Origin of the sequence: Agromyces archimandritae (assembly GCF_018024495.1) — a bacterium.
Taxonomy (GTDB): domain Bacteria; phylum Actinomycetota; class Actinomycetes; order Actinomycetales; family Microbacteriaceae; genus Agromyces; species Agromyces archimandritae.
The window spans coordinates 741821-799491 of record NZ_CP071696.1 but is presented as its reverse complement, the minus strand read 5'-3'; the positions used below and the strand labels follow the sequence as shown (position 1 = coordinate 799491).

The window sequence follows — 57671 nt, the reverse complement described above, 5'->3', positions numbered from 1 at the left end:
GTGAAGAGGCCGACCGTGGTGCCCTCGGTGCCGAAGCGCTGCGACTTGTCCTTGAACTGCGTCATCCGGCTCGCCTCGCCGAAGCCGGTCATAGTGCCGAGCACCCAGGCGAGTTCGGTGTGGGCGGGCACGTGCGACTGCACGAAGAGCGTCGACCGTTCGGGGTCGACGCCGGCTGCGAGGTACTGGGCCGCGAGGGCGCGCGTGTCGGCGCGGAGCGCCTCCGGGTCCTGCTGCGAGGTGATCGCGTGCAGGTCGACGACGCAGTAGACGGGGTCGGTGGTCTCCTGCAGGGCGACCCAGTTGACGAGGGCGCCGAGGTAGTTGCCGAGGTGGAGCGAGGCGCTCGAGGGCTGCATGCCCGAGAAGACGATCGGGCGTGCGGATGCGGTGGTGGTCATGTGCGGTGGTGTCCTGTTCAGATGGCGTAATCGACGACGACGGGGGCGTGGTCGGACCATCGCTGGTCGTAGGCCTGGGCCCGGTCGATCACGTAGGACTGCACGGTGTCGGCGAGGGCCGGGGTGGCGAGGTGGTAGTCGATGCGCCAGCCGGTGTCGGTGTCGAAGGCGCGGCCGCGCTGCGACCACCAGGTGTAGGGGCCGGGCACTTCGCCGGCGGTGCGGCGGCCGACGTCCACCCAGCCGAGGCCGGCGCCGCGGTTGTAGTCGGGCTCGTCTTCTGCGCCGATGAAGCGGTCGAAGTAGGCGCGTTCGGTCGGCAGGAAGCCGGCGCGCTTGACGTTGCCCTTCCAGTTCTTGATGTCGAGGGTGCGGTGGCCGACGTTCAGGTCGCCGACGACGAGGGCGAGCTCGGAGTGCTCGGCGAGCTTCGGCAGCCGCTCCTGCATGGCGTCGAGGAACCTGTATTTCTCGACCTGCTTGGGGGTGTCGACCTCGCCCGAGTGCACGTAGGCGGACACGACCGTCACGATGCGGCCGCCGACCTCGTAGTCGGCTTCGAGCCAGCGGCCGGCGGAGTCGAAGTCGTCGGGGCCGAGGTCGACGCGGTGGATCGAGGCCCGGTTGCGGCTGGCGATGGCCACCCCGGCGCGCCCCTTCGCCGTCGCCGGATCGTGCAGCACGTCCCACTCCTCGCCGAGGAGGCCGACGAGGTCGTCGGTGGATGCCCGCACCTCCTGCAGGGCGAGGATGTCGACGCCGCGCCCGTCGAGCCACTCGCCCATGCCCTTGCGGAACGCGGCGCGGACGCCGTTGACGTTGACGGAGGCGATGCGGAGGGCGGCGGGCATGCGTCGAGTCTAGAACGTGCCGCCGACACGGATGCGGGCCGGGATCGGCCGGGCCGCGGCATCCACCGAGCCACGCCTCATTGTCGATCCTTGAAGTATGCGAAGAGGTGCCGTTCGCGAACGGCCAGCGTGCCGAGCAGTGTGCCGAGGAGTGCGCCCCCGGTCAGGGCCACCGCGACGCGCAGGGCGTTCGTCAGTGCGGCGGCCAGCTCGTCGACGTGCAGGCCGGCGGCGAAGAGCGCGGCTGCCGACACGCAGAATGCACCCGCCGGGATGGCCCAACTCGATGCTTCGAGCAGCATCTGCGTGACGGCGTCGCTTCGGGTCAGCCCGGCATGCATGTCGGAGGCGATTCCGAGTCGTCTTCGGCGAATGGCGATCCATCCGAGTGCGAGCGCACCGAGCACCGCGACGAGCGGCACGTACCGGGTCAGACGCGACGCGTACCGCTCCGGCACGTTGAAATGCACGCCGAGCGTGGTGTTGAGCTGAGAGATCTGGGGCCCGTCGTCCTGAGGGGCGCCTGCGACGATCGTCGCGTTGAGAAGCGTCGAGAGCCCGTCTTTCGGCGGCCACGTGGACGCCCAGCATTCGTCGAAGACGCCGTCCTGCGGCACGGGGGCGAGCACGGCCCAGTTCAGGCCCCCTCGGCGCCCATCGCTCGGGTATGCGTAGACGGCGGCCAGTTCGACCGGGCCCTCTTGCGTCGAGATCGCATCACCCGGCATGACACCGATCTGTTCCGCCACCTCCGACGCGAGAAGCACGCCGCTCGGAATCGCTTCCGGCTCGGGGGCGAGCAGCGTCGGGAAGCCCGTCGTCACCTCATAGGCGGACACGGGTATCGAGGGGAGGACCGACAGCCGCAGATCGTCGTTCCGAGCTCGGATCGCGCCTGCGGCGAGGACGCCCTCGGCATCTCGCAGCGACGCGCAGCTCCGGCCGTCGACGGCGCCGGGTGCCGTGATCGTCATGATGGCCGCGCCGCGGTCGCGGAACGCGTCGGCTTCGGCGATCAGGCCGCGCACGGTGAAGGTGTCGGCCGCGACGAGCAGTGTTCCGGTGAGGGCGCTCACGAGGAAGAGGGTGAGGGCCTGCGAGGTGCCGCTGCCGACGTTGCGGGCGACCTCTCTCAGCAGCGAGGCGATGCGCATCAGCCGGCGGGGCTCTCGGCGAACAGCGCCAGATCGATCACCGCGGAACATGCGTCGCGCGTTCGTTCGTCGTGGGTCGCCACGACGACGATCATGCCGTCGCCGCCGAGTTCGCCGATGACGCTGTTGACCGTCGCGGCCGTCGTGGCATCCAGTTGCGCCGTCGGCTCGTCGATGAGGAGGAGGTCGGGGGCAGAGGCGACGGCTCTGGCGAGCATGAGCCGCTGCGCTTCTCCGCCCGAGAGAGAGCGGAACTCGTGGGTCTTGACGGAGGAGAGGTTGAAGCGATCCAGGAGGTCGCTTGCGGCGCGATCCGCATCGTCGGGCTGTGCGCCGCAGGCGAGCAGCGGGAACGCGACGAGGTCGGACGCGGAGCGACCCGGCGCACCGTGGGGGTTCTGGAACACCCACTTCGTCGCTCGGATGCCGGAGCGGGTGATACGCCCCGCGGTCGGCTCGATCCAGCCGGCGAGCATGCCGAGGAGCGTGCTCTTTCCGGAGCCCGACGGCCCGGTCAGGGCGTAGACCTGCCCAGGCAGCAACTTTCTCGTGACGCCCGTGAACAGCCATGGCCGCCCTGCGAAGCGGTGACCGAGACCTTCGAGACTCACCGGCATTCCGAGGCTCCTCGGCCGGGGGCCAGCGCAACCGCCTCCGGCGGGGTGGATGGGAACTCCACGAAGGTCTCGCCGAGCTGAGATCCGATGATACGGACGGGAATCGGTGCACCGTCGACCAATACACAGGCGTCGTCGCCATCCACCCGGTACAGAGCGGAGGGCGGCACAGCGCCGACTTCGATCGGCTCGAGGAGCGAGAGCTCGCCCGAGACCGTTTGCGGAGGGTCCGAGGCAAGAGCGGATCGCACGACCGGAGTGTCCGCGAGTGCGGCACGGTCCGCCTCTGCGCCCACAACGCCGGCGTCATCGAGCGGGACGACGACATCGCCGATCAGCAGCTTCCGCTCCCCATCGATGAGCCGCTCGGGTATTGCCGTGAGAGCGGCCTGCGCCGGCGCACCGGCGACCTCGACGAGCCGTGCCCCCGCCTCGACGGAAGCGCCGAGCGGCACGGCGCACGATGTGACGAGGGTCGAATCGGCGGGCAGCCAGAGGACCTCGCCGACTGCGATGACGGGTTCGGTCGAAGCGGGCACGTGCGCCGGGCGAAGCTCGTCGAAGGCTGCGATCGAGCCGCTGCCGAGCACCCCGTCTGCGGTGACTCCGCCGACGAGTCGGGCCAGTTCTTCCTGCAGTGCGAGGACGTCTTCACCGGAGTCGCCGATACGCAGATCCCGCCAAAGCGGGACTTCAGTCGCGAGATTGACGATCGGCGTGCCGTTCACCTGGAAATCCGATGCGCCGGAACGCAGCGCTACCCCGGCGGCACAGTTCGTGCCGGTGATGGTCCCGCTGGCCGGCGAGACGATCGGAACGGGCTCGTCGATGGTGAACGCGATCTCGACCGGACGGGCATCGTCGAACGAACGCATCGTGACCGGAGCGGTTCCGATGGGCGCGGGGGTGCCGAGATCCCTCGGAGTATCGGGAGCGAGCCATGCGGTCGCGGCAGCCGCCCCCACGACTGCGCTGAGCAGGGCGACAATAGAGAACAGTCCCAGCTTTTTCGCTCGAATATGGCCTTGCAGGTGGAGAACGGTGCGTGCAGTTTGCATATTCTGTGCACTATTCGGGGATCAGGCCCAGAGGGTCTCGGTCGCACTCATGCCTGATCTCTTCGCCCTTTGCTTCCCCAATGCTGTACGGGTATTCGCCATCAAATCCGTCTTCGACGTATTCTTCTCCACGGTACCCTGCGGGTACTGCCCCGCGTTCTACCATGCAATCCGCGATAAGCTGATTCTCGTCTAAATTGTCAGGGTTCGTCAGTATCTGGGAATAAAGCGAGCCGATGAGATCTTCACCCGACGATTCGCTGCACGATGAGATTGTTTCATGGGCACCGTCTGGGCCGAGGCCCGCTGGAATGTTCGTCTCGAATGTGCCATCGAGATGATAATCGATCGTGATGCCGCGGGCGCCCGCACATTCTTTGAAGCGTGAAATCATCTCTGAGCGCTCCTGATCCGACACGACCCCGTCTTCGAGAACCTCTCGCGCGAAGTCGTCCTGCGCGTCCGCGTAGTGGTCCGCGAACTCCTGCGCCCATGCCCCCTCGAAGACCGGCTTGGGATCGGGGTTCGTACAAGCCGTCAGAGCGAGCAGAATCATGCTCATACTCCCGACGGAGGCAGCGATTACATGTCTGGGAGCAAAGTGCATTATTCACCTCCGGGTCGGGACTTGTGGGCGGCCGGAGTCACGCGGCGGCCCCCAAGTCATGCCTACCTGACGTTGTAGTAGGCGGTGTTTCCGCTGAAGGCCATAGAGGAGGAGCAGGTCTCGAACCTGCGGTATCTCACAGCTTCCTCCTTTGGTTCTGTGCCGTGCCGAGAACGTAGCAGACGGTCGTGATTCTCGAGAGGAAAGCGCCCCGAATGGGGTTCGCAGAGGCTCCTGCCGAAGGCTGCCGCGTCAGCCGGCCTCGGCCTCCGCGAGCTCCTCCTCGGCGGCCTTCAGCCGGCGCTTGGCGGCCGGCCGGCGCATCCACCCGGCGGAATCGAGCTCGGCCTGCGCCTCGCGCACCCGCACCCGGGCGGCGAGCACGAGGGCCCGCTGCTCGGCGGCGTGCTGTTCCGCCTCGAGCTGCTCGGGCGTGACCCGCCGCAGCGTCTCGCCGCGGTCGCGGGCCTCGACGGCGATCCAGGACGCGGCGACGAGGATCACGATGTTCGTGAAACGGAACCAGAGCAGCAGGCCGAGGAAGACCGCGAAGGCGGCGAAGGTCGCGTAGAGGGGGCTGCGGGTGGCGAGCGTCAGCAGGAGGTTCGCGGCCAGCTGCAGCAGGGCGAGGGCGAGGCCGCCGATGAGCGAGCCCGTCCAGAGCCGGTGCCAGGGCACGGCCGCGCCCGAGAGGAAGCGGTAGAGCACGGCGAGGGCGATCGTGTCGATCGCGAAGACGATGACGAGGCCGCCGGCCCGCACGAGCACCGTGAGCCAGGTGCCGTCGTCGATGCCGATGAGCCCGAAGAGCCATTTCAGCAGCGACGTGGTCGCGACCGACAGGAGGGCGGCCACCAGCAGCGAGGCGCCGAACGCGAGGCCGGCGAGCAGGTCGCGCGTCTTCAGCAGGAAGTAGTTGCGGTCGTCCTTGGCGAGGTCGAAGGCGCTGCGCACGGCCGTGCGCGAATAGGTGATGTAGCCGATGGCCGTCCAGATGACGCCGGCGAGGGCTGCCGCACCGGTCCAGCCGAAGAGGCTGACGCCGGAGTTCGCGAGGTTCTCGAGCTGGCTCTCGTCGACGATGCCGTTGTCGCCGATGACCCCGGGGGCGTAGGAGTTCACGATCTCGACGAAGGCGTTGTAGGCGAGTTCGTTGCCGAAGAGCCAGATGCCGGCGATCGCGAAGGCGACGTAGATGCCGGCGAGCACGGCGAAGATCGCCTGATAGCTCATGCCGGCGGCCAGGAGGAACCCGTTGCGGGCGAGGAAGTGCCGCCAGACGCGCACGGGGAACCAGGCGAGGGTGCGGTCGGTGAGCTCGGAGACGCGGCGGATGGGCTCTTCGAGGCGCTCGCGCAGGGGCACGTCGGCGGTGTCGGCCGGCCGGTCGGCCGGCGCGTCGTCCTGCCGGCGCGTGCGATCCCCCACCCGACCAGCGTACGGGGCGCCGGTGCGCGCGTCGGTGTGCGGATGCCCCGGCGCGTGCCTCCCGAACGGGGGACGCATCACACTGCCGTTATCGAATCGTTACCGTATGGGGGACGCGAAGTCCCGCGTGAATGCGAGGAACGCTCACAGATGACCCCCGTTTTGGTGCCAGCGGCATCCTTCCGCCCGTATTCGGCCCTCTGTCAGCATTCGAGCCGGGGGTCCGCCGTCGGAACCCTCTGCAGTGCATCCGCCCGCCGTCTCGGCGAAGAGCAAAGGGTCATCAATGCGCAGGTCTCGAACCTCAGAGCGAACCACGGTCTTCGGAGCAGAACAGCCGTCCCGGCGCCGATTCAGGTCGGCGATCGCCGTGCTCGCCGCCGGAGCCCTGCTCGTCGTCGGGCTGCCGACCGCCGCCAACGCCGGCGAGGCCGACCCCGACGCCGCTCAGGACGTGGCCGCGCTGCTCGCCCAGAACGAGGCGGCCGTGCAGGAGGCGAGCGAGACACCGGCGACGGATGCCGCGGGCGAGGACGCCGACGACGCACCCGCATCCGGCGAACCCGCCGCCGACCCGACGGGCGAACCGCCCGCCGAGGATGCACCGGCCGACGAGCTCCCGGCCGAGGAGACGCCGGCGGAGGAGGTGCCCGCCGACGGCGGCGAGGCCCCCGCCGACGCGACCGAGACCCCCGCGAAGCAGAGTCGCGACGCGGGCATCGGCATCCTGAGCGTGCCGCCGGCCACCGGCAACAACGCGGTCATCACCGTCAAGGTCGGCGGCGACCGCACCGCACCGAGCGCCATCGCGCCCCTCGCAGGCGTACAGCTGACCCTCTACAACGGCGGCAACGGCGGGCCGTCGAACCCGGTCGGCCAGCCGTGGTCGGTCTGCACCTCCGACGCCCAGGGCGACTGCAGCTTCATCGTGCCGAATACCCAGTTCGGCGGCAGCAACCGCGACGACCAGTTCTGGGTCGTGCAGACCGGCGGCGCCCCCGGCTACTTCACGAACGACGAACTCGCCGTCGGTACCACCCCGAGCGCCGATGAGTACACCTTCCGCACCGGCGACCAGCTCCGCGCCGGCCAGACCTACTCCTCGCAGGCGAACTTCATGATCGCCTCGGGCAACAGCAACAACGTCGCCTCCGGCGGCATCTGGCAGAACTCGCGGAACAACCCCGCCGTTCCCCAGCAGTGCGGCATCGACATCGCCCTCGTCATCGACCTCTCCGGCTCGGTCGCCCCGAGCTTCGGCGACCTGCAGGACGCGGCCACGGGCTTCGTCGACGCCCTCGAGGGCACGCCCTCGCAGGTCGGCGTGTACACCTTCGCGACGACGGCACCCGCCAGCGCCGGCGGAACCCTCGGCATCACGCCGGTCTCCACCGAAGCCGGCGCCGACATCGTGCGCGACCACATCGACGACTTCACCACCCCGGTCGGCGCGACCAACTGGGACCAGGGCCTCGCGCAGATCGCCTCGACGAGCACCCTCTACGACATCGCGCTCGTAATCACCGACGGCAACCCGACCGTGTACGCCGACGACGAGGGCCCGGGCAACCGCACCCGCTTCCGCGAGGTCGAGAACGGCATTTTCTCCGCCAACGCGGTGAAGGCCAAGGGCACGAAGGTCGTCGCCTTCGGCGTCGGCGACGGCGTCGGCGGCGACCCCGAGAACCTCATCGCGATCTCGGGCCCCGTGCTCGGCGACGACTACTTCCAGACCGAGGACTACGAGGCCGCCGGCGAGCAGCTGCGCGAACTCGCCCTCGGCGCCTGCGAGGGTTCGATCTCGATCGTCAAGCAGGTCGTCGACCAGGGCACCACCGGCGAAGACATCACCGGCGCCACGCCGACCGGCGGCTGGGAGTTCACCGCGGCATCCAACACCGCAGGCGTCACCCCGGCCACGCAGTCGGGCACCACGGCCCCCGGCACCGGTGCCGTGAACTTCCCGCTCGTCTTCGACGGCCCCTCCTCGGGCAACCTCACCGTCACCGAGACCGAGCAGACCGGCTACGACATCGTCACCCAGGGCGGCAAGCGCGCCGTCTGCACGAACATCGGCACCGGGGCATCCGTGGACGTCACGAACGATCCGAACGATCCCTTCGCCTTCTCGGTCGACCTGCCGGCTACCCAGTCGGTCAGCTGCATCGTCTACAACCGGCCCCCGAACCCGGCGGCGAGCGTGAACGTGGTCAAGCGCTGGATCGTCAACGGCACGGCCTTCGCGAACGGCAATCAGCCCTCCGGCCTGTCCGCGCAGCTGCGCCTCGACGACGCGAACGCGCCGTGGGGGGTCACGCAGACCGGCTTCAGCGCCGGCGACACCGTCGAGATCGACGAGACCACGACGATCACCGGCCGCGACCTCTGCCGCGTCACCGACAGCGCCGTGACCCTCGGTAACGGCCAGCCCCTCGACGAGGCGCTGCCGTACGAGCCCGCGCTCGCCGCGGGTCTGAACTCCTTCACCCTGACGAACACGGTCGAGTGCACCGCCGAGCTCACGCTGAAGAAGACGGTGCAGGGCGGCCCCGCCGACCCGGCCGGGTGGCAGCTGGACTCCGTCGGCCCGAACGGGGCCCTCGCAGGCCCCGCCGGCACGACGGGCGTCACCGCCCCGGTGACGCCGGCCGTCCGCTACGCCCTCACCGAGGACGGCGACCCGCACTACCGCCAGTCGATCCTGCCGGGCGGCGAGCCGGTGCCGCCGTCGGCGGGCAGCTGGAACTGCGTGCAGGTGGATGCCCAGGGCAACACGATCCCCGGCTTCGCCGACGGAATCAACGGCGGCGTGACCGTGCCGCTCGGGTACCGCGTCGCCTGCACCGCCGTGAACCAGACGGCAACGGTGACGATGTTCAAGGAGATCCCGGGCCAGCAGGACGTCTCCGACTGGCTGCTGACCCTCGAAGCCCAGGGCGTCGACCCCGAGATCGCCGATCAGCTGTCGGTATCGGTGGCCAGCGGCGAAAGCGCCCTCGTTCGGCCGGGCACCGTCTACCGCATCAGCGAGGTCGGCCTGAACGGCGCGGACGAGCAGTACGAGCTCACCGGCATCGTCTGCACCCTCGACGGGCAGGAGGTGCCGCTCGAGAACGGCGACCTCATCACCTTCACGGCGCTCACCGAGGTCGAGTGCACGCTCACGAACACGCCGATCCAGCCGACCCTCGAACTGACGAAGGTCGTGGAGCCGGCGGGCGTCGCCGACCCGGCCGACTGGCACCTGACCGCCACGCAGGGCGGCAGCGAGGTGCTCGCCGGCGACGGCCACGCCGGCCCGGCCGACGTCGCCGCGGGCGTGGAGACCGCGCTCGCCGAGTCGACGGAGCTGCCGGGTGCGGATGCCGCATTCGACGCCGCCTGGGCGTGCACCGTCGACGGGGAGGACGTCATCGTCACCGATGGCGTGCTGCCGGCCCTCGAACTCGCCCAGACCGCCGAGTGCGTCGTCACGAACACGCTGAAGCCGATCACGCCGAGCGTCGACAAGACGGTCGCCGTGCCGACGGCGAACGCCGACGGCACCTGGACGATCGACTACACGATCGAGGCCACGAACCCGAGCACCTTCACCGCGATCGACTACGACCTCGTCGACCTGCTCGACTTCGGCGGCGACATCGAGGTGCTCGCGGCGAGCTACACCGACCCGGGCGGCACCGACCACGACTTCGCCGACCCGGTCACCGGCCCGCAGCAGCTCGCCACGGATCGCAGCCTCGCGGCGGATTCGAGCGAGACGTGGACGGTGCGCGTGAACGCGCGAGTGGATGCCGGCGCCTTCGCCGACCCCGAGAACACGCTGCACTGCGTGCCGGGCGAAGCGAGCGGCTTCCTGAACACCGCGACGCTCAGCTACGACGGCGAGGACGTCGACGACGAGGCGTGCGCCGAGCCGGTCGAACCGACCGTGCTGAAGACTGCGGGCACCGCGGTCGACCACGGCGACGGCACCTGGACCCTGCCGTACACGATCACCGTGACGAACCCCTCGGCCACGACGGGCGTCGTCTACGACCTCGACGACGAGCTCGGGCTCGCCGCAGGCGCCGAGCTCCTCGGGGCGAGCGTCACGCCGCCGCCGGGGGTCGCCCTCGTCGACGGCTGGACGGGCGTCGCACCCGACACCCTGCTCGCCGACGACATCGCCCTGGCCGGCACGCCCGGCCTCGACGCGCACGTCTACACGGTCGAGGTGCTCGTGCGGCTCGTCGCCGACACGCCCGCCCTGCGCTGCCCCGGCGGCGCCGACAACACCGCGACGGTGACGAGCGGCAACCAGGAGCTCGAATCGAGCGCCTGCGTGCCGGTCATCCCGCCGGCCGTCACGATCGACAAGACGGTCGTGCCCGGATCGGTGTCGCAGGCGATCGACGGCACTTGGGGCATCCAGTACCGCGTCGATGTGACGAACACCGGCGAGACGACGGCGATCTACTCGCTGACCGACACCCCGCTGTTCGCCGACGCCGTCACCGGCGGCGACTTCGCGGTCACCCTCGACGGCTCCGACATCCCGTGGAACGGCGGCGTGCTCGCCGAGAACGCGGTGCTCGGGGCGGGCCAGACGGCGAGCTACGTCGTCACCGTCACCGGCCTCGTCGTACCGGGCCCGTGGCTGACCGACGGAACGGGCATGTGCCCGCCGCCCGGCCAGGGCGCGACCGGCGCGTTCAACAACGAGGGCGCGGTCACCAGCGGCGGCACCACGGTGCGCGACGAGGCGTGCGACACGCCGAGCGTGCCCGATGTGGAGAAGTCGGGCGGCACGGCGGCCCAGCAGCCCGACGGCAGCTGGGACGTGAGCTACACGCTCACCGTCGACAACTCGTCCGGCAAGGCCGTGTTCTACGACCTCGACGACGAACCGGGCTTCCCGGCCGGCGTCACGCTGAACGACTACTCGGTCGCAGAGGTCTCGCCGAACCCCGGGCCGATCGCGACCGACGTCGCCCCGGTGCCGGCCATGTTCCCGATCGTCTCCGACCGGGGCATCGGCGCCGGCGAGACGCACGTGTACACGGTGACGATCAACGTCGAGGTGCCGTTCGGCACCATCGACGACGACGAGTGCACGGGGGAGCCGGGTCACGGCTTCTACAACCTCGCCGAACTCACCAGCGGCCAGCTCGTCATCGACGATGACGACTGCACGCCGGTCGAAGAGGGCGGGGCGCCGACGGTCGACAAGGGCGACCCGACGCTCGAGCTCTCGGGCGACGGGCAGTGGACCGCCGTGTACGAGATCACCGTCACCGGCAACGCCGAGTTCGTCTCGACGTACACGCTCGACGACACGCTCCGCTTCGGCGGCGCCGTCGACCTCGTCTCGGCCGAATGGTCCGGCGAGGGCGACACCGGCGAGTGGGCCGATCCGGCCGCCGAGCCCACCGAGACGATCGTGGCCACGCCGCGGGTGATCGGCGTCGACGAGGTGCACGTCTACACGGTGACGGTCGTCGCCGAGGTCGACGCGGCCGCGTTCGAGGACCCGTCGACCACGACGTGCGAACCGACCGAGGGCACGCCGAACGTCGGCTTCCTGAACGAGGTCGTCATGACGGTCGGCGGCACCGAGCAGTCCGACACGGGCTGCGATGTTCCGGTGCGGCCCGAGATCGAGAAGACCGCCGACGGCCCTGCGGTGCAGGACGGCGACGGCTGGACGGTCTCGTACACGATCACCGTCGACAACCCGTCCGACGCGCAGGGCCTCGTCTACGATCTGCACGACACCCCCGACTTCGGCGGCGACGTGACGATCACGGACCGCGAGGTCACGAGCAGCGATGTCACGGTGAACCCGGGCTGGAACGGCGCGGCATCCACCGACGACCTCGTCGTCGAGGATCAGAGCCTGCCGGCATCCACCACCCACACCTTCCACGTCACGATCGACTTCGCGGTCGACGAGGAGGCCGCCGGCCCCGAGCTCTCCTGCGAGGGCGAGGGCGGAAAGGGCCTGCTGAACGGCGCGGTCGTCGTCGCCGGCGGCGAGTGGAGCTCGGAGGGCTGCGTCGACGTGCCCGTCACGGTCGAGCTGCAGAAGAGCTGGGTCATCGACGGCGGCGAGCCGATCGCCTGGGACGACCCGGCGCTGCCCTTCGGCTTCGACGCCGAGGCGAGCCTCGACGGCGCTGCGATCGGCTGGGGCGAGGTCGACGGCCCGCGGGCGCCGGCGAGCACCGTGCAGGTGGATGAGGAGACCTTCATCCCCGCCGGCTGCGAGCTGACCTCGGCCGACGGCCTCGGCGAGCACGTGCTGACCGGCGCGGTGAACGTCATCGACGTCGTCAACACGGTCGAGTGCACGCAGACGGTGACGCTCACGAAGGTGGTCCACAACCCGCACGGCGGCACGGCCGAGCCGAGCGACTGGATCGTCAGCGGCTCGAGCGAGAACGGCACCGGGGACTTCTCGGGCGCCGGGTTCGCCGCCGGGGACCTGCCCGTGGACGTCGGCTTCCTGCTCGACGAGTCGAGCGAGGTCACCGGCTACGAGGTGGCCGAGAACTGGAGCTGCACGGCCAGCCGCGGCGGGCCCGAGTCGTTCCGGCTCGACGAGGTCTTCACGCCGAACGACCACCAGAAGATCCTCACCGTGCTCCGCTACGGTGCCGTGATCGACTGCGTGATCGAGAACCGGGACCTCGAACTGCCGGCCGACCTCCAGGTCGAGAAGCAGGCGCTCCTGCCCGACGGGGTCACCTCCGTCGAGGCCGGCGACACCTTCGACTGGGTCATCGGAGTCTGGAACAACGGGCCGGCCGTCGCCCAGGGCGCGGTCGTCACCGACACCCTCGCCGAGGGCCTCTCGCTCGACCTTGACCCGTCGCTGTGGGAGATCCCGGAGGCCTACGGTCTCGACTCGGCGGTCTGGACCGTCACGACCGATGGTCGCGCATTCGAGTTCGCGACGCTCGCCCCGATCCCGGTCGGCAGCGCGGCATCGCCGTTCGCCTCGATCACGATCCCGGTCGTCGTCGACACGCCCGCCGCCGGTCCGATCCCGGAGAACCCGGAGGAGGCGCCGCCGGTCGAGCTGCCCGTGAACCTCGCCAACGAGGCCTGCGTGGCGCTGCCGCCTGCGCAGCAGGAGGAAGAGGAGCCGGGGCCGCGCGCGGTCGTGAACCGCATCTCCGGCACCTACGAGGAGGTTCTCACCAACAACTGCGACGACGCCGAGGTGCCGACCAAGGCCATCGAGGCGAACGCGTGGGTGCAGTGCGAGAACGACGTGCCCTACCTGAACTACGACGTCATGACGACGGGTGCGGTCGCCCCGGGTGAGATCACGATCACCTGGATGCCGGACTCGACGGTCTACCCGGATGCGGAGCCGATCGTCACGACGGTTCCGTGGGAGGAGCGGGACGGCCGCACCATCTGGCCGTACGGCGCCGTGAACGAGGACGGGATCTCGATCGCCTGGCCGGGCTGGCGCCTGGCCGAGGAGGGCGACGTCGTCGGCGAGGGCACGATCGTGGCCTCGTGGGAGAACATGGTCAAGGACTCGGCGCTTCCGAGCTACGCGTTCGCCGACCAGGTGAACCCGATGACGATCACCTTCGAGATCAACCCGAGCCAGTCGGTGCTCGCGGTCTACCCGATGGCCACGCCGGCCTGCGCGGTCGAGCGCGACGCCTCGCCGCAGATCGTGAAGACGGCGAGCCTCGATCGGGTGAAGCCGGGCGGCTCGTTCGATTACACGCTCCGGGTGACGAACCCGGGTCTCGGGTCGACGGCCGCCATGGAGCTCTTCGACGAGATCCCCGCCGACCTCCGGGTCGACGAGATCACGACGGCTCCGGCTCCCGCGTTCCCGCGTTGGGACGACTGCGCGGTGACCGGCACCGACTCGGCCGGCTACGGCGGCGTGCTGCACTGCGTGCTGAACGGCCAGATCGGCGGCACGCGGCCGGATGCCCCGGACATCGTGCTCGAGGTCACGCTGCACCCGTCGAGCTCGGCGACGCGCATCGAGAACACCGGTGAGATCTGCTGGAACGAGATGCCCGACGGCGAGAGCGGGGCCGCGGTCAGCGGTGCCGTACCCCTGAACCCGCAGCAGCCGATCCTCTGCGACGACTCGACCGCGGTGGTGACCGTGCTGCACGGCACGAAGCCGGCGGGTCTTGCGGGCACCGGCTTCGGCGGGGGCTCGTGGTTCTGGGCGGGCGGGTTGCTCCTGCTCCTCGGCGGCATCGTCGTCGTGGTCGGGATGCGCCGCCGCACGCGGGACGGGCTGCCGATCGAGTAGCGCCATGAGCGCGGGGCGCCTCGCCCCGCAGCGAGGAGGGGTGGATGCACGAGCATCCACCCCTCCTCCGCGTCAACGCCCGAGGCCCCCTCTTCAGGGGACGTTGTGCCTCTTCCCAGGGGGTGCACATCTCTGCCATACTCGACGCGGACCACCCGATCCCCCTTGTTCGCGCTGCCCCGAGCGCACCCGTCTGGAGTGTCTGCATGCCTTCCCCTGCCCCGTCGCGCCCTCGGCGCCGTCCGTCCTCCCGCTCCCTCAGGCGCGGCATCGCCGCCGTCCTCAGCGGCCTCCTCATCGCCGGCGCCGGCTTGACCGCGGCACTGGCTGCGCCGGCCGCGGCGACCGCCGCCGAGTCCGTGTCGCTCGGGGCCGTCGAGGCCCGCGTCTCGGATCACCGCGGCGATGTCGGGAAGGCGGATGCGACGAGCGCGAACCGCGGCACCACGGACGGCTACTGCATCACCTACGACCCTCGCGACGCGCAGAACGCGCAGACGACGTGGGCGAGCGCATCCGGTGAATCCCGCACGGGGCACGGCATCCCGAGCGGTGACCGCGCGTGCCCGAAGTCGCTCGACATGAAGCAGTCGGTCATCGGCGTGCGGCCCGCCGTCGAGAAGATCGACGCCGAGCCCGGCACGGCCTTCCCGATCGGCCAGATCACCCACTACAACAGCCCGATCACGACCGAGGGCTCCAGCAACTACTTCGGCGGCACCCTGAGCTACCGCTTCGCGGACGAGCCCGAGGCGCCGCTCGACTTCGACTGGTGGCTGAACGAGACGCCGAACGACGCCGGTCGCTGGAACAACGGCGGCGTCGATGACGAGTTCCGGTTCCTGAACACCGTCTCCGACCGCGTCGTGGAGATCGACGGGCGCGACTACAAGCTCGTCATCACGGGCTTCTCGAACGTGGAACGCGAGAAGCGGGACGGGAAGACCGCCGCCGGGCTCTGCCCGGCCAAGCCCGGCGACGACATCGTCACCGACTGGAAGACGCCCGAGAACGAGAAGACCACGGCCTGCCTCTACGCGAAGTTCGAGGCGGCCAACGAACTCGTCGTCACCAAGGCCGTCGTCGGCGACCCCGGCTTCTCGCAGAAGACCTTCGACTTCGCCTCGACGAGCACGATCGCCGGCACCGCGTTCGACGCGTCGGCCTTCAAACTGCAGGAGGGCCGCTCCTACGCGGGCAGCATCCTCACCGGCGAGCAGGTGACGATCACCGAGGAGAAGCTCGGCAAGGACTGGAAGTTCCAGGGCGCCGTATGCGCCGATGAGACCGGCCCGATCGACGTCGAGGTCGACAAGAAGGGTCGCAGCCTGACGCTCACCAACCCGGGCGCCACCGGCACCATCGCCTGTACCGTCACGAACGCATACACCGCCAGCGGAGCGCTCGTCATCGAGAAGGAACTCGTCGACGCCGGTGCCGGCTACACCGGCACCGGCGACGCCTTCGAGATCGCCTACGCGTGCGGCGCCGTCACCGGCACCGTCGCCCTCGGCCCCGGCGAGTCGTCGGAGACGATCACCGGCATCCCGGCGAACACCGTCTGCACCGTCGGCGAGCAGCCCCTCGACGACGCGCTCCTCGGCGCCCGCTTCGACTGGGCCGCACCGGCCTACGGCGGCGACGCCGACGCGCAGGGCACCGTGAAGATCCCGGCCGACAAGACCAAGACGGTCGTCGTCACCAACACGACCGTCGACCTCGGGCCGGAGCTCGGCTCGCTTGCCGTCGACAAGACTCTGGCGGGCGCCGCCGAAGGCTACGTGCCGAGCGACTCCGGCACCGACTTCGCCGTGTCGTGGCGCTGCACCGGCGACGACATCGAGGGCGAGCTCCTCGGCTCGCTCCCGGTCGGCACGGGCAGTACCGTGCTGAGCAGCGAGATCCCCGTCGGCTCGACGTGCGAGATCTCCGAGGCGGCCCCCTCCGAGGCGCTGCTCGCCGACCCGTCGTACGTGTGGGCCGCACCCGTCGTGGGCGATGCCGTCACGATCGCGGCCGGGGAGCCGGCATCCATCGGCCTCGTGAACACGGTCGAGCGGGTCTTCGACCTCGCGATCACGAAGCAGGCCGATCTCGCCCGGGCGAACGACCGCGCGGTCCAGGCCGGCGACGGCTTCGACTACGTGCTCACGGTGACGAACGTGCAGGGCGGCAGCGTCGCCGGTGTGACCGTCACCGACAGCCTGCCCGCCGAGCTCGCGCTCGACCCGACCCGCCCGATCGCCTTCGAGCCGGCCGCCGACTGGGCGTCCACCGGTACCGACCGCGAGCTCGTCTTCACGAGCTCGGCGACGCACACCGCGCACACGGTCGTGACGATCCGGGTGCCCGTGACGGTCGTCGAGGCCGCACCGGCCCCGCTCGGCGAGGGCTCCGGTGAGGCGAGCGACATCGACTTCGCCGACGTCGTGAACACCGCCGTCGTCTCCGTCCCCGGCGACGTCGACGAGTCGAACAACACGAGCACCGAGACGACGCCGCAGAAGCAGCTCGACGCGCACGCCTTCGTGCAGTGCGAGAACGACGTGCCGTGGGTGAACTTCGGCATCGAGACCTCGAACCTCGCCGAAGAGCCGACCGAGGCCACGATCGCCTGGACGACGGCCGACGGCCGCACCGCGACGAAGACCGTGCCGGCCTCGGCAGGCCGGGTCCTGTGGCCCTACGCCGCCGTCGATGAGAACGGCGTCGGCATCGCGTGGCCGGGCTGGCGCCCCGCCGCCGAGGGCGACGTGGTCGGCCAGGGCACGATCGTGGATGCCTGGGAAGACCTCGTCAAGGACACCTCGCTCGAGAGCTACGCCTTCTCCAGCACGACCGAGCCGCTCCTCGTCACCATCACGGTGAACCCGAGCCAGTCGTTCACCGCGACGTACCCGCAGGCCACCCCGGCGTGCGAGGTGCAGCGCGACTCGGCGATCTCGGTGACGAAGACGGCGAGCGTGGATGCCGTCAAGCCCGGCGGCGAGTTCTCCTACGCCCTCAAGGTGCGCAACACCGGCCTCGGCGCGGCCTCCCCGGTCGTGCTGAGCGACGCGATCCCCGCGGAGCTGAAGGTCACCGGCATCAGCACCGCCGAGGCGCCCGCCTTCCCCCGCTGGGAGGGCTGCGCGGTCACGGGCGCCGATGAGGCCGGCTTCGGCGGCGTCGTCGAGTGCACGCTCGTCGGCCCCCTCGGACGGGGGGTCACCGCACCCGAGGTCGTGCTCGACGTCACCGTCGCCCCGAAGCTCGAACTGCTGACGCTCACGAACACCGCGGTGGCGTGCGCGGCCGAGTACGATCCGGCCCTGCCTCCGGCCGAGGCGACGCTGTGCGCCGAGGGATCCACGACGATCGCCGTCGGCGCCCCGATCGCCCTGCCGGCCGAAGCCGACGACCCGGCCGGCCTCGCCTCGACCGGCTTCGCGGGCGGCCCCTGGGCCTGGTTCGCCGTGGTGCTTCTCGCCCTCGGCAGCGGTGCGAGCGCCTTCGTCCTGAGCCGCCGTCGCCGCGTCACGGGCACGCCCGAGGCGTAACCGGCCGCGCGACGCCGAGAACGGCCCGGGCTTCGGCCCGGGCCGTTCCGTGTCTCCGGTCGCCTCTCCCGCCGACGGCCCTCGCGTGTCAGGGCTGACACGACAGCCACTGTGCTGCTAGGGTCGGCGTAGCCCGCTGGGCGCCAACCGAGGACCACGGGCATGACTGGGGGAGTCATGGCGATCGTTCGATCTCGTACCCGGCGCTGGCGTCTCACGGCCTCGCTGGTAGCAGTCGGCGGCCTGCTCGCCGGCGCATTCGTCGCGTCGCCGGTTGCGGCACCACCCGCCGCCGCAGTACCCGGCCCGGGCGAGGGTGCGCCCACACCGAGGGCCGCGAACCTGACGATCAAGGTCGGCGGCGATCGCGAGGGCGCTGAGAGCATCGCACCGCTCAGCGGCGTGTCGGCCGACGTCTACGCGGTGGATACGACGGGAGAGATCACGGGCGGCGTGGTGGCCAGCTGCACGACGGGTGACGACGGCATGTGCAACGTGAATGTGCCGGCGAGATCGCTCGTGAGCGGCCCTGCCTACAACCGTGTCTATCACGGGTATGTGGTCGTGCCGACAGCCGTGCCGGACGGATATCGCCTGCTGCCCTCCCTGACGACATCGGCGGGCGGGACGGCGCCGTTCGCCTACCAGACCGGCGGAGTCATCGACGGTCAGGCGTACACCATCCCGATCAATACCGCGGCCGGAAACAACCGAGGGCAGTTGAGCTCCGGAACGGCGATGCCCGCGGCGAGGGACAATCCCCAGCTCGAGGCACGGTGCGGACTGAACGTCGCCCTGCTCGTCGACCTGTCGACCTCGGTCGGACAAGGAGGGCTCGCATACCTGAAGTCCGCGGCGACCGCATACGTCAATGTCCTGACCGGCACACCGTCTCGCGTCGCGATCACCACCTTCGGGCGGGTATCTCCTTCGCCGGGCACCGGGAACCAGAATCTCGGGCTCACGTCCGTCTCGACGGCCTCCGGGGTGTCGACCGTCCTCCAGAAGATCAACGGGTTGACGGTGCCGGACAACAACGGAACGAACTGGGACGCCGGAATCCGTGCGGTGAACGCCATGGCCGGCCAGGGGCTCGATCTGGCGATCATGCTCACGGACGGGATGCCCACCCTCTACGGGCTGGACGGAGACGGTGCCGGCAACCTGACGAGGTACATCGAACTCGAGCATGCAATCGCCTCCGCCAACCAGTTGAAGGCCGCAGGAGTCAAGATCCAGGCGGTCGGCATCGGAGACGGACTCTCGGGAGACCCCGCGAACAAGCAGGCGATCTCCGGGCCGGTCGAGAACGACGACTGGTTCCAGGTCCCCGACTACAGTGAGCTCGCGGCGTTCCTCCAAGAACTCGCCGCGTCCGGGTGCTCGAGCACCGTGAACGTCACGAAATCCGTCATCCCTCTCGGTGGTGGAGACCCGGTCCCCGCGTCGGGATGGACGGTGTCCGCCGATACCTCGCCGGATCCGATCGTGCGACCGGCCGACTCCGAGGGGCCGTTCGAGACGTCGGCATCGGTGCAGACCGGAGCGACGGGAGTCGGAAGCTTCGAGCTCGACCTGCAGCCGGCAGCCACCCACTCGGTGACGATCCGCGAGTCGCTCACCTCGAACTTCGAACTCGTCGAGCAGGAAGGCGACCATGCCCGGTGCATCGACACGATGGCTCCGGACGTGGCGTTGCCGATCGTGAACATCGACGACGATCCCGAGGCGCCCGGGTTCACCGTGCTGGCGCAGGAGGGGCGGACGATCTCGTGCGAGATCATCAATCAGGCCCTGGTCGACACGGCGCAGCTGCGCGTGGACAAAGAGTGGTACTTCGACCTCGATGGCACCGGCGTGTTCGACGGTCCGTACGGCCCGAACGATGCGCTCCCGGTGCCGAACCTCGCGGCGGACCTGCTCATCACGGACGTGGACAGCGGCATCGGCCCGGCGCCCCACTACTTCGGTGAGCTCTACGGAAACCTGGTCGCCGGGGGATCGCTGTGGGTCGATCAGTCCATCGGCGGATTGCCACCGATGTGCACCGTGGAAACGACTCCGGAATTGCCGCAAGAGGTGAACCTTCAATCGACCGGCTCCGGCCCCGAGCCGTATGTGAACAACGTGGTGGTCCAGAACTACGTCACCTGCGTCTCGCAGCTGACCCTCGAGAAACGCCTCGCGAGCTCGACGGAAACCGTTCAGGAGACCGACTGGAACCTCGAGAGCATCGCGCTCGACGGAACGGCCAAGCCCGGGCCGAACGGGACGACCGGCGTGACCTCCGAAGTCACCCACGGAATCCGGTATGCGCTGGCCGAACAGGGGCTGACGCCCGAAACCCAAGAGGATTGGGCGCAGTACTGGAATCCGTCGCTGCCCGGTCAATGGGAACCGGCACGCGAAGCCGGTGCGACCGGCTCCTGGGCGTGCGTGCTCGCAACGCATCTGGACGACGAGGGGAATCCGGAGTGGGGAACGAATGTCTTCGACGGCCGGAACGGCGGTGCGACGGTCGGTGTCGGCCAGTGGGCCAAATGCCGTGCCGAAAACTCTCTGAAACCGCAACTCGAACTGCTCAAGCGCGTTCAGCTGAACGGCGTGGAAGAGGAAGTCGGAATCGAGGCATGGACCCTGCAGGCCGAGTGGACGTCGCCGGTTCAGCCGCACGAGAGCGGGACTCCCTACGTCCCGCCGTTCACGCAGGACACCCTGTCGGGCTCGGGAGGAGTGGCGAGGCAAAGCGTGCTCCCCGGCTACTTCGAACTCAGTGAGTCGGGTTCCGTGCCCGGATATGAGAACGGAACGGACTGGCGCTGCACCCGGGATGCGGCTCCGGACGATCCGTTCGTTCCGGAGGGCGCTCAGATTTCGCTCACGTTCGGGGAAGGCGCGAGCTGCACGATGGTGAATCGCGCCATCCAGCCGACCCTGCAGCTGTTCAAGGAGGTCGGCGGCGACCCCGAGACGGCTCCGGAGAACTGGACGCTGTCGGCGACCCCGACCGAGACCGTCGATCCGCCGGCGCCCGTGGTGAGCGGGGACGGCGGGACCGAAGCCGTCGAGGTGTACACGAACACCGGATACGCGCTCGACGAGACGCCGATCGACGGCTTCGACGATTCCGGCTTCGAAGCCGGCGAGTGGCAGTGCGTGGACGTATCGACCCCGACGCCGACCCCCGTGGAGATCTCGGAGGACGCCGAGCTCGCGCCGCTCGCGCTGGGCCAGGAGGTGCAGTGCACGATCACGAACGAGGCGATCCCGCCGACCGTGTCGCTCACGAAGGACGTCGTCGGCGACGGATCGCGCACCGCAGACGACTGGGTGCTGAACGCGGTCGGCGACACGAGCGAGGTCAATCCCGCCGGCGAACCGGGCGACATCCCGGCGACCGAGGTCGACGCGCGCGATGAACTCGCCCTGAGCGAGGTGCCCGACGGCTGGGACGACTCGGCGTACGCCCGCGGCGAGTGGGTGTGCGAGATCGTCGACGGCCCCGAAGAGCCGGCGCCGGTCGTGACGCAGGGGGATCCTGGGCAGGCGACGCTCAGCGGCCTCGCGCCCGGGCAGGAGGTCGACTGCGAGATCGTGAACACCGCCGACCGCCCGACGCTCGCGCTCGGAAAGATCGTCACCGGCGACGGCGAGATCGGCGCTGAGGACTGGGTCCTGCAGGGCGAGGGCGACGACGGCACGGTCCTGAACCCCGACGGCGTACCGGGTGAGGTCCCGGCGACCGAGATCGGATACGGGGAAGCATTCGTGCTCTCCGAAGCGCCGATCGAGGGCTTCGACGACTCCGGCTTCGAACGGCTCGGCTGGACCTGCGAGGTCGTCGCGGGCCCGGAGGAGCCGGAGCCCGTGGTCGTGAACGGTCCGGACGGCGAGGCGAGCCTGCAACCCCTCGCGGTCGGCCAGCAGGTGCGCTGCGATGCCGAGAACCGGGCGATCGATCCGCTCGTCACCCTCGTGAAGCACACCGAGGGCGACCTGGCCGGCTCCGCGGACGACTGGGTCATGACCGGTTCGATCGGCGGCGAGACCGTCATCAATCCGCTGGGCAGCCCGGGTGATGTCGCGGAGACGATCGTCCCGGTGCGCGAGGGCTTCGAGCTCGAAGAAGCGGCCGCTCCGGGGTTCGACGAGGCGCACTGGCAGCGGGGCAGCTGGCGGTGCACGCTCGAGGACGGCCCGGGCGAGGCGCCCGCGGTCGAGGATCTCGGCGACGGCTCCGCGAGCGTCGCAGGCCTCGAGCCCGGTCAGGTCGTGCGCTGCGAGATCACCAACGCCGCAGAGCGGCCGACCGTCGCGCTCGGCAAGACGATCGACGGCGGCACCGCGACGGCAGAGGACTGGATCCTCACCGGCGAATCGGACGGCGGTGCGATCAACCCCGACCGCGTGCCCGGCCCCGTCGCCGCGACCGAGATCGACGCATCCGCCGACGTGCTCCTCGCCGAGGCCCCCCGAGAAGGCTTCGACGCGAAGGGCTACGCGCCGTGGGAGTGGACGTGCGAACTCGTGGGCGACAGCCCCGGGCCGGACCCGGAGGTGACCGACCACGGAGCCGGCCGGGCGACGCTCTCCGGCCTCGCCCCCGGCCAGGCGGTGACGTGCACGGTCGTCAACGTGTTCACACCGACCCCGGGGCCGACGCCCGGCCCCACGCCCGGGCCCACCCCGGGTCCGATCCCGTCGACCGGGTTCGACGCGGGCCCGTGGGGAAGCGCCGTGATGCTCCTGCTGCTGGCAGGGCTCGCCGCGCTCGCCGTCGCCCGTCGCCGTCGTCGCGCCTGACCGACCCTTCCATTCGGCACCGAGTGCCATTAGCCTGACAGCAGTGGAACGGCCTCGACGGCGAGGGCGTGGGACGAGACCCGATCAGACAGACCCGACGGCACCGCCTCACCTCTCCGCGCGCCGATGAGCCGTACGGATCAGTGTGCGAGGAAGGTCGCAGAACCATGACAGGTCGTCTCGAAGGCAAGGTCGCATTCATCACAGGCGGAGCGAAGGGGCAGGGACGAAGCCATGCCGTCCGGCTCGCCCAGGAGGGCGCCGACATCATCACCGTCGACATCCTCGGCGACATCCCGACCGCGCCGTACCCGCAGGGCACGGAGGCGGACCTGGCCGAGACGGTCCGGCAGGTCGAGGCCCTCGACCGGCGGATCATCGCCAAGCAGGCCGACGTCCGCGACTACGAGGGACTGAAGGCCGCCCTCGACGAAGGCGTCGCCGCCCTCGGCCGGCTCGACATCGTCAGCGCCAACGCCGGCATCGTCAGCGGGTTCGCCCCGTCCGATCAGCTCGACGAGCAGACCTGGCGCGACATGATCGACATCAACCTCACCGGCGTCTGGCACACCACGAAAGCGGCCACCCCGCACCTGCGGGCGAGCGGCGGCGGATCCATCACCATCACGAGCTCCGTCGTCGCTCTGAAAGCCGCCCAGAACGTCGCCCACTACGTCGCTGCGAAGACCGGCCTCATCGGCCTCATGCGCACCCTCGCGCTCGAACTCGCACCCGATCGCATCCGGGTGAACACCATCCACCCCACCACGGTGAAAACCGACATGACCTTCAACGAGCCGACATACCGCGTCTTCCGCCCCGACCTCGAGAACCCCACCGAGGAAGACTTCATCGAGGCCACGCACGGCCTGAACCCGTACCCGATCAACCTCATCGACCCGGTCGACCTCAGCAACGCGATCGTCTTCCTCGCCTCCGACGAAGCCCGCTACGTCACCGGCATCGAGTTCCCCGTCGACGCCGGCAACGCCATCGGCTGACCCCGGCATCCACCACCCGAAAGACGAAGGAGTCACCATGGGATCACTCGACGGCAAAACGGTCGTCATCACCGGCGGCGGCCGCGGCCAGGGCCGCTCGCACGCCCGCACCCTCGCGGCGGAGGACATCAGCAATGCGATCGCCTGGCTCGTGTCCGACAAGGCGCGCTACGTCACCGGCGTGACGCTGCCGATCGATGCGGGGTACACGACGAAGCACTGAGGGGGCGCGCGCATTCTGGGGTCTCGAGACGGCGCTTCGCGCCTCCTCGACCGGCGGGGGGTCTCGAGACGGCGCTTCGCGCCTCCTCGACCGGCGGGGGGTCTCGAGACGGCGCTTCGCGCCTCCTCGACCGGCGGGGCGGGCGCCGGGGAAACGCGGACGGCCCGGCACGCGAAGCGCGTGCCGGGCCGTTCGGGGCGAAGCTCAGGGCTTGCCGCGCATGATGGCCTGCTTGACCTCGGAGATGGCCTTGGTGACCTCGATGCCGCGGGGGCACGCCTCGGTGCAGTTGAAGGTCGTGCGGCAGCGCCACACGCCCTCCTTGTCGTTCAGGATGTCGAGGCGGACCTTCGCCTCGTCGTCGCGCGAGTCGAAGATGAAGCGGTGCGCGTTCACGATCGCCGCCGGGCCGAAGTACTGGCCGTCGGTCCAGAACACCGGGCACGACGAGGTGCACGCGGCGCACAGGATGCACTTGGTGGTGTCGTCGAAGATCGCGCGCTGCGCGACCGACTGCACGCGCTCCTTGCCGGGCTCCGGCTCGGTCTTGGCCTGCAGGAACGGCTGCACCTCGCGGTAGCTCGCGAAGAACGGCTCCATGTCGACGATGAGGTCCTTCTCGAGGGGCAGGCCCTTGATCGCCTCGACGTAGATCGGCTTGGAGATGTCGAGATCCTTGATCAGGGTCTTGCACGCGAGCCGGTTGCGGCCGTTGATGCGCATCGCGTCGGAGCCGCAGATGCCGTGGGCGCAGGAACGACGGAAGGTCAGCGAGCCGTCCTGCTCCCATTTGATCTTGTGCAGGGCGTCGAGCACGCGGTCGGTGGCGAACATCTCGACGTCGAAGTCCTGCCAGCGGGGCTCCTCGTCGACATCCGGGTCGAAACGCCGGATGATGAACGTCACCGTGAACGGGGTGATGGCGTCGCTGTCCGCAGGCGCATCGAGAGTGGCGGTGGACACCTCAGTACTTCCTCTCCATCGGCTGGTAGCGGGTGATGACGACCGGTTTCCAATCCAGGCGGATGTGGTCGGCCGCATCGCTCGAGTGCGCGTCGCCCGACAGGTAGGCCATCGTGTGCTTCATGTAGTTCTCGTCGTCGCGCTTCGGGAAGTCGTCGCGCATGTGCCCGCCGCGGCTCTCCTTGCGGTTGCGGGCGGAGTAGACGACGACCTCGGCGAGGTCGAGGAGGAAGCCGAGCTCGATGGCCTCGAGCAGGTCGGTGTTGAACCGCTTGCCCTTGTCCTGCACGGCGACGTTCTTGTACCGCTCGCGGAGGCCGGCGATGACGCCGGTGACGTGCTCGAGCGACTCGTCGGTGCGGAACACCTGGGCGTTCTTGTCCATCTCGTCCTGCAGCTCCTTGCGGAGCACGGCGACGCGCTCGGTGCCGTCGGAGTCGTGCATGTCGGCGATGAGGCCGCGGACGAAGGCAGCCGGGTCGTCGGGCAGCGGCGTGAACTCGGCCGTCTGCACGTACTCGACGGCGTTGTTGCCGGCACGCTTGCCGAAGACGTTGATGTCGAGCAGCGAGTTCGTGCCGAGACGGTTCGAGCCGTGCACCGAGACGCAGGCGCACTCGCCGGCGGCGTAGAGGCCGGGCACGACGGTCTGGTTGTCGGAGAGCACCTCGGCGTCGTTGTTCGTCGGGATGCCGCCCATCGCGTAGTGGGCGGTCGGCATGACCGGCACGGGCTCGACGACGGGGTCGACGCCGAGGTAGGTGCGGGCGAATTCGGTGATGTCGGGGAGCTTGGTCTCCAGCACCTCGGCGCCCAGGTGCGTGCAGTCGAGGAGCACGTAGTCCTTGTGCGGGCCGGCGCCGCGGCCCTCGGCCACTTCCTGCACCATGCAGCGGGCGACGATGTCGCGGGGCGCGAGGTCCTTGATGGTGGGGGCGTAGCGTTCCATGAACCGCTCGCCCGAGGCGTTGCGGAGGATCGCGCCTTCGCCGCGGGCGCCCTCGGTGAGGAGGATGCCGAGGCCGGCGAGGCCGGTCGGGTGGAACTGGAAGAACTCCATGTCCTCCAGCGGCAGGCCCTTGCGCCAGACGATGCCGACGCCGTCACCCGTGAGGGTGTGGGCGTTGGAGGTCGTCTTGAAGATCTTGCCGAAGCCGCCGGTGGCGAAGATGACGGCCTTGGCCTGGAAGACGTGGATCTCGCCGGTCGCGAGTTCGTAGGCGACGACGCCGGCGGGCTTGCCGTCGTTCATCACGAGGTCGAGCGCGTAGTACTCGTTGTAGAACTCGACGCCGAGCTTGACGCAGTTCTGGAAGAGCGTCTGCAGGATCATGTGGCCCGTGCGGTCGGCCGCGTAGCAGGCGCGGCGCACCGGCGCCTTGCCGTGGTCGCGGGTGTGACCGCCGAAGCGCCGCTGGTCGATCTTGCCCTCGGGGGTGCGGTTGAAGGGCAGGCCCATGTTCTCGAGGTCGATGACCGCGTCGATGGCCTCCTTCGCGAGGATCTCGGCGGCATCCTGGTCGACGAGGTAGTCGCCGCCCTTGATGGTGTCGAAGGTGTGCCACTCCCAGCTGTCCTCTTCGACGTTGGCGAGGGCCGCGGCCATGCCGCCCTGCGCGGCGCCCGTGTGCGAGCGCGTCGGGTAGAGCTTGGAGATGACGGCGGTCTTGGCGCCGGGGGCTGCCTCGATGGCCGCGCGCATGCCTGCGCCGCCGGCGCCGACGATGACGATGTCGTACTGGTGGTAGTGCACGCCGTCGACGACCTTGGTCTCGGCGTGGGTGGTTTCGGCAGTCACGGGTCTCCTAGTTCGCCGAGCAGAAGGACGGAAGCAGCTCGAGCGGCGCGTTCGCCGGGCAGGGCTCGAAGGTGAAGACGACGAGCGTTCCGAGGATGATGAGGGCTGCGGCCACGACGAAGAGGGCGCCCTTCAGCACCTTCTGCGCCGTCCCGGGCTTCGTGTAGTCGTTGACGAGCGTGCGCATGCCGTTCGAGCCGTGGATGAGGGCGAGCCACAGCATGAGCACGTCCCACCACTGCCAGAACGGCGAGGCCCACTTGCCGCCGACGAAGCCGAAGTCGATGGCCTTCACGCCGTCGCCGACCATGAGGTTGACGAAGAGGTGGCCGAAGATGAGCACGACGAGCACGACGCCCGAGACGCGCATGTAGATCCAGCCCCACTTCTCCCAGTTGGTGCGGCGGGCCGTGGCCGGGCGGGGGGTACGGGGCGCTTCGATGACAGACATTCCCACGCTCCTTAGTGGCTGAAGACGTTGATCAGGTGCCGGGGCACGAATCCGAGCATCGTGACGACCCAGAGGGCGATCACGATCCAGAAGAGGAGCTTCTGGTGGCGCGTGGCCCAGGCCCAGAAGTCGACGAGGATGATGCGCAGGCCGTTGAAGGCGTGGAAGGCGATCGCGCCGACGAGGGCGACCTCGCCGAGGCCCATGATCGGCGTCTGGTAGGTGCCGATGACCGCGTTGTACGCCTCCGGGCTCACCCGCACGAGCGCCGTGTCGAGGATGTGCACGAGCAGGAAGAAGAAGATCGCGACTCCGGTGATCCGGTGGAGGACCCACGACCACATGCCCTCGTTGCCGCGATACAGCGTGCCGCCCGGCTTCTGCTTCTTCGCCGTCTGGGGTGAGGTCGGGGTCCCTGCCGTCGTTGCTGGCATGGACAACCCTCCTGGTTGTGTGGGATCGCCCTCTGCCGGAGGGCACGACGAGCATCCGCTCGATGCCGCAAGTCTAGTCCCGAGGGACTTGGCGCGCCGTTTAGGGCACCCTAACTGTCTCGACGTCGAGAGAAATACGGGGCGGGTGGATGCCGTGGCGCACGCGCACAGGGCGCATGTCGGCATCCATCGCTATCCTCGGGGCATGCCTACCTCGCCCCTCGACCGCTTCACCGCGATCATCCCCGCCGGCGGCGTCGGCTCGCGCCTGTGGCCGCTCTCGCGTGCGGACGCGCCGAAGTTCCTGCACGATCTCACCGGTTCGGGGCAGACCCTGCTCCGCGACACCTGGGAGCGGCTCGTGCCGCTGGCCGGCGAGGATCGGATCATGGTCGTCACCGGCCGCGCGCACCGTGCGGCGGTCGAGGCGCAGCTGCCGGCGCTGACGGACGCGAACATCGTGCTGGAGAGCGAGCCGCGCGATTCGACGGCTGCGATCGGCCTGGCAGCGGCGATCCTCGAGCGGCGCGAGCCCGGCGTCGTCATCGGCTCCTTCGCCGCCGATCACGTGATCTCGGGCGACGAGCTGTTCCAGCGTGCGGTGAAGGACGCGGTGGCTGCGGCGGATGCCGGGTACATCGCGACCATCGGCATCACCCCGACCGAGCCGGCCGTCGGCTTCGGCTACATCCACTGCGGCGAGGTCGTCGACGTTCCCGGCGCGCACGAGGTGCAGGCGGTGCGGAGCTTCGTCGAGAAGCCGGACCTCGCGACCGCCAAGCGCTACCTCGACGACGGCGACTACCTCTGGAACGCGGGCATGTTCATCGCGCGCGCCGACCGCTTGCTCGAGGAGATCGCGCGCACGAAGCCCGAGCTGCACGCCGGCCTCGTCGAGCTCGCCGAGGCGTGGGACGATCCGTCCACGCGCGGGCCGGCGGTCGATCGCATCTGGCCGAAGCTCGAGAAGATCGCGATCGACTACTCGGTCGCCGAGCCGGCCGCGGCCGAGGGGCGCCTCGCGGTCGTCCGCGGGCATTTCCAGTGGGACGACGTGGGCGACTTCGCCTCGCTCGCCAAGCTCAACCAGGCGGGCCGCTCGGGCGAGCTGGCGATCCTCGGGGAGCATGCGCGGGTGCTCGCCGACCAGGCCTCCGGCATCGTCGTGAGCCGTTCGAAGCGGGTCATCAGCCTGATCGGCGTGCAGGATATCGTGGTCGTGGACACGCCGGACGCCCTGCTCGTCACGACGAGCGAGCACGCCCAGCGGGTCAAAGCGGTCGTCGACGCCCTGCGGCTCGGCGGGTCGAGCGACGTCTTGTGAGTCGTCCGCGTCGCGGGCGGGGGAGTGGGCGATGATGATGCGACGGATCGGCGGCCTCGCGGCCGCGGCGGCGGTGCTGCTGGCCCTCACGGGCTGCGGGCAGCCGGAGGACGGCGGGCTGAAGGCCACCGGGCCGGCGGAGTGCGTGCGCATGGTCACGAACTCCGGCGGGCTCGAGGACCGCTCCTTCAACCAGTCGAGCTGGGAGGGCCTGCAGCAGGCCGAGGACGAATTCGGGGTGGATGCCGAGGCGCTCGTCTCGACGGCGGAGACCGATCTCGAGCCGAACGTGCGCCAGGCCGTCGACTCGGGCTGCGGGCTCGTCGTGACGGTCGGCTGGGAGCTCGCCGAGGCCACGCTCGAACACGCGGCGGAGAACCCCGAGGTCTCCTTCGCGATTGTCGACGAGGTCGTCGAAGCCGATAACGTCAAGCCCGTCGTCTTCGACACGGCCCAGGCGGCGTTCCTCGCCGGCTATCTCGCCGCCGGCGTTTCGAAGACGGGTATCGTCGCGACCTTCGGCGGCGGCAACCAGCCGCCGGTGACGCTGTTCATGGACGGCTTCGCCGACGGCGTCGACGCGTACAACGAGGCGCACGGCGCCGCCGTCAAGCTCCTCGGCTGGAGCAAGGAGAAGCAGGACGGCGCGTTCACGGGCGACTTCGAGGACATCAACAAGGGGCGGGTCACCGCCGAGGGTCTGCTCGATCAAGGGGCCGACGTCGTCATGCCCGTGGCCGGGCAGGTCGGCGAGGGTGCGGCGGCCGCGGTCGCCGAGCGGGGCGGATCCGCCTCCCTCATCTGGGTCGACAACGACGGCTACGAGACCCTGCCGGCCGAGTACCGCCCGACGCTGCTCACGAGCGTCATGAAGAAGACGCAGGATGCGATGGTCGAGATCGTCGGGGAGGTGCTGGGCGGCGGCTTCGACGCGGAGCCCTACATCGGAACGCTCGACAACGGCGGCGTCGACATCGCCCCGTACCACGAGCGGGAGTCCCTGGTGCCGGCCGAGCTGGACGCCGAGATCCAGGCGCTGCGCGAGCGGATCGTCTCGGGCGATCTCGTCGTCGAGAGCCCCAGCACGCCGGGGGCCTGAGCGGCAACGCGGCATCGATCGGGCCCCGCGCGCGGGCCGGTTCAGGCGGGGTGCGGATGCCGATCCGCGCTGCTCATATGAGCACAACGTTTCAGATCGGTAACCTCTGCCGCCCGGGGTCGCGGCGAGCGAGACACGAGGCGCAACTCCCCGTAATCTGGCGGTATCCGGCCCCCTTCCCCGTGGGCCACCGTTCTGGAGGTCATTGTGACGATCACGTTCCGGAGGGCTGCGCTCGGCGGCCTGGCCATGCTCGGCATCGCGACGCTCGTCGCGGGTTGCGCGAGCGCACCCGAAGAAGACGGCGAGGCCGGCGGCGAGAAGCTCGACTTCCTGCCCTGCATGGTCTCGGACGCGGGCGGCTTCGACGACAAGTCGTTCAACCAGCTCGGCTTCGAGGGCTTGCAGGCCGCCGCCGAGGAGCTCGGTGTGGAGTACAAGGAGGTCGAGTCGCAGGCCGAGACCGACTACGCCTCGAACATCAACGGCCTCGTCGACCAGGGCTGCAACGCGATCGTCTCGGTCGGCTTCCTGCTCGCACCCGCCGCCCTCGAGGCCGCGCAGGCCAACCCCGACATCGACTTCATCTCGATCGATGACCCGATCGACCAGGACGGCGACGGAGAGACCGACGCCGAGAACATCAAGCCGATCATCTTCGACACCGCCCAGGCCGCGTTCCTGGCCGGCTACCTCTCGGCGGGCGTCACGAAGACGGGCGCCGTCGGCACCTTCGGCGGGGCGAACATCCCCACCGTGTCGATCTTCATGGACGGCTTCAAGCAGGGCGTCGACCACTACAACGAGGAGAACGGCACCCAGGTCAAGGTCCTCGGCTGGGACGGCACGGACGGCTCGTTCACCGGCGGCTTCGAGGCCAACGACACCGCGCGGCAGATCGCCCAGGGCCTCATCGACCAGAACATCGACGTGCTGCTGCCCGTCGGCGGCCCGATCTACCAGTCGGCCGCGGCGGCCATCGAGGACTCGGGGCGCGAGATCGCCCTTATCGGCGTCGATGCCGACGTCTTCGAGACCGACCCGAGCGTCGGCCCGCTCCTCCTGACCTCCATCCGCAAGGGCATGGACGTCGGCGTGCACGAGGCGATCGTCGAGGCCGGCAACGGCGAGTTCGACCCGACCCCCTTCATCGGCACGCTCGAGAACGAGGGCGTCGGCCTCGCCCCGTTCCACGACTGGGAGAGCAAGGTCCCGGCCGAGCTCGCGGACAAGCTCGACGAGCTGCGCCAGGCGATCATCGACGGCGACATCGCCGTCGAGTCCTACCTCGCCGGCTGATCCGGTCTCCGACGTGCGGCGGGGCGCCACCGGCCCCCGCCGCACGTCGATTCCGCCGCCGCACGCGCCCGCCGCGCCGCCGGCCCGCGCGCGCCGCGACCCCGCCCCCGCGCATCCGAGCACGAACCGCTGCGGATGCCGCCCCGTCACTAGGATCGGTCCCATGAAGCTCGAGCTCCGCGGCATCACGAAGACGTTCGGTGCCCTGGTCGCGAACGACCACATCGACCTCACCGTGAATCCGGGCGAGATCCACTGCCTGCTCGGCGAGAACGGAGCCGGCAAGTCGACCCTCATGAACGTGCTCTACGGCCTCTACCAGGCCGACGGCGGCGAGATCCTGCTCGACGACGCCGTGCAGCACTTCGCCGGCCCGGGCGACGCGATGGCCGCCGGGATCGGCATGGTGCACCAGCACTTCATGCTCGTGCCGGTCTTCACCGTCGCCGAGAACGTCATGCTCGGGCACGAGCCCACCCGCTTCGGCGGCGCCCTCGACCTGAAGACCGCGCGCGCACGCGTCCGCGAGATCAGCGAGCGCTTCGGCTTCGACGTCGACCCCGACGCGGTCGTCGACGACCTGCCCGTCGGCGTGCAGCAGCGCGTGGAGATCATCAAGGCGCTCTCGCGCGACGCGAAGGTGCTCGTCTTCGACGAGCCGACCGCCGTGCTCACCCCGCAGGAGACCGACGAGCTCATGGCGATCATGCGGGAGCTGCGGGACGCCGGCACCGCGATCGTCTTCATCACCCACAAGCTCCGCGAGGTGCGCGAGGTCGCCGACCGCATCACCGTGCTCCGGCTCGGCAAGGTCGTCGGCGAGGCCGAGCCCACCGCGACGAACGCCGAGCTCGCCTCGCTCATGGTCGGCCGCGCCGTCGAGCTCACCGTGCAGAAGGAGCCGCCGAGCCTCGGCGAGGAGGCCCTCGTCGTCGACGGCCTCACCGTCGTCGACCCCGGCGGCCAGCTCGTCGTCAACGACGTGTCTTTCACCGTGCGCCGCGGCGAGATCCTCGCCGTCGCCGGCGTGCAGGGCAACGGCCAGACCGAGCTCACCGAGGCGCTCGTCGGCCTCCGGCCGAGGGTCACCGGCTCCGTCCGCCTCGACGGCACCGAGCTCGTCGGCAAGAGCGTGCGCCGCATCCTCGACGCCGGCGTCGGCTTCGTGCCCGAAGACCGAACCGAGGACGGCCTCGTCGGCGAGTTCACCATCGCCGAGAACCTCATGCTCGACCGCTCCGACGGGCCGCCGTTCGTGAAGGGCGGCAACCTGCAGCTGGCCGAGCTCGCCCGCTTCGCCGAGGAGAAGGTCGCCGAGTTCGACGTGCGCACGCCCTCGGCCGAGACCCGCGTCGGCCGCCTCTCCGGCGGCAACCAGCAGAAGGTCGTGCTCGCCCGCGAGCTCAGCCGCGAACTCCGCCTGCTCGTCGCCGCGCAGCCGACCCGTGGCGTCGACGTCGGCTCCATCGAGTTCATCCACAAGCGCATCGTCGCCACGCGCGACGAGGGGGTGCCCGTCGTCGTGGTCTCGACCGAGCTCGACGAGGTCGCCGCCCTCGCCGACCGCATCATGGTCATGTACCGGGGCCGCGTCGTCGGCATCGTGCCGGGCGACACCCCCCGTGACGTGCTCGGCCTCATGATGGCCGGCGAGACCCCCGAAGGAGCCGCCGCATGAGCGACCCCGAGACGCCGGCGAACCCGGCCGACCCCCTGCGCGTCGATGTCGAACCGGCCGCCGCCTCATCCACTCCGAGCACGGCCGGAGAAGATGCGCGGGATGCCGTGAACGGCCCCGCTCCGGCATCCGCACCCGGCATCGAGCCCGAGGAGCCCTCCCGCTGGTCGCGCGCGTTCCGCGAGATCGTCACGGGCAACGCGATCATCTCGGTGCTCGCGGTCCTCCTCGCGCTCGTCGTCGGCGCCGTGCTCATCGCCGCGACCGACGAACGCGTGCAGGCCGCCGCAGGCTACTTCTTCGCCCGCCCCGGCGACACGCTCCAGGCGATCTGGGATTCGGTCGCCGGCGCATACTCCGCGCTCTTCCAGGGCGCCGTGTACAACTTCCGCCGGCCCGATTTCGCCACCGGCATCCGCTCGCTCACCGAGACGCTCACCTTCGCCACTCCGCTGATCACCGCCGGGCTCGGCGTCGGCCTCGCCTTCCGCGCAGGCATGTTCAACATCGGCGGGCAGGGGCAGATGCTGATGGCCGCCTCGGCCGCCGGTTGGGTCGCCTTCGGCTTCGACCTCCCGCTCGGCGTGCACATGATCGTCGCCGTGCTCGCCGGCATGCTCGCCGCAGCGCTCTGGGCCGGGCTCGCCGGGCTCCTGAAGGCCCGCACCGGCGCGCACGAGGTCATCCTCACCATCATGTTGAACTACGTCGCGTTCTACCTCGTGACGTGGATGCTGCGCACCCCGGGCTTGCTGCAGGCGCCCGGCTCGAACAACCCGAAGACGCCGGCCATGAAAGAGACGGCCGTCTTCCCGGGCCTGAACGACCTGCCGGGCCTCGCCGACGGGCCGAAGTACAACCTGCACTTCGGCTTCATCCTCGCGCTGGCGGCCGTCGTGGTCGTGTGGTGGATCCTCAGCCGCTCGAGCCTCGGCTTCCGCTTCCGGGCGGTCGGCGAGAACCCGAACGCGGCCCGCGTCGCCGGCATCGACGTGCCTCGCGTCTACGTCTACGCCATGCTCATCGCCGGCGCCCTCGTCGGCATGGCCGGCGTCAGCCAGGTGCTCGGCACGGTCACGACCGGCTTCTCGGTCGGCATCGACGCCGGCATCGGCTTCGACGCGATCACCGTCGCGCTGCTCGGGCGCAGCTCGCCCTGGGGGATCCTGGCCGCCGGAATCCTGTTCGGGGCGTTCAAGGCCGGCGGCTTCTCGATGCAGGCCGCCGAGGGCGTGCCGATCGACATCGTGCTCGTCGTGCAGTCGCTCATCGTGCTCTTCATCGCCGCGCCACCCCTCGTGCGGGCGATCTTCCGGCTGCCGGCCCCCGGTTCCGGCCCGCGCCGCCCCAGGCCCATCGTCACCAAGGAGGTGGAGGCGAAATGAGCCGCGACACCCTGCAGGCCCAGGCCGACGCGCCCCTGTCCGAATCGCTCGCGACGACCGTCGTCGTCAGCCGCAAGGCGCCCATCGCATTCGCCGTCATCACGGCGCTCTCGGCGCTGCTCTACGTGCTCGCCCCGCACGACGCCCAGGTGACCTACCGGCTCTCCGGCGGCAACGACGTCATCCAGCTGCCCGAACTCGTCGTGCCCGGGCTGAGCGTCGCCTGGGGCGGCGTCGTGCTGCTGGCCGTCGCGACCGCGTGGGCGTTCGTGCTCGTCGGGCGGCGCCGGCCGGTGCCGCTGTGGCTCACGATCGTCTTCGCCGTCGTCGCGCTCGTGGCCTTCCTCACCTGGGCCGCCGCGGGCGCCTCGACCCCGGTCATCCCGGTGCCCGGGCTCCTCGCCGGATCCCTCAGCCTGTCCGTTCCGCTCATCTACGGGGCGCTTTGCGGTGTGATCTCCGAACGCGTCGGCGTCGTGAACATCGCGATCGAGGGGCAGCTGCTGGCCGGCGCCTTCGCCTCGGCCGTCGTCGCGAGCCTCGTCGGCCAGGCGCTGCTCGGCCAGACCCTCGGCATCATCGCCGCGGCTGCCGCCGGGGTGCTCGTCTCCTTCGTCCTCGCCGCGTTCTCCATCAAGTACTTCGTCGACCAGATCATCGTCGGCGTCGTGCTGAACGTGCTCGTCATCGGCCTCACGAGCTTCCTGTTCTCGCAGGTCCTCGCCCCGAACGCGCAACTGCTCAATCAGCCGCCGCGTCTCGAGCGGATCCCGATCCCGCTGCTGGCCGACATCCCGATCATCGGGCCGACCTTCTTCCGGCAGACGATCATCGTCTACCTCATGTACCTCGCCGTCGCCCTCGTCTACGTCGGGCTCTTCCACACCCGATGGGGCCTGCGCCTGCGCTCCGTCGGCGAGCATCCGCAGGCCGCCGACACCGTCGGCATCAATGTCACCGGCACCCGCTTCTGGAACGTCTCGCTCGCCGGAGCGATCGCCGGCATCGGCGGCGCCTTCTTCACGCTCGGTTCGGTCGGCTCCTTCAACAAGGAGATGACCGCAGGCATGGGCTTCATCGCCCTGGCCGCCGTCATCTTCGGCAAGTGGGATCCGATCCGCGCGACGCTCGCCGCGCTGCTGTTCGGCTTCGCCTCGAACCTGCAGAACACCCTCGGCGTCATCGGCTCGCCCGTGCCGAGCGAGTTCATGCTCATGCTGCCGTACGTCGTGACGATCTTCGCCGTCGCCGGCCTCGTCGGCCGCTCCCGGCCGCCGGCGGCGTCCGGCAAGCCGTACATCACGTCCTGATCGAAGGGGGAACCATGCCGGAGATCGACTGGCCCATGCTCCGCGAACGCGCCCGCGAGGCGATGGCGAAGGCCTACGCGCCCTACTCCGGCTTCCCGGTCGGGGCCGCCGCCCTCGTCGACGACGGCCGCGTCGTGTCGGGGTGCAACATCGAGAACGCCTCGTACGGGGTGACGCTCTGCGCCGAATGCTCGCTCGTGTCGGCGCTCGTGATGTCCGGCGGCGGGCGGCTCGTGGCATTCAGCTGCGTCGACGGGCACGGCGGGGTGCTCATGCCGTGCGGCCGCTGCCGGCAGCTGCTCTTCGAGCACTCGGCCGACGGCATGCTCCTCGAGACCGTCTCCGGCATCCGCACGATCGACGAGGTGCTGCCCGACGCCTTCGGGCCGCGCCAGCTCGCCGACTTCGGGGGCGAGGCATGAGCGTCGAACGGTACGACGTCGTCGACCTCATCCGTACCAAGCGCGACGGCGGGCAGCTCGGCTCGCCCGAGATCGCCTGGCTGGTGGATGCGTACACCCGCGGCTATGTCGGCGACGAGCAGATGGCGGCGCTGGCCATGGCGATCTTCCTGAACGGGATGGATCGGCGCGAGATCCACGATCTGACGCAGGCGATGATCGCTTCGGGGGAGCGGATGGACTTCTCCGCACTGCCCGTGCCGACGGTCGACAAGCACTCCACGGGCGGCGTCGGCGACAAGATCACACTGCCGCTCGTGCCGCTCGTCGCCTGCTTCGGCGTCGCCGTGCCCCAGTTGTCGGGCCGCGGCCTCGGGCACACCGGCGGCACGCTCGACAAGCTGGAGGCGATCCCCGGCTGGCGGGCCGAGCTCTCCAACCCCGAGATGCTCCGGGTGCTCGCCGAGGAGGGCGGCGTCGTTTGCGCCGCCGGCGCCGGCCTCGCGCCCGCCGACAAGAAGCTCTACGCCCTGCGTGACACGACCGGCACGGTCGAGTCGATCCCGCTCATCGCCTCCTCGATCATGTCGAAGAAGATCGCCGAGGGCACCGGGGCGCTCGTGCTCGACGTCAAGTTCGGCTCCGGTGCGTTCCTGCCCGAGATCGAGCGCGGGCGCGAGCTCGCCCGCACGATGGTCGCGCTCGGCCGGGACGCGGGCGTGGCCACGAGCGCCCTGCTCACGAACATGCACGTGCCGCTCGGCCGCGCCGTCGGCAACGCCGTGGAGGTCGCCGAATCGGTCGAGGTGCTCGCCGGCGGCGGGCCGAGCGACGTGCGGGCCCTGACGGTCGCGCTCGCGCGCGAGATGCTCGCCGCCGCCGGCCGTGACGGCGAAGACGTCGTCGCGGCCCTCGACGACGGCCGGGCGATGGATCGCTGGCGCCGCATCGTGCGCGCGCAGGGCGGCGACCCCGACGCGCCGCTGCCCGTCGCGCGCGAACACGAGGTGCTCACGGCCGAACGCGACGGAGTGCTCCTCGCCCAGCCGGCGCTGCCGTACGGCGTCGCCGCCTGGCGGCTCGGCGCGGGCCGTGCGCGCAAGGACGACACCGTGCAGGCGGCCGCCGGCCTCATCCTGCACGCCAAGCCGGGCGACGCGGTGCGTGCCGGGCAGCCGCTCGTGACCCTCGCCACCGACGACGCCGACCGCATCCCGCGCGCCGTGGAGGCGCTCGCCGGCGCCTGGCGGATCGGGAACGCCGGCGAGCCGATCGACGACGGCGGACCGCTCATCGCCGACCGCATCGCCTGACCGGTTCCGCACCGGCCCGCCCGGCGCGACACCGGGTGTTCGCCGGCGATTTCGACGCCGTGTCGAAGACCTTCGAAAACACCGAGACTTCCGCGGCATCCCCCGACTATCGTTGAGGCGTGAACACAGACACGGCCGGGTACCGGCTCGAGGGGGACGGCGCCGACATCCGCTCGCTGCCGAAGGTTTCGCTGCACGATCACCTCGACGGCGGACTCCGCCCGCAGACGGTGATCGAACTCGCCGACGAGATCGGCTTCGAGGTGCCGGCGGCCGATGCCGCCTCGCTCGCCGACTGGTTCGCCGAACGGTCCGACTCGGGCGAGCTCGTCGAATACCTGAAGACCTTCGACGTGACGACGGCGGTCATGCAGACCCGGGCCGGGCTCGAGCGCGTCGCCCGCGAATCGGTCCTCGATCTCGCCGCCGACGGCGTCGTCTACGGCGAACTGCGCTGGGCGCCCGAGCAGCACCAGGTGCGTGGGCTCGGGCTCGACGAGGTCGTGGAGGCCGTGCAGGCCGGCATCGACGCCGGCATCGACGAGGCCGCCTCGCAGGGCCGCGGGATCCGCATCGGCCAGCTCGTCACCGCCATGCGCCACGCCGACCGCGCGCTCGAGATCGCCGAGCTCGCCGTCCGCCACCGCGACCGCGGCGTCGTCGGCTTCGACATCGCCGGGGCCGAGGCCGGGTTCCTGCCGAGCCGGCACCGCACCGCCTTCGACTACCTCGCCTCGCAGTTCTTCCCCGTCACCGTGCACGCCGGCGAAGCCGACGGGCTCGAGTCGATCCGCTCGGCCCTCCTCGACGGGCGGGCGCTGCGCCTCGGGCACGGCGTGCGCATCGCCGAAGACGTCACCGTCGAGCGCGAGGACGACGAGAACACCTACGTCACGCTCGGCCTGCTCTCGCAGTGGGTGCGCGATCGCGGCATCGCCCTCGAGACGAGCCCGTCGTCGAACCTGCAGACCGGGGCGATCGCCGCATGGGGCGACGACCTCGTCGACCATCCCTTCGACCTGCTGTACCAGCTGGGGTTCAACGTCACCGTCAACACCGACAACCGCCTGCAGTCGGGCACCAGCCTGAGCCGTGAGCTCGCGCTCCTGGCCGACGCCTTCGGCTACGACCTCGACGACCTCGAGACCTTCCAGCTGAACGCCGCCGAGGCCGCCTTCCTGCCCGTCGAGGAGCGCGAGGAGCTCGCCGAGCTCATCGAGGACGGCTTCGACGCCGCATGACCCTTCCCCCGCTGCCCGATGCCGCGGTCGTCATCGACGCCCCGGCCGGCGACTGGCGCGCCGCCGTCCGCCAGGCTGCCTCGGCCCTGCAACGGGCCGGCGCCGTGTCGAGCGGATACGCGGACCGCATGATCGACGTCATCGAACAGTTCGGCGCCTACGTCGTCGTCGCCCCCGGCCTCGCCCTCGCGCACGCCCGCCCGGGCTCCGACGTCCGCCACGAGGGCATCTCGGTCGTGACGCTGGCCGAACCCGTCGCCTTCGGGCATCCGCACCACGACCCCGTCTCGGTCGTCGTCGGCGTCGCCGTCGAGAACGCCGAGGAGCATGTGGCCCTCGTCGCCGAGCTCGCGAACGTGCTCGACGACCCGGGGCTCGTCTCCCGGCTCGCGGATGCCGCAAGCGCCGACGCCGTCCGCGAGCTCCTCGGACTCGAAGCCGCGTGAGCGTCGGCGTGCACCGCGACCGCGTCGGCGGCTGAGCAGCAAGCGCGGCGGCACCGCTCAGCCCAGCAGCTCCCGCATCGCCGTCTCGAGATCCGCGGCGCGCGCCTCCGCGGCCGCGCGGCTCGCCGGGGCCGACCCGGCGTCCGTCGTCGTGTCGATGTAGACCTTCAGCTTCGGCTCGGTGCCGCTCGGCCGCACCATGATGCGCGAGGCGTCGTCGAGGTCGAACCGCAGCACGTCCGCCGGCGGCAGCTCGCCGCCGGCGAGCAGATCCGTCACCCGCGACACCTCGGCGCCGCGGATCGCGGCCGGCGGGTCGGCGCGCAGGGCCGCCATGAGTTCGCCGATCCGCTCGATGCGTTCGACCCGGAGCGAGAACTGGCGCGAGGCGAACGCGCCGAACCGTTCCACGAAGGCCTCCAGATGGTCGGCGAGGGTCACCCCGGCCGCCTCGAGCTCGGACGCGAGGGCGAGCACGGCGATCGCCGCCGAGATGCCGTCCTTGTCGCGCACGGTGCCGGGGTTCACGAGGTAGCCGAGGGCTTCCTCGTAGCCGAAGACGAGGTCCTCGGCCCGCGAGATCCACTTGAAGCCCGTGAGCGTCGCCCGGAACCCGAGCCCGTACGCGCGGGCGACCGTCTCGAGCCCGGGGGAGGAGACGATCGAGCAGGCGAGCGTGCCGCGCGCGCCCTCCGGTTCGGCCGCCGCGATGCGGGCGGCCCGCCACCCGAGCAGGAGGCCGACCTCGTTGCCGCTGAGCCGCCGGAATCCGGCCTCGGCGGAAGCATCGGGGATCCCGACGGCCAAACGGTCGGCATCCGGGTCGTGCGCGATCACGAGGTCCGCGCCGACCTCGCCGGCCCGTTCGAAGACGAGATCCATCGCCCCCGGCTCCTCCGGATTCGGGAACGACACGGTCGGGAACGCCGGGTCCGGCTCGAGTTGACGGGCCACGACCTTCGGCGGCATGAAACCGGCCGCGGCGACGACGGCGAAGAAGGTGTCGGCGCCGACCCCGTGCATCGCCGTGTAGGCCACGAGGGGCTGGGCCGGCGGCCACGCCGGGATGCGGGCGAGCGACGCGGCCGCCTCGCCCATCGCCCCGGCCGGCGGCTGCAGGGCCGGCACGGGCGCGGTGATCGCGTCGGCGACGCGGAGCGTCGGGACCGCGACGGATGCCGTCTGCGCGACGTACTCGCGCACGAGCGATTCGGGGGCCGTCTCGGCCGCGCCCCGGGGCAGTTCCGAGACGGGCGCGGATGCCGCCGCACGCTCGATGAGGTCGGCGATCTCGGCATCCTGCGGCGAGACGAGCTGTGAGCCGGCATCCGCACCCCCGAGGTACACCTTGTACCCGTTGTCGTGCGGCGGATTGTGCGAGGCGGTCACCATGATGCCCGCGTCGGTATCGAGATGCCGCACGGCGAAGGCGAGCACCGGCGTCGGCAGCATCCGCGGCATGAGGATCGCCCGAAGGCCGGCGCCGGCGATGATCTCGGCCGAGTCGCGGGCGAAGACCTCGGAGTTCTTGCGGCCGTCCCAGCCGATGACGACGCTCGGCGTCTCCCGCCCGGGCTCGCCGGCCGCGCGCTCGGCGAGGAAGGCGGCGATGCCGGCCGCGGCCTGCATGACGAGCACCCGGTTCATCCGGTTCGGCCCGGCGGCGATGCGGCCGCGCAGGCCGGCCGTGCCGAAGGCGAGCCGCCGGTCGAAGCGGTCGTGCAGCTCGGCGAGCGCCGGGCCGTCGCCGGTGCGGGCGGCGTCCACGATGCCGGCGAGCTCGGTGCGCGTCTCCGGGTCGGGGTCTTCCACGATCCACGCCTCGGCACGGGCGATGAGCCGTTCGTCGTCGCTGTCCACCTGGTCTCCTGTCCTGCCTCGCGTCGTCTGCCGGGTGCGGGCCGCATCACTGCGGCGGGTGCCGTCAGATCGCCGCGATGATGCGCGCGAGCATCGCCCCGATGACGGGCTCGGCCGCACGGCCCGCCTCCAGCACCTCCTCATGGCTGAGCGGGGTCGCCTGGATGCCGGCGGCGAGGTTCGTGATGAGCGAGAGGCCGAGCACCTCCATGCCCGCCTCGCGGGCCGCGATCGCCTCGAGCGCGGTCGACATGCCGACGATGTCGCCGCCGATCGTGCGGGCCATGCGGACCTCGGCGGGGGTCTCGTAGTGCGGGCCGCGGAACTGCACGTACACGCCCTCCTCGAGCCCGGGATCCACCTCGCGGGCGACGGCACGGAGCCTCGCCGAGTACAGATCGGTCAGGTCGACGAACGTCGCCCCTTCGAGCGGCGAGTCGGCGGTGAGGTTGATGTGGTCGGAGATGAGGACCGGCGTGCCCGCCGCCCAGTGCTCGCGGATGCCGCCGGCGCCGTTCGTGAGGATCATCGTCGTCGCGCCGGCCGCGGCGGCCGTGCGCACCGAATGCGCGACGCGTCGCACGCCGTAGCCCTCGTAGTAGTGCGTGCGTGCGCCGATGACGAGTGCGCGGCGGCCGTCCGGCAGCAGCACCGAGCGGAGGGTGCCGGCGTGCCCGACGACGGCGGATGCCGTGAAGCCCGGCACCTCGGTCGCGGCGATCTCGTGCGTCGTCTCGCCGAGGAACTCGGCCGTGCGGCCCCAGCCGCTGCCGAGGGTGAGGGCCACGTCGTGGTGTTCGGCGCCGGTCAGCTCGGCGATGCGCGCCGCTGCGCGACGGGCGATCTCGAACGGGTCCGCGGCCGGGTCGTCGAGGGGGTTCGCGTCATGCATCCCATCACTGTACTGACTCGGCGCGGGCGCCACCGGGGCATCCGCTGCGACCTTCCGCGCGTCGCGCCCGGGCATCCGCTTGCTGGCCTGTCGTGCTCGCCCGCCCGGCGTCCGGAGACGCGTCGCGAATGCGACAGAATGGAAGCCATGGCTTACGAGTTCGAGCGCACGCAGCGGATCGCCGTCCTCGGAGGAGGTCCCGGCGGCTACGAGGCGGCACTCGCCGGCGCGCAGCTCGGTGCCGAGGTGACCCTCGTCGAGCGGGCCGGCGTCGGCGGTGCGGCGGTGCTCACCGACGTCGTGCCCTCGAAGTCGCTCATCGCGACGGCCGAGGCCTCCAACGCCGTCAAGGAGGCCGCCGACCTCGGCGTGCAGTTCTACGCGAAGGGCTCGGGCGACAAGCCCGTCCGCCCCGACGTCGCCATCAATCTCGCGGCCGTCAACAAGCGCCTGCTCGGCCTGGCCGCGCAGCAGTCCGAGGACATGCGCGGCAACCTCATCGAAGCCGGCGTGCGGCTCGTGCAGGGCGAGGGGCGCCTCGACGGGCCGAACGCGATCATCGCGTCCACCGCCCGCGGCGGCACCGACTTCGACCGCATCGAAGCCGACACCATCGTCGTCTCGGTGGGGTCGACGCCGCGCGTGCTGCCCACCGCCGTGCCGGACGGGGAGCGGATCCTCACCTGGACGCAGCTCTACGCCCTCCGCGAAGTGCCGCCGCACCTCATCGTCGTCGGCTCCGGCGTCACCGGTGCCGAGTTCGCCAGCGCCTATCGCGCCCTCGGCGCGCAGGTCACCCTCATCTCCAGTCGCAACCAGGTGCTGCCGGGCGAAGACGCCGACGCGGCCGCGGTGCTCGAGAAGGTCTTCAAGCGCAACGGGCTGAAGGTGCTCTCGAAATCGCGCGCCGACTCGGTCGTGCGCGACGGCGACGAGGTCGTCGCGACCCTCACCGACGGTCGCGAGGTGCGCGGCAGCCACTGCCTGATGGCGGTCGGTTCCGTGCCGAACACCGACGGGATCGGGCTCGAGGAGGCCGGCATCCAGCTCGCCGAGTCGGGGCACATCCGCGTCAACCGCGTCGCACGCACCTCCATGCCGAACATCTACGGAGCCGGCGACTGCACGACCTTCATGCCGCTGGCCTCGGTCGCCTCGATGCAGGGCCGCACGGCGGTGCTGCACGCGATGGGCGACGTCGTGAACCCGCCGTCGCCGCGCAACGTCACCTCGAACATCTTCACCCAGCCCGAGATCGCGACGATCGGCGTCACGCAGCGCGAGCTCGAGGAGGGGGTCATCGAGGGGCAGATCTACAAGCTGCCGCTCTCGTCGAACCCGCGGGCGAAGATGATGGGCATCCGCGACGGCTTCGTGAAGCTGTTCGCGCGCACCGGCTCCGGCACGGTCATCGGCGGAGTCATCGTCGCCCCGAAGGCCTCCGAGCTCATCTTCCCGGTCGCGCTGGCCGTCGAGAACCGCCTGACGGTGGACGAGTTCGCCGAGGCGTTCCCGGTGTACCCGTCGCTGACGGGTTCGCTGACGGATGCCGCTCGCGCGATGCACATCGTGCACTGACCCGCGTGCACTGACGCGACCGGCCCGGCGGCCGGACCGGCCCGGCGCGGAGCCGTCGCGCGGCGCCTCAGGCGTCGGCGATCGAGAGCAGCAGGTGGCCGCTGGAGACCGTGGTGCCCGTGGCCGCGTTGACGGCGCCGATGACGCCGTCCTTGTGGGCGACGATGGGCTGCTCCATCTTCATGGCCTCGAGCACGAGCACGAGGTCGCCCTTGACGACGCGGTCGCCCTCGGCGACGGCGACCTTGACGACGGTGGCCTGCATGGGCGCCTTCACGGCATCCCCCGTCGACGTCTCGACGCTGCCGCCGCCGACCCGACGGCGTGGGGGCTGCCCGGCGGTCGCCTCGGCAGCGCCGCCCGTCATGAGGCGTTTCGGCAGGCTGACGCGCACGCGCCGACCATCGACCTCGATGACGACCTGCTCGCGGGACTCCGGGCCGCGCGGCTCGGTCTCCTCGCCGCTCCAGGGTTCGAGGCGGTTGTCGTACTCGGTCTCGATCCAGCGCGTGTAGACGCCGAAGGGCTCGCCGCCCTCGGGGGCGAACGCCGGATTGCGGACGATGTCGCGGTGGAAGGGCAGCACCGTCGGCAGGCCGATGACCTCGAACTCGTCGAGGGCGCGGCGGGCGCGGGCGATGGCCTCTTCGCGGGTGGCGCCGGTGACGACGAGCTTGGCGAGCAGCGAGTCGAAGGCGCCCGAGATCTCGTCGCCCGTGGTGACGCCCGAGTCGATGCGGACGCCGGGGCCGCCCGGGAAGCGGATCGCGTGGATCGGCCCGGGTGCGGGCAGGAAGCCGCGCCCCGGGTCCTCGCCGTTGATACGGAACTCGATCGAGTGCCCGGCCGGGGCGGGGTCGTCGTAGTCGAGGAGCCCGCCCTCGGCGATGCGGAACTGCTCGCGGACGAGGTCGAGCCCGGTGACCTCTTCGGAGACGGGGTGCTCGACCTGCAGGCGGGTGTTGACCTCGAGGAAGGAGACCGTGCCGTCCTGCCCGATGAGGAACTCGCAGGTGCCGGCGCCGAGGTAGCCGACCTCGCGCAGGATCGCCTTCGAGGAGGTCACGAGCGCCTCGTGCTGGGCGGGCGTCAGGAAGGGCGCCGGCGCCTCTTCGACGAGCTTCTGGTGGCGCCGCTGCAGCGAGCAGTCGCGCGTCGAGACGACGACGACGTTGCCTGCGGCATCCGCCAGGCACTGGGTCTCGACGTGCCGGGGCTTGTCGAGGTACTTCTCGACGAAGCATTCGCCGCGGCCGAAGGCGGCCAGGGCCTCGCGGGTGGCCGACTCGAAGAGCTCGGGCACCTCCTCGCGGGTGCGGGCGACCTTCAGGCCGCGGCCGCCGCCGCCGAACGCGGCCTTGATCGCTACGGGCAGGCCGTGGGCGTCGACGAATTCGAGCACCTCGGCGGCATCCGCCACGGGGTTCAGCGTGCCTGGCGCGAGCGGCGCGCCGACCTGCTCGGCGACGTGCCGGGCCGAGACCTTGTCGCCGAGGCGGTCGATGGCGTCGGGGGACGGGCCGATCCAGATCAGGCCGGCCTCGATGACGGCGCGGGCGAAGCCGGAGTTCTCGGCGAGGAAGCCGTAGCCGGGGTGCACCGCGTTCGCACCGGCACGGCGGGCGACCGAGAGGAGCTTGTCGATGACGAGATAGGTGTCGGCGCTCGTGGTGCCGTCGAGGGCGTACGCCTCGTCGGCGAGGACGACGTGCCGGGCGTCGCGATCCTGGTCGGCGTAGACGGCGACGGAGGGGATCCCGGCGTCGCGAGCGGCACGGATGATGCGGACGGCGATCTCACCACGATTGGCGATGAGCACCTTTTCGATACGCGGCATAATGCTCAAGCCTATTGACGGGGTGCGGATCGTCTTTGGGCGGCTTCCACAAAAAGCTCGCGAAAGCCTTGCGGGCGCCGACAAGGGGTGCGGGATGCCCGGGCGCGTCGCTCAGGCGCGCGAGGGCCGGTTCCAGAGCTCGGTCCACTCCCCGCCGAGCTCGCGCACCAGCTCGCGCAGCGTCGACAGCGACAGCCCCACCACGGTCGACGGGTCGCCCTCGACCCGCGTGATGAAGGGGCCGCCGAGGCTGTCGACGGTGAACGCTCCGGCGACCTCGAGCGGCTCGCCTGTGGCGATGTACGCGTCGATCTCCGCCTCGGTGACGTCGGCGAACGTGACGTCGGCGTAGGCCGCCCGGCCGACGGCGGCGCGCGGGGCGCCGCCGCGGTGATCGATCAGCCAGTGGCCGCTCCACAGCCGGCCGGTGCGGCCGCGCTGCGCGAGCCAGCGCTCACGGGCGCGCTCCGGCGTGTGCGGCTTGCCGTGCGTGATGCCGTCGATGAGGAATGCCGAGTCGCCGCCGAGGACGAATCCGTCGACGGCCTCCTCGTCGGCCCGGCCGTCGTGCAGCCCCGCCGCGAGCCCGGCGGCGACCGCCTCGGCCTTCGCACGCGCGAGCAGCTGGACGGTCTGCTCGGTCGTGAGCGGGCCGTGCTCGGCTTCGGCGGCCGCGACGGCGGCCGGTTCGTCGACGCCGGGGGCGATGCAGACCGGTTCGATGCCGGCGGCGCGCAGCAGCGCGAGACGGGCGGGGGAAGTCGACGCGAGAGAGAGGCGCATGCCCCGATTCTGCCAGCGACGCGTGGGATGCTGGATGGATGGCCTCTTCCGATGAACCGCTGCTCGATCTCGAGGTCACGGGTATCGCCCACGGCGGCGTCGCCGTCGCCCGGCACGAGGGCCGCGTCGTGTTCGTCGCCGATGCGATCCCGGGCGAACGGGTCCGCGCCCGCGTGCGCGACGACCGGCACGACCGCTTCTGGCGCGCCGACACCGTCGACGTCCTCGACGCATCCCCCGACCGGCGCCGCCACCCCTGGCCCGAGGCGGGGCTCGAACGCGACCCGGCCGTGCGCGCCGGCGGCGCCGAGTTCGGCCACATCCGCCCCGCCCGCCAGCGCGCCCTCAAGGCTCAGGTGCTCGCCGAGGCCATGCAGCGCTTCGCCGGCCTCGAGCTCGACGTGCCCGTCGGGGCGGTGTCGGCCTCGGCGGCGGATGCCGGGGCCCCCGCCGACCCCGACGAACCCGCCGAGGGCTGGCGCACCCGCGTCCGCCTGCACGTCGACGCCGAGGGGCGCGTCGGGCCCTACGCCGCCCGCTCGCACGACGTGGTGCCGGTCGCCTCCGTGCCGCTCGCCGTGCTCGAACTGCAGGAGATCGCCGCGCTCGACCGTCGCTTCGAGGGGGCCGCCGAGATCGACCTCATCGCGCCGTCCGCCGGAGAGGCGGAGCTCGTGGTGCGGCCCGCCGGCGAGCGCCGCGGCGGGGCCGCGAGGCGGGGGCGACGCGCGGCATCCACTCGCGATGCGGCACGCCCGCACATCGTCGAACGCGTCGGCGACCGCCTCTTCCGCCTCGACCGCGACGGCTTCTGGCAGGTGCACCGCGGTGCCGCGACGACCCTCTCCCGCGCCGTGCGCGAACACCTCGATCCGGCCCGCTTCGACCCCGACGCCGACAACCTCGACCTCTACGGCGGGGTGGGCCTGCTCGCAGCAGCCGTCGGCGACCGCTTCGGCGGCGACGCGCGCATCACGACCGTCGAAGCCGACCGGCGAGCGAGCGAGCATGCCGCCGGCAACCTCGCCGACCGGCCGAGCGCCCAAGCCGTCGCCGCCCGCGTCGACCGGTACCTCGACCGCCTCGACCGGGGCGGGCGCACCCTGGCCGGTGCATCGGTCGTACTCGACCCGCCGCGCTCAGGCGCCGGCCGCGCCGTCGTCGACCGTCTCGCCGCGCTCGGGCCGGCCCAGATCGTCTACGTCGCCTGCGACCCCGTCGCCCTCGCCCGCGACGTCGGGCTGTTCCGCGAGCACGGCTACGGACTCGAGGCCGTCGACGCCTACGATCTCTTCCCCGACACGCACCATCTTGAAGCCGTGGCCCGCCTGACCGCTATCGTGGGCTGAGGCGGGCCCGCGTCCGCCGCAGCGAACGACACGCGAGAGGCAGGCACCGGTGACGCGGAAGGCCGCAGAGCAGGGCACGATCGCGATCGTGGACGATCACGAGGCCGTGCGGCTGGGCCTCCGCGCCGCATGCGAAGACGCCGGGCACACCGTCGTCGCCTCGACGGCGACCGTGACCGAACTGCTGAAGACCCTCCGCGGCCGGCCCGCACAGCTCGTCGTGCTCGACCTCTCGCTCGGCGACGGCTCCAGCGTCACCGAGAACGTCCGATCCATCCTCGCCACCGGCAGTGCCGTGCTCGTCCACTCCATCGCCGACCGCGTCGCCGCCGTCCGCGAGGCGCTCGCCGCCGGCGCCGCCGGCGTCATCCCGAAATCCTCGCCCATGTCGACCGTGCTCGCCGCCATCGAGACCGTCGCCCGCGGCGACGTGCTGAACAACCTCGAATGGGCCAGCGCGATCGAAGCCGACCACGACTTCGCCAAGGCCGCCCTCGGCCGCCGTGAACGCGATGTGCTGCACCTGTACGCCTCCGGGCTGCCGCTGAAACTCGTCGCGGTGCAGCTCGGCATCGCGCATTCGACGGCGCGCGAGTATCTCGACCGCATCCGGCAGAAGTACGTCGAAGTCGGCCGGCCCGCCCCCACGAAGGTGGATCTGCTGCGTCGGGCCGTCGAAGACGGCATCCTGCCGAGCATCGACCCAGACGATGCCCGCGGCTGACTGGCGGATGGCGCGCTTCGCGCCGCACCGAACCGCCGTCTCGAGCGCACAGGTCGAGACCGTCGTCGCCCGTGCCGTCGGCATCTTCGGCCTCGTCTTCGCCGCCCAGACGGTGCCGGTGGCCCTCGAGCAGTCCGAGGCGCTCGCCGTGGGCGCCGGCACGACGCTCATGGCGCTGCTCTACGGCGGGGTGGTCGCGCTCGCCGTGGCGAGCATCGGCAAGGTCGCCGTCACCGGCACCGCAGCCGCCTTCGCCGTGCTCTACGCGGCCGCCCTCGCCGCCTGGCCCCTGCTCGTGGACGATCCGGCCGCGCTCGGCGGCCCGCCGTGGCTGTATTACCTCGCGAACGTCGCGACGTCGGCGGCGGCGATCGCGTTCCCGCTGGCGGCATCCGTCGCCTACACCGTGCTCGTGCCCGCCTGGTACGGAGTGCTGCGCGCGACCGCCCCCGGCGGCCAGGCCGACACCCTGCTTGCGACGCTCGATGCCCTGTACGCGATGATCCTCGGCTTCGTGGTGCTCATCATCATCACGATGCTGCGGCAGGCCTCCCGTGCCGTCGACGGCGCACAGGATGCCGCGCTGCGCCGCTACGACGTCGCCGCCCGCCAGCACGCGAACGAGATCGAACGGGTGCGGATCGACGCCCTCGTGCACGATAGCGTCCTGACGACGCTGCTGTCGGCGGCGGCCGCCGAGACCCCGGAGGAGCAGCGGCTGGCCGCGCGCATGGCTCGGGATGCCGTGCGGCGTCTCGACGAGGCGGGGGCGAGCGGACCGCGCACGGTGGAGAGCGTGGGCCTGACGGTGCTGGTGCGGCGCATCCGGGCGGCCCTGACGACCTTCGCCGCGCCGTTCACGGTGCGGGTGGTGAACGCGGCCGGCGTCGAGCTCACCGTCGAGGCGATCGAGGCGGTGTACTCGGCGACGGTGCAGGCGATGGTCAACAGCCTGCAGCATGCCGACGAGGCCGGGCGGACGACGCGGCGGGAGCTTCGCGTGCGCGGGGTCGGCACGGGCGGCGTCGTCGTCGAGGTCGCCGACAACGGCCGCGGCTTCGCCCTGCAGGACGTGCCGAACGAGCGGCTCGGCCTGCGGGTCTCGATCGAGGAGCGGATGGCCGGCGCCGGCGGCACCGCCGTCGTGACGAGCTGGCCGGGGGAGGGCACGACGGTGACGATCGCCTGGCCCGCCGGGGTGGACGGGGCGACGACGTGATCACCGTCCCGCGCTGGCTGCTGCTCGTGCTCGGAGGCATGTTCTCGGGCTACCACGTCGTGCTCGGCATCTATTCGCTGGACGTGCCGGAGACGCCGTGGCCGACGATCGCCGCGCTCTCGCTGTACGTCGTCGCGACCGTGTTGAGCCTCTGGCCCGTGCGGCGGGTGCGGATGCCGGACTGGCTCGCCTCCTACGACCTCGCGGTCGCGATCGCCCTGCCGATGCTCGTGACGAGCCAGCTCGACCCGGGCGCCCACAACGGCTACGCGACGTGGCATGTCGCGGCCGTCGGCACGCTGATGACGATCGTCGCGGCGAGGCGGCGGCTCGTGGTCGCCTGGCTCGGGGTGGGGTTCTTGGCGGCGGAGACGTGGATCTGGGCCGGGCCGGAGGCGCTCGGCCGCCTCGGGGTGTTCGGCAGCATCGTGTGGGTGGGGATCGCGCACATGCTCGCGAGCGCCCTGGCGCGGGCGGCGCGGGAGGCGCGCAAGTTCGCGCAGGCCGAACGCGAGGCGGCGGCATGGCAGGCGGCGCAGGATGCGCATCTGTTCGAGGGCCGCTTCCGGCTGGCGCAGACGAATCGCATCGCGGCGCCGATGCTGCGGCGGATCATGGACCGCGGCGGCGACCTGACGCCCGCGCAGCGCCGGGAGTGCCGGATGCTGGAGGCGGCGATCCGCGATGAGATCCGGGGGCGGATGCTGCTGACCGACACCGTGCGGCACGAGGTGCAGCGGGCGCGCGAGCGCGGGGCGACGGTGACGCTGCTGGACGAGGGCGGCATCGACGGGCTCGACGAGGTCGAACGGGACCGCGTGCTCTCGCGGCTGGCCGAGGCGATCGCCGCTTCGAAGGCGGACCGGATCGTCGCCCGGACGGCGACGGAGGACTCGGGCGCGGCGGTCACGGTCGTCGGCCTCCGCCAGCCGGTCGGGGCCGAGGCCTCGGCGCTCGGCGACGACGACGCGGACGACGAGGTCGAGTTCTGGCTGGAGATCCCGCGCTGAGGAACAGGCGCGAATCCCGGGCGCGAGGCCCGGGATCCGGTTCCGGGCAAGGAATTGGGGGGCCGGTCCCCGACCGACCCCCCGAAGTCCGAGTCACGGCGACAACCCGAATATCGCCCTGACTCGCCCCCAACGGTCGCCTGGATTGCCCGAACGGCGACCTATCGGCGGTACCTAGAAGCGGTACCTGCACTAAGTATTCTGCGCGAGTCGCAAGGCCGTGCACAGTCGGCATTTATGAGGACACGCCGAATCGACGCTTGCGCGTTCGGAAGATCGTGTCGGGAGAGGGTTCCGGAGCGTCGTCGCTCAACCCCCGCGGCACAATACTCCATTCACGCTGGTGCGTCCAGTCCGGGTTCGGGCACACCGATCAGCTCGCGGATCCGCTTGCGGTCCGCTCGGCGGCCGGTTCGCCAGACCACCGGCGAGCGGCCTTGGCACCCACCGGGGCAGCGGATCAGACCGTGACGTTGACCTTCCCGCCCTCTATCTCAAGCGCAACGTCGACGAGACCGTCGAGGTGCGCCCGCTCGTGACTGGTCATGACAAGCGTCCCTCCGCGTCCGCGGAACTCTTCGAGCTGGTTGCGGAGCAAGCTCACACTCTCGCGGTCGAGGGCGTTGAACGGTTCGTCGAGGAGAACGACATCGGGTTCTTCGAGGAAGACCTGGCACAGTGAGAGTTTCTGCTTCATGCCGAGTGAGTATCGCGAGACGCGCGTGCGCAAGAGGGGGTCGAGGCCGAAGGTGCGCATGGTGGCGTGGATGCGAGCGACCCCGACCATCTTGCGGATGCCGGCGAGCTCGCGCAGGTTCTGCACGCCGCTCAGGTGACCGACGTATGCAGGGCCGTCGATCGCGACGCCGAACCGATCCGGGTAGGTGCGGTCGGCATCGAGATACTTCGCAGCAACCCGCACGCTCCCGCTTGTCGGCCGCGTGATGCCGCACATGAGGCGGAGAAGCGCAGACTTGCCGGACCCGTTCGGTCCGTGCAGGGCATACGATGCGCCTTCTTCGATGACCAGGTTCACTCCGGTGAGGAGTGACATCCCTCGAAAGCCGAGGTGGACATCGCGCAACTCGATCACAGAACTCATGAGGTGAGGGCCCTTCTTCTCTGCGTGCGGGTGGATCGACGTGGTTTCGACGCCCGGGACATGCCGAGCGCGACGGTGGCCGCGGTTGCGACCACAAGCACCGCCATCCGCATTCCGTCGTCATCACCGGTGAGGTCGATGTTGAACTGGTGCAGTGGGAGCCAGGGCGGGCTCACGCCGATCGGAGGAACCGCGACGATCAGGGCCGCCGCGCCGAACGCAACCCATGCCGGTGCCCAAAAGTGCACCACGATGAGCGTGAGGCTATAGAAGGCGAGCTGCCACCATCCGATGAAGAAGTAGGCCGCGATCGGTGATGTGATCAGGGGATCTATCAGCACGGCCGGCCCGAACCGCGCTACCAGACTGCAGGTGATGACGACGACAACCGTCGCGGCGAGGGCCCCGGCGGCAACCATCTCCTCCGCAACGATGCGGCGGACGAATCGGGCGTGGCTCCCGGCACGGAGGCGAACCTGCTCGTCCCAGCCCTGATGACTGCGACCCGCGTGCCGCTCGAAGCGGAGCAGCGCGAAGCCGACCGAGGCGACGATCTCGAACCCGGCCGGAGTGAGGAGTCCCTCCACGCGAAAGCCCGATGGCACGAACGCAATTGCGTCTCTTGCCGTTCCGGTTGCCGTGAGGATGCCAAGGCAGGCGAGCGTCGCCACGATGGTGAGGAACCACGGTGGCGGAACGACGCGCTGGAACATCATGTGATCGCCTTCACCCGGTCACGTATGTCGATCGTCAGGCTAAGGAAGAGAACCGCCAGGAGAATGGAAGAGAGGATTGCCGCCGTGCTCGCGATCGTCAGAGCATCCGCCTGGGGCGGTGACTGCCCGAACAAGTGAGCGATCGCGGTGCCGAGAAGATCTGTGCCATCGCCGAGTGTCGCAAGCATCACCGTGATGAATGTCGCGATACCGACCGTGATGCTCAGCCACGCTCTGTGGCTGAGACTGAGGACGCAGAGGAGCGCGCATCGGGTCACGAGTGCCCCGCCGAGCCACCCGATCGCATGCTGCATGCAAGCTTCGAACGCACCTGTAGAGGCCAGCGTCACCCCGCCTGTATGGAGCAGGATGAGCACGGCGGCCATCGCGATAAGTCCGATGCCCAATCCGGCACCCAGCCGGGCAATACCCCGGAGAACGCCTAAGCGCAGGAGGCGCTGGACATGCGATCCATAACGCAGGAGCGCCGGTGGGGTGTCGGCGGCGCCCAGATCAATGAGGCTGGTCCAGAGCACGTACGGCACCCAGACAAAGGCAAGCACATTCGGGGCTCGAAGCACCCCCGCGATCTCGTCGAGAAGCAATATGGGTCCAGCCGAAGACGGCGGCACGAGGAGGGCCGCCTGCGCGGCGAACCCGCCGAGGGCGACGGAGAGCACGGCCATGGCGAGAACCCCGCGCGGCCAGACGAGGGCCGCCCCGAGCTTGGCTGTCATTGTAGGAGCCGAATGTGGCGCACTCGAATAAGTGGAATGACAATGGCCGCGGTACTGACCGCAACGAGCGCTGCGATCACCATGCCCGTTACCACCGGAGGTTCGGGCGAGAGCCCGAACGGAATGAGGAGATACAAGAGCCCGAAGCGAGGTTCGCCGACGAGAGAGAAAGCGACTGTCTCGATGTGAAAGAGGAGGAAAGGAAGAAAGAGGGCGAGTCTGGGCAACCCGAGGAGGAGACCGAGTCCAATAGCTGAGGCGCAGTATGCCGCGGCTTGGACGCCGGTAGTGGCGGCCCAAGTGACGCCAAATGTCCAGTATCCATACTGGGCGAGATCGCCGAAGAGTGCTCGCCCGCCGATATCGGCGGTCACAGCCGCGGCATCAGAGAGTCCGTAGGAAACTGGATCGAAGCGTACTCCAGAGGCCGTTGGCAGGATGGTGACACACCAGGCAAAGGCGGCAAAGACGCTCAGACTGAAGGTGAAGAAGACGATTCCTGCTGAGCGGGCGACCGCGCCGACGAGTTCTCGGCGCATCGAGCTTCGGGTCCAAATGAGGGATGCTGAACGGTTCACGAGTCGGGCAACGAACGGCCCGGCGCCGGCGAGCGCCGCGAGGAGCGGGATCACGAGCGCTACCGGAGACCGCGATGTCGCGATATCGAAGAGATCGAGCGGGCCACGGAGGATGTATTCCGGTGCCTCCACCGTCGCCCACCCGATCATGAGCATCGCGCAGAGTGCGGCCGCAATCGATGAGACTAGCCACGTCTCAGCGGCCGTACCGTGCACATGCTTCATCCTCGACCGCGTTTCAGTTGGACCGGAACTGGCCCTGAGCCTGGACGAGAACGGCCGCGAGGGTGTGATTGCGAACGTTGAGACCGACGTTGCCCTTGAAAGGCTTGTTCAGGCTGACCGTCTGGCCTTCGTTGATGTTTGAAGCGATGGCGCCCTTGGCATCGCTGTACTCAAGGGCCGTGCGTGCGTCGAGGGTGTAGGTCGATCCGATCGCAGACACTTTCACCTGTGCGGGCGTGCTCGTTCCGGTCGATTGGGTTGCGAATCCGATCTGCCAGAGTTGCAGCCGGGGGAGGTTGACGTCGAACCCGATGTAGTTCGACGCCGCGTTGGCCGCCGAACCGACACCGAGCATGGCGGCTGCTGCGATCGCTGCGGCCGACAGCTTGAAGACGATCGACTTCTTCATGTTGCTCATGGTGCCCTTCAGGAAAGCCGGGATCGAAGAACGCGTGCTTTGTGCGTGCTTGTGGGCGGCGCGGCTCGCATGCGCGCAGGAAGATCCCCGGTCAGGTTGTGGTCAGCTATTAAGCTGATCAGCAGCTGATCAGCAGCTGCAAGTGCAGCGTATGGCAGATCCCGACCTTCATCAAGCATCTGATGAGGTCCGAACAAAAGATGCGGCGGAACCTCGATATCGTGGGCAGGCACAGCAGAATCGTCGATGATCGGGGGACCAAGGACGATCCGCCCGAAGGATGTGCGACTCGACGTGGAGAGCGTGAATACACGCCGCGGCCGGCATCCACGCGCCGCCGTCAGCTGGCGCAGAGCTACCAGGCGGATGCCCGCCAGGCACCCGGTCCCGGGTGCAGCGGGCTCCGCAGCATCCGCCGCGAAAGCTCCCACCCGCTCGGGGGTGGCGGGGCGACGCGGGCGATCTCCGCCTGCTCGTCGAGGGCGGCGAGGGTCACCGCGGTGACCGCTGCGGCCTCGGCAGGGGTGAGGCCGTCGGTTTCGATGCGGATGTCGCCGGGCCCGGCCTGCGGGCGGGGCGGCGGGGTGATCTGCGCCATGCTGCTCCTCGGCCTACAGGGGGATGTTGCCGTGCTTCTTCTGCGGCATGCTCGCACGCTTCGTGCGGAGCGAGCGCAGCGCCTTCACGACCGAGACGCGGGTCGCGGCCGGTTCGATGACGCCGTCCAGCTCGCCGCGTTCGGCGGCCAGGAACGGCGAGGCGACGTTGTAGGTGTACTCGCTGGCGAGCTTGGCCCGCACGGCGGCGACGTCTTCGCCGGCCTCCTCGGCGCGTTTGATCTCGCCGCGGTAGAGGATGTTGACGGCGCCCTGCCCGCCCATGACGGCGATCTCGGCGGTCGGCCAGGCGAGGTTGAGGTCGGCGCCGAGCTGCTTGGAGCCCATGACGATGTAGGCGCCGCCGTAGGCCTTGCGGGTGATGACGGTGACGAGGGGCACGGTCGCCTCGGCGTACGCGTAGAGCAGCTTCGCGCCGCGACGGATGACGCCCGTCCATTCCTGGTCGGTGCCGGGCAGGTAGCCGGGCACGTCGACGAGGGTGAGGATCGGGATCGAGAACGCGTCGCAGAAACGCACGAAGCGGCTCGCCTTCTCGCCGGCGTCGATGTTCAGGGTGCCGGCCATCGCATTCGGCTGGTTGGCGATGATGCCGACCGAACGGCCCTCGACGCGGCCGAAGCCGATGACGATGTTCGGGGCGAACAAGGGTTGCACCTCGAGGAAGTCGCCGTGGTCGACGATGCCCTCGATGACCTGCTTCATGTCGTAGGGCTGGTTCGGCGAGTCGGGGATGACCGTGTTCAGCCGCCGGTCGGCGTCGGTGATCTCCAGCTCGACCTCGCTGTCGTAGACGGGGGCGTCGGAGAGGTTGTTGTCGGGCAGGAAACCGAGCAAGGTTCGCACGTAGTCCAGGGCGTCGGCCTCGTCGCTGGCGAGGTAGTGGGCGACGCCGGAGACCTTGTTGTGGGTGAGGGCGCCGCCGAGCTCCTCGAAGCCGACCTCTTCGCCCGTGACGGTCTTGATGACGTCGGGTCCGGTGACGAACATGTGGCTCGACTTGTCGACCATGACGACGAAGTCGGTGAGGGCGGGGGAGTAGACGGCGCCGCCGGCAGCCGGGCCCATCACGATCGAGATCTGCGGGATGACGCCGGATGCGGCGGTGTTGCGGCGGAAGATCTCGCCGTACTTGCCGAGTGCGACCACGCCCTCCTGGATGCGGGCGCCGCCCGAGTCGAGGATGCCGATGAGGGGCACCCCGATCTTCAGCGCGAGCTCCTGCATCTTGATGATCTTCTCGCCGGCGACCTCGCCGAGCGAGCCGCCGAAGATCGTGAAGTCCTGGCTGAAGACGGCGACCTGCCGGCCGTGCACGGTGCCGGTGCCGGTGACGACGGCATCGCCGTAGGGGCGCTTGGCCTCCATGCCGAAGGCGTGCGTGCGGTGGCGGACGAACTCGTCGTACTCGACGAAGGAGCCCGGGTCGAGGAGAGTGTCGATGCGCTCGCGCGCGGTCATCTTGCCCTTGGCGTGCTGCTTGGCGATCGCGGCCTCGCCGCTGGCGGTGACGGCCTCGTGGTACCTCGCCTTGAGGTCGGCGAGCTTGCCCGCCGTCGTCTGCAGCTCGGGGGCGGCGGCTGAATCGTTCGGGGTCGCTTCGGTCACGCGGTTCACTCTACCCGCGGGGTTCCGGCGGGTTTTGTTGAGGGAATCCGACAAAAGCGGACGCGGGCGTGGTGCCTTTCCGCACCGGCATCCACTCGGGGAAGACCCGCGACGCGACGCACGGTTCGCCCCGGCTGCCCGCGAATGCGAGACTTGGCGGCGGACGGAAGGGGGGACGCATGCAGGAACCGTACGGGGGATTCGAACGGAGCCGCCGCGAGGCGAGCCGCTTCGAGTGGCGCGACGAGGCGACATCGACCAACACGGAGCTGTCGGCCCTGGCCTCGGGTGCGGATGCCGGTGCCTGGCCCGACGGGGCGGTGCTCGTCACCGACCGGCAGACGGCCGGCCGCGGGCGGCTCGGGCGCCGCTGGCTCGCCCCGACGGGCAAGACCCTCGCGATCTCGGTGCTGCTCCGCCCGCCGGCGAGCCTGCCCCTGGACGCCTACGGCTGGCTTCCGCTGCTCGCCGGGGCGGCGATGACGGATGCCGTGCGCGGCGCCGTGGATGCCGCGCTCGCCCGGACCGGCGCGGCCGACGACGCCGACGCGGCCGCCGGCCTCGCACCGGGCGCCGTGGAGACCTGGCTCAAGTGGCCGAACGACGTGCTCGTCTCGGGGTACAAGGTCTGCGGCATCCTCTCCGAACTGCTGCCCGACGCCCGCTCGGTCGTCGTGGGCGCCGGGCTGAACCTGACCCTCGACGAGCACGACCTCCCGACCCTCACCTCGACGTCGCTGCTCCTGGCGACCGGCGTCGCACCCGATGCCGATGCGGTGCTCGCCGACTACCTGCGGGGCTTCCGGGCGCTCGTCGCGCGGCTGGCCGAGGCCGGCGGCGACGCGATCGGCTCGGGCCTCGCCGCCGACGTCGTCGAACGCTGCGGCACCATCGGCGGCGGGGTACGCGTCGAACTGCCGGACGGCACGACCCTCGAAGGGATGGCGGAGGGCCTCGACGAGAGCGGGCGCATCCTGGTCCGCACCCGTGAGAACGACGCGCTCCAGGCTGTCGCCGCCGGCGACGTGACCCACCTGCGGTATGAATAGCGTATGAGACGAGTCGATCGTCGCCGAGCCGCCGAAGCGCAGCCGGAGCGGGTCGTCGCCCGGCTCCGCCGGCACGGCCGGGTGCTCGCGCTTCCGGTCGTCTTCGCCCTGGCGATCGCCGGAGCCGCCGGGTATCTCGCCGGCACGCTCGAACCCGGCTGGCAGAGCGCGCTCATGTGGTCGGCGGCCGCGGTCGGCGTCGTCTTCCTCGTCGTCCTGCCGTTCATGTCGTGGCTCACGCGCCGGTGGACGATCACGACGCGA

The 57671-nt window shown here is 70.5% G+C and carries 44 protein-coding genes (2 of these 44 running past the window's edge); 22 read left to right on the top strand and 22 right to left on the bottom strand.

Going from position 1 to position 57671, the window contains the following annotated elements:
* The 7 genes from trpS to G127AT_RS03630 form a co-directional block, all read right to left on the bottom strand.
* On the bottom strand, positions 1-401 hold the beginning of the coding sequence (gene trpS, locus G127AT_RS03660) for a tryptophan--tRNA ligase (RefSeq protein ID WP_210899968.1). The gene continues 622 nt to the left of window position 1, outside the view; the window shows 401 of its 1023 coding nt (coding positions 1-401); it begins with the start codon at positions 399-401; its stop codon lies beyond the left edge, outside the window.
* A 17-nt stretch (positions 402-418) separates the two neighbouring features.
* The gene (locus tag G127AT_RS03655) at positions 419-1252 is read right to left on the bottom strand and encodes an exodeoxyribonuclease III (RefSeq protein WP_210899965.1); all 834 of its coding nucleotides are present in this window, start codon (positions 1250-1252) and stop codon (positions 419-421) included.
* A 77-nt stretch (positions 1253-1329) separates the two neighbouring features.
* Complete coding sequence (locus tag G127AT_RS03650; protein WP_210899962.1) at positions 1330-2406, bottom strand: hypothetical protein; 1077 nt, start codon at positions 2404-2406, stop codon at positions 1330-1332.
* Positions 2406-3023, bottom strand: coding sequence for an ATP-binding cassette domain-containing protein (locus tag G127AT_RS03645; protein ID WP_210899958.1), 618 nt, complete (start codon positions 3021-3023; stop codon positions 2406-2408). Before G127AT_RS03645 ends, G127AT_RS03650 begins: the two co-directional genes overlap by 1 nt.
* Complete coding sequence (locus G127AT_RS03640; RefSeq protein WP_210899955.1) at positions 3014-3898, bottom strand: peptidoglycan-binding domain-containing protein; 885 nt, start codon at positions 3896-3898, stop codon at positions 3014-3016. The genes G127AT_RS03645 and G127AT_RS03640 overlap by 10 nt, the downstream gene beginning before the upstream one ends.
* Positions 3899-4091: 193 nt before the next feature.
* The gene (locus G127AT_RS03635; protein ID WP_210899952.1) at positions 4092-4637 is read right to left on the bottom strand and encodes a hypothetical protein; all 546 of its coding nucleotides are present in this window, start codon (positions 4635-4637) and stop codon (positions 4092-4094) included.
* A gap of 303 nt (positions 4638-4940) precedes the next feature.
* Complete coding sequence (locus G127AT_RS03630; protein WP_244857720.1) at positions 4941-6116, bottom strand: YihY/virulence factor BrkB family protein; 1176 nt, start codon at positions 6114-6116, stop codon at positions 4941-4943.
* Between the two features lie 370 nt (positions 6117-6486).
* Between G127AT_RS03630 and G127AT_RS03625 the strand changes: the two genes are divergently transcribed.
* The 5 genes from G127AT_RS03625 to G127AT_RS16230 all read left to right on the top strand — a co-directional run bounded on the left by G127AT_RS03625 (position 6487) and on the right by G127AT_RS16230 (position 23963).
* Positions 6487-14397 (top strand): DUF11 domain-containing protein, encoded by a 7911-nt coding sequence (locus G127AT_RS03625; RefSeq protein ID WP_210899949.1) that lies wholly within the window; start codon positions 6487-6489, stop codon positions 14395-14397.
* A 206-nt stretch (positions 14398-14603) separates the two neighbouring features.
* Positions 14604-17936, top strand: coding sequence for a DUF5979 domain-containing protein (locus G127AT_RS03620; protein WP_210899946.1), 3333 nt, complete (start codon positions 14604-14606; stop codon positions 17934-17936).
* Positions 17937-18098: 162 nt separating this feature from the next.
* Positions 18099-22739: a VWA domain-containing protein gene (locus tag G127AT_RS03615; RefSeq protein WP_210899944.1), complete on the top strand. Its 4641-nt coding sequence runs from the start codon at positions 18099-18101 to the stop codon at positions 22737-22739.
* 167 nt (positions 22740-22906) lie between these two features.
* Positions 22907-23740, top strand: a complete 834-nt coding sequence (locus tag G127AT_RS03610; RefSeq protein ID WP_210899941.1) for a mycofactocin-coupled SDR family oxidoreductase — start codon at positions 22907-22909, stop codon at positions 23738-23740.
* Positions 23741-23777: 37 nt separating this feature from the next.
* Entirely contained in the window at positions 23778-23963 is a 186-nt protein-coding gene (locus G127AT_RS16230; RefSeq protein ID WP_210899937.1) for an SDR family oxidoreductase, read from the top strand.
* Between the two features lie 204 nt (positions 23964-24167).
* On the opposite strand, the gene G127AT_RS03600 is transcribed toward G127AT_RS16230, so the two are convergent.
* The 4 genes from G127AT_RS03600 to sdhC are packed head-to-tail and all read right to left on the bottom strand — an operon-like array spanning position 24168 to position 27609.
* Positions 24168-24926 carry a succinate dehydrogenase iron-sulfur subunit gene (locus G127AT_RS03600; protein ID WP_210899934.1) on the bottom strand — a complete coding sequence of 253 codons (759 nt, stop codon included), beginning with the start codon at positions 24924-24926 and terminating at the stop codon, positions 24168-24170.
* Between the two features lies 1 nt (position 24927).
* Entirely contained in the window at positions 24928-26724 is a 1797-nt protein-coding gene (gene sdhA, locus G127AT_RS03595; protein WP_210899931.1) for a succinate dehydrogenase flavoprotein subunit, read from the bottom strand.
* Between the two features lie 7 nt (positions 26725-26731).
* Positions 26732-27175 carry a succinate dehydrogenase hydrophobic membrane anchor subunit gene (locus tag G127AT_RS03590; RefSeq protein WP_210899929.1) on the bottom strand — a complete coding sequence of 148 codons (444 nt, stop codon included), beginning with the start codon at positions 27173-27175 and terminating at the stop codon, positions 26732-26734.
* A gap of 11 nt (positions 27176-27186) precedes the next feature.
* Complete coding sequence (gene sdhC / locus G127AT_RS03585) at positions 27187-27609, bottom strand: succinate dehydrogenase, cytochrome b556 subunit (RefSeq protein WP_210899926.1); 423 nt, start codon at positions 27607-27609, stop codon at positions 27187-27189.
* Positions 27610-27814: 205 nt separating this feature from the next.
* Here sdhC and G127AT_RS03580 point away from each other — a divergent pair, with 205 nt between their 5' ends.
* The 10 genes from G127AT_RS03580 (at position 27815) to G127AT_RS03535 (ending at position 39105) form a co-directional block, all read left to right on the top strand.
* Positions 27815-28933: a mannose-1-phosphate guanylyltransferase gene (locus G127AT_RS03580; protein WP_210899920.1), complete on the top strand. Its 1119-nt coding sequence runs from the start codon at positions 27815-27817 to the stop codon at positions 28931-28933.
* 31 nt (positions 28934-28964) lie between these two features.
* The gene (locus G127AT_RS03575; RefSeq protein ID WP_244857719.1) at positions 28965-30032 is read left to right on the top strand and encodes a BMP family lipoprotein; all 1068 of its coding nucleotides are present in this window, start codon (positions 28965-28967) and stop codon (positions 30030-30032) included.
* Positions 30033-30239: 207 nt separating this feature from the next.
* Positions 30240-31331 (top strand): BMP family lipoprotein, encoded by a 1092-nt coding sequence (locus G127AT_RS03570; RefSeq protein ID WP_244857718.1) that lies wholly within the window; start codon positions 30240-30242, stop codon positions 31329-31331.
* Positions 31332-31494: 163 nt separating this feature from the next.
* A complete protein-coding gene (locus tag G127AT_RS03565) occupies positions 31495-33009 on the top strand; it encodes an ABC transporter ATP-binding protein (RefSeq protein WP_210899917.1) in 1515 nt (504 codons plus the stop codon).
* A complete protein-coding gene (locus G127AT_RS03560; RefSeq protein WP_210899914.1) occupies positions 33006-34394 on the top strand; it encodes an ABC transporter permease in 1389 nt (462 codons plus the stop codon). The genes G127AT_RS03565 and G127AT_RS03560 overlap by 4 nt, the downstream gene beginning before the upstream one ends.
* Complete coding sequence (locus G127AT_RS03555) at positions 34391-35704, top strand: ABC transporter permease (RefSeq protein ID WP_210899911.1); 1314 nt, start codon at positions 34391-34393, stop codon at positions 35702-35704. The genes G127AT_RS03560 and G127AT_RS03555 overlap by 4 nt, the downstream gene beginning before the upstream one ends.
* Before the next feature lie 14 nt (positions 35705-35718).
* A complete protein-coding gene (locus G127AT_RS03550) occupies positions 35719-36126 on the top strand; it encodes a cytidine deaminase (protein ID WP_210899907.1) in 408 nt (135 codons plus the stop codon).
* Entirely contained in the window at positions 36123-37418 is a 1296-nt protein-coding gene (locus tag G127AT_RS03545) for a thymidine phosphorylase (RefSeq protein WP_210899903.1), read from the top strand. The genes G127AT_RS03550 and G127AT_RS03545 overlap by 4 nt, the downstream gene beginning before the upstream one ends.
* A gap of 119 nt (positions 37419-37537) precedes the next feature.
* Entirely contained in the window at positions 37538-38659 is a 1122-nt protein-coding gene (locus G127AT_RS03540) for an adenosine deaminase (RefSeq protein WP_210899900.1), read from the top strand.
* A complete protein-coding gene (locus G127AT_RS03535; protein ID WP_210899897.1) occupies positions 38656-39105 on the top strand; it encodes a PTS sugar transporter subunit IIA in 450 nt (149 codons plus the stop codon). Before G127AT_RS03540 ends, G127AT_RS03535 begins: the two co-directional genes overlap by 4 nt.
* A gap of 57 nt (positions 39106-39162) precedes the next feature.
* On the opposite strand, the gene G127AT_RS03530 is transcribed toward G127AT_RS03535, so the two are convergent.
* Entirely contained in the window at positions 39163-40965 is a 1803-nt protein-coding gene (locus tag G127AT_RS03530) for a phospho-sugar mutase (RefSeq protein ID WP_244857717.1), read from the bottom strand.
* Between the two features lie 64 nt (positions 40966-41029).
* A complete protein-coding gene (locus G127AT_RS03525) occupies positions 41030-41857 on the bottom strand; it encodes a purine-nucleoside phosphorylase (RefSeq protein WP_210899891.1) in 828 nt (275 codons plus the stop codon).
* A gap of 147 nt (positions 41858-42004) precedes the next feature.
* Between G127AT_RS03525 and G127AT_RS03520 the strand changes: the two genes are divergently transcribed.
* Positions 42005-43435, top strand: a complete 1431-nt coding sequence (locus G127AT_RS03520; protein WP_210899888.1) for an NAD(P)H-quinone dehydrogenase — start codon at positions 42005-42007, stop codon at positions 43433-43435.
* 67 nt (positions 43436-43502) lie between these two features.
* Here the strand turns inward: G127AT_RS03520 and G127AT_RS03515 are convergent, their stop codons facing one another.
* The gene (locus tag G127AT_RS03515; RefSeq protein ID WP_210899885.1) at positions 43503-45272 is read right to left on the bottom strand and encodes an acetyl/propionyl/methylcrotonyl-CoA carboxylase subunit alpha; all 1770 of its coding nucleotides are present in this window, start codon (positions 45270-45272) and stop codon (positions 43503-43505) included.
* A 111-nt stretch (positions 45273-45383) separates the two neighbouring features.
* The gene (locus G127AT_RS03510) at positions 45384-46055 is read right to left on the bottom strand and encodes a Maf family protein (RefSeq protein ID WP_210899882.1); all 672 of its coding nucleotides are present in this window, start codon (positions 46053-46055) and stop codon (positions 45384-45386) included.
* 38 nt (positions 46056-46093) lie between these two features.
* Between G127AT_RS03510 and G127AT_RS03505 the strand changes: the two genes are divergently transcribed.
* From G127AT_RS03505 to G127AT_RS03490, 4 genes are read left to right on the top strand one after another with little or no spacing between them, the layout of a single operon-like run.
* On the top strand, positions 46094-47404 hold the full coding sequence (locus tag G127AT_RS03505) for a class I SAM-dependent RNA methyltransferase (RefSeq protein ID WP_210899879.1): 1311 nt from the start codon (positions 46094-46096) through the stop codon (positions 47402-47404).
* A gap of 49 nt (positions 47405-47453) precedes the next feature.
* The gene (locus tag G127AT_RS03500; protein ID WP_210899876.1) at positions 47454-48128 is read left to right on the top strand and encodes a response regulator transcription factor; all 675 of its coding nucleotides are present in this window, start codon (positions 47454-47456) and stop codon (positions 48126-48128) included.
* Positions 48115-49347, top strand: a complete 1233-nt coding sequence (locus tag G127AT_RS03495; RefSeq protein WP_210899873.1) for a sensor histidine kinase — start codon at positions 48115-48117, stop codon at positions 49345-49347. Before G127AT_RS03500 ends, G127AT_RS03495 begins: the two co-directional genes overlap by 14 nt.
* Positions 49344-50357, top strand: coding sequence for a hypothetical protein (locus tag G127AT_RS03490; RefSeq protein WP_210899869.1), 1014 nt, complete (start codon positions 49344-49346; stop codon positions 50355-50357). The genes G127AT_RS03495 and G127AT_RS03490 overlap by 4 nt, the downstream gene beginning before the upstream one ends.
* Before the next feature lie 460 nt (positions 50358-50817).
* On the opposite strand, the gene G127AT_RS03485 is transcribed toward G127AT_RS03490, so the two are convergent.
* The 7 genes from G127AT_RS03485 to G127AT_RS03455 all read right to left on the bottom strand — a co-directional run bounded on the left by G127AT_RS03485 (position 50818) and on the right by G127AT_RS03455 (position 56367).
* Positions 50818-51459, bottom strand: coding sequence for an ATP-binding cassette domain-containing protein (locus tag G127AT_RS03485; protein WP_210899866.1), 642 nt, complete (start codon positions 51457-51459; stop codon positions 50818-50820).
* Positions 51456-52175, bottom strand: a complete 720-nt coding sequence (locus tag G127AT_RS03480) for a hypothetical protein (protein ID WP_210899863.1) — start codon at positions 52173-52175, stop codon at positions 51456-51458. Before G127AT_RS03480 ends, G127AT_RS03485 begins: the two co-directional genes overlap by 4 nt.
* Entirely contained in the window at positions 52172-52912 is a 741-nt protein-coding gene (locus G127AT_RS03475; RefSeq protein ID WP_210899860.1) for a hypothetical protein, read from the bottom strand. The genes G127AT_RS03480 and G127AT_RS03475 overlap by 4 nt, the downstream gene beginning before the upstream one ends.
* Complete coding sequence (locus G127AT_RS03470) at positions 52909-53706, bottom strand: hypothetical protein (RefSeq protein ID WP_210899859.1); 798 nt, start codon at positions 53704-53706, stop codon at positions 52909-52911. Before G127AT_RS03470 ends, G127AT_RS03475 begins: the two co-directional genes overlap by 4 nt.
* Before the next feature lie 22 nt (positions 53707-53728).
* Positions 53729-54124, bottom strand: a complete 396-nt coding sequence (locus G127AT_RS03465) for a hypothetical protein (protein WP_210899856.1) — start codon at positions 54122-54124, stop codon at positions 53729-53731.
* A 364-nt stretch (positions 54125-54488) separates the two neighbouring features.
* Positions 54489-54731, bottom strand: a complete 243-nt coding sequence (locus G127AT_RS03460) for an acyl-CoA carboxylase subunit epsilon (protein ID WP_210899853.1) — start codon at positions 54729-54731, stop codon at positions 54489-54491.
* Positions 54732-54744: 13 nt separating this feature from the next.
* Positions 54745-56367: an acyl-CoA carboxylase subunit beta gene (locus tag G127AT_RS03455; RefSeq protein ID WP_425305880.1), complete on the bottom strand. Its 1623-nt coding sequence runs from the start codon at positions 56365-56367 to the stop codon at positions 54745-54747.
* A 170-nt stretch (positions 56368-56537) separates the two neighbouring features.
* Between G127AT_RS03455 and G127AT_RS03450 the strand changes: the two genes are divergently transcribed.
* Positions 56538-57407: a biotin--[acetyl-CoA-carboxylase] ligase gene (locus G127AT_RS03450; protein ID WP_210899847.1), complete on the top strand. Its 870-nt coding sequence runs from the start codon at positions 56538-56540 to the stop codon at positions 57405-57407.
* A 3-nt stretch (positions 57408-57410) separates the two neighbouring features.
* Positions 57411-57671 carry the beginning of a PH domain-containing protein gene (locus G127AT_RS03445; RefSeq protein WP_210899844.1) on the top strand. The gene runs 291 nt beyond the window's last position, so the window shows 261 of its 552 coding nt (coding positions 1-261); its start codon is at positions 57411-57413; its stop codon lies off the right edge, out of view.

Excerpts from the sequence above, each read along its gene's own strand:
- G127AT_RS03655 (WP_210899965.1), bottom strand. The coding sequence starts at position 1,252 with ATGCCCGCCGCCCTCCGCATCGCCTCCGTCAACGTCAACGGCGTCCGC.
- G127AT_RS03460 (WP_210899853.1), bottom strand. The coding sequence starts at position 54,731 with ATGGCGCAGATCACCCCGCCGCCCCGCCCGCAGGCCGGGCCCGGCGAC.
- G127AT_RS03575 (WP_244857719.1), top strand. The coding sequence starts at position 28,965 with ATGATGATGCGACGGATCGGCGGCCTCGCGGCCGCGGCGGCGGTGCTG.
- G127AT_RS03645 (WP_210899958.1), bottom strand. The coding sequence starts at position 3,023 with ATGCCGGTGAGTCTCGAAGGTCTCGGTCACCGCTTCGCAGGGCGGCCA.
- G127AT_RS03555 (WP_210899911.1), top strand. The coding sequence starts at position 34,391 with ATGAGCCGCGACACCCTGCAGGCCCAGGCCGACGCGCCCCTGTCCGAA.
- G127AT_RS03545 (WP_210899903.1), top strand. The coding sequence starts at position 36,123 with ATGAGCGTCGAACGGTACGACGTCGTCGACCTCATCCGTACCAAGCGC.
- G127AT_RS03510 (WP_210899882.1), bottom strand. The coding sequence starts at position 46,055 with ATGCGCCTCTCTCTCGCGTCGACTTCCCCCGCCCGTCTCGCGCTGCTG.
- sdhC (WP_210899926.1), bottom strand. The coding sequence starts at position 27,609 with ATGCCAGCAACGACGGCAGGGACCCCGACCTCACCCCAGACGGCGAAG.
- G127AT_RS03615 (WP_210899944.1), top strand. The coding sequence starts at position 18,099 with ATGACTGGGGGAGTCATGGCGATCGTTCGATCTCGTACCCGGCGCTGG.
- G127AT_RS03450 (WP_210899847.1), top strand. The coding sequence starts at position 56,538 with ATGCAGGAACCGTACGGGGGATTCGAACGGAGCCGCCGCGAGGCGAGC.
- G127AT_RS03640 (WP_210899955.1), bottom strand. The coding sequence starts at position 3,898 with ATGCGTTCGTTCGACGATGCCCGTCCGGTCGAGATCGCGTTCACCATC.
- G127AT_RS03580 (WP_210899920.1), top strand. The coding sequence starts at position 27,815 with ATGCCTACCTCGCCCCTCGACCGCTTCACCGCGATCATCCCCGCCGGC.
- G127AT_RS03635 (WP_210899952.1), bottom strand. The coding sequence starts at position 4,637 with ATGATTCTGCTCGCTCTGACGGCTTGTACGAACCCCGATCCCAAGCCG.
- G127AT_RS03610 (WP_210899941.1), top strand. The coding sequence starts at position 22,907 with ATGACAGGTCGTCTCGAAGGCAAGGTCGCATTCATCACAGGCGGAGCG.
- G127AT_RS03650 (WP_210899962.1), bottom strand. The coding sequence starts at position 2,406 with ATGCGCATCGCCTCGCTGCTGAGAGAGGTCGCCCGCAACGTCGGCAGC.
- G127AT_RS03565 (WP_210899917.1), top strand. The coding sequence starts at position 31,495 with ATGAAGCTCGAGCTCCGCGGCATCACGAAGACGTTCGGTGCCCTGGTC.
- G127AT_RS03495 (WP_210899873.1), top strand. The coding sequence starts at position 48,115 with ATGCCCGCGGCTGACTGGCGGATGGCGCGCTTCGCGCCGCACCGAACC.
- G127AT_RS03535 (WP_210899897.1), top strand. The coding sequence starts at position 38,656 with ATGACCCTTCCCCCGCTGCCCGATGCCGCGGTCGTCATCGACGCCCCG.
- G127AT_RS16230 (WP_210899937.1), top strand. The coding sequence starts at position 23,778 with ATGGGATCACTCGACGGCAAAACGGTCGTCATCACCGGCGGCGGCCGC.
- G127AT_RS03620 (WP_210899946.1), top strand. The coding sequence starts at position 14,604 with ATGCCTTCCCCTGCCCCGTCGCGCCCTCGGCGCCGTCCGTCCTCCCGC.
- G127AT_RS03505 (WP_210899879.1), top strand. The coding sequence starts at position 46,094 with ATGGCCTCTTCCGATGAACCGCTGCTCGATCTCGAGGTCACGGGTATC.
- G127AT_RS03485 (WP_210899866.1), bottom strand. The coding sequence starts at position 51,459 with ATGAGTTCTGTGATCGAGTTGCGCGATGTCCACCTCGGCTTTCGAGGG.
- G127AT_RS03515 (WP_210899885.1), bottom strand. The coding sequence starts at position 45,272 with ATGCCGCGTATCGAAAAGGTGCTCATCGCCAATCGTGGTGAGATCGCC.
- G127AT_RS03520 (WP_210899888.1), top strand. The coding sequence starts at position 42,005 with ATGGCTTACGAGTTCGAGCGCACGCAGCGGATCGCCGTCCTCGGAGGA.
- G127AT_RS03475 (WP_210899860.1), bottom strand. The coding sequence starts at position 52,912 with ATGACAGCCAAGCTCGGGGCGGCCCTCGTCTGGCCGCGCGGGGTTCTC.
- G127AT_RS03560 (WP_210899914.1), top strand. The coding sequence starts at position 33,006 with ATGAGCGACCCCGAGACGCCGGCGAACCCGGCCGACCCCCTGCGCGTC.
- G127AT_RS03525 (WP_210899891.1), bottom strand. The coding sequence starts at position 41,857 with ATGCATGACGCGAACCCCCTCGACGACCCGGCCGCGGACCCGTTCGAG.
- G127AT_RS03480 (WP_210899863.1), bottom strand. The coding sequence starts at position 52,175 with ATGATGTTCCAGCGCGTCGTTCCGCCACCGTGGTTCCTCACCATCGTG.
- G127AT_RS03465 (WP_210899856.1), bottom strand. The coding sequence starts at position 54,124 with ATGAAGAAGTCGATCGTCTTCAAGCTGTCGGCCGCAGCGATCGCAGCA.
- G127AT_RS03550 (WP_210899907.1), top strand. The coding sequence starts at position 35,719 with ATGCCGGAGATCGACTGGCCCATGCTCCGCGAACGCGCCCGCGAGGCG.
- G127AT_RS03590 (WP_210899929.1), bottom strand. The coding sequence starts at position 27,175 with ATGTCTGTCATCGAAGCGCCCCGTACCCCCCGCCCGGCCACGGCCCGC.